The 57,500-nt window shown below is 51.0% G+C and carries 57 protein-coding genes, 1 tRNA gene and 3 pseudogenes (2 of these 61 cut by a window edge); 40 read left to right on the top strand and 21 right to left on the bottom strand.

The genetic code is table 11. From position 1 onward, the window contains the following. The 7 genes from ETG88_RS16805 to coaD all read left to right on the top strand — a co-directional run. A protein-coding gene (locus tag ETG88_RS16805) for an O-antigen ligase family protein (RefSeq protein ID WP_187469900.1) crosses the window boundary here: on the top strand, nt 1-45 show its final stretch. The gene continues 1,326 nt to the left of window position 1, outside the view; only the last 45 of its 1,371 coding nucleotides appear in the window; the start codon falls outside the window, past its left edge; the stop codon is at nt 43-45. A gap of 146 nt (nt 46-191) precedes the next feature. Continuing rightward, a complete protein-coding gene (locus ETG88_RS16800; RefSeq protein ID WP_129035856.1) occupies nt 192-1,175 on the top strand; it encodes a glycosyltransferase in 984 nt (327 codons plus the stop codon). 8 nt (nt 1,176-1,183) lie between these two features. After that, on the top strand, nt 1,184-2,155 hold the full coding sequence (locus ETG88_RS16795; protein ID WP_100778193.1) for a glycosyltransferase: 972 nt from the start codon (nt 1,184-1,186) through the stop codon (nt 2,153-2,155). 18 nt (nt 2,156-2,173) lie between these two features. Further along, entirely contained in the window at nt 2,174-3,808 is a 1,635-nt protein-coding gene (locus ETG88_RS16790; protein WP_129035854.1) for a sulfatase-like hydrolase/transferase, read from the top strand. Nucleotides 3,809-3,963: 155 nt separating this feature from the next. Continuing rightward, nucleotides 3,964-5,238 carry a lipid IV(A) 3-deoxy-D-manno-octulosonic acid transferase gene (gene waaA / locus ETG88_RS16785; protein WP_100778195.1) on the top strand — a complete coding sequence of 425 codons (1,275 nt, stop codon included), beginning with the start codon at nt 3,964-3,966 and terminating at the stop codon, nt 5,236-5,238. Next, nucleotides 5,238-6,008 (top strand): glycosyltransferase family 2 protein, encoded by a 771-nt coding sequence (locus ETG88_RS16780; protein WP_129035852.1) that lies wholly within the window; start codon nt 5,238-5,240, stop codon nt 6,006-6,008. Before waaA ends, ETG88_RS16780 begins: the two co-directional genes overlap by 1 nt. Before the next feature lie 3 nt (nt 6,009-6,011). Continuing rightward, the gene (gene coaD / locus ETG88_RS16775) at nt 6,012-6,491 is read left to right on the top strand and encodes a pantetheine-phosphate adenylyltransferase (protein ID WP_102105070.1); all 480 of its coding nucleotides are present in this window, start codon (nt 6,012-6,014) and stop codon (nt 6,489-6,491) included. A 1-nt stretch (nt 6,492) separates the two neighbouring features. Here coaD and mutM read toward each other — a convergent pair whose 3' ends face one another. The 4 genes from mutM to radC all read right to left on the bottom strand — a co-directional run bounded on the left by mutM (nt 6,493) and on the right by radC (nt 8,683). Next, complete coding sequence (gene mutM, locus ETG88_RS16770) at nt 6,493-7,302, bottom strand: bifunctional DNA-formamidopyrimidine glycosylase/DNA-(apurinic or apyrimidinic site) lyase (protein ID WP_129035850.1); 810 nt, start codon at nt 7,300-7,302, stop codon at nt 6,493-6,495. A gap of 72 nt (nt 7,303-7,374) precedes the next feature. Next, nucleotides 7,375-7,542 (bottom strand): 50S ribosomal protein L33, encoded by a 168-nt coding sequence (rpmG, locus tag ETG88_RS16765; protein ID WP_003024094.1) that lies wholly within the window; start codon nt 7,540-7,542, stop codon nt 7,375-7,377. 22 nt (nt 7,543-7,564) lie between these two features. Beyond that, nucleotides 7,565-7,801 (bottom strand): 50S ribosomal protein L28, encoded by a 237-nt coding sequence (gene rpmB / locus ETG88_RS16760; protein ID WP_002436699.1) that lies wholly within the window; start codon nt 7,799-7,801, stop codon nt 7,565-7,567. A 216-nt stretch (nt 7,802-8,017) separates the two neighbouring features. Continuing rightward, nucleotides 8,018-8,683 (bottom strand): RadC family protein, encoded by a 666-nt coding sequence (radC, locus tag ETG88_RS16755; protein WP_129035848.1) that lies wholly within the window; start codon nt 8,681-8,683, stop codon nt 8,018-8,020. A 170-nt stretch (nt 8,684-8,853) separates the two neighbouring features. Between radC and coaBC the strand changes: the two genes are divergently transcribed. The 3 genes from coaBC (at nt 8,854) to slmA (ending at nt 11,215) form a co-directional block, all read left to right on the top strand. Further along, on the top strand, nt 8,854-10,065 hold the full coding sequence (gene coaBC / locus ETG88_RS16750; protein WP_129035931.1) for a bifunctional phosphopantothenoylcysteine decarboxylase/phosphopantothenate--cysteine ligase CoaBC: 1,212 nt from the start codon (nt 8,854-8,856) through the stop codon (nt 10,063-10,065). Further along, the gene (gene dut / locus ETG88_RS16745) at nt 10,043-10,501 is read left to right on the top strand and encodes a dUTP diphosphatase (protein WP_164971809.1); all 459 of its coding nucleotides are present in this window, start codon (nt 10,043-10,045) and stop codon (nt 10,499-10,501) included. The genes coaBC and dut overlap by 23 nt, the downstream gene beginning before the upstream one ends. A gap of 117 nt (nt 10,502-10,618) precedes the next feature. Then, complete coding sequence (slmA, locus tag ETG88_RS16740) at nt 10,619-11,215, top strand: nucleoid occlusion factor SlmA (RefSeq protein ID WP_100778201.1); 597 nt, start codon at nt 10,619-10,621, stop codon at nt 11,213-11,215. A 60-nt stretch (nt 11,216-11,275) separates the two neighbouring features. On the opposite strand, the gene pyrE is transcribed toward slmA, so the two are convergent. Next, on the bottom strand, nt 11,276-11,917 hold the full coding sequence (pyrE, locus tag ETG88_RS16735; RefSeq protein ID WP_129035847.1) for an orotate phosphoribosyltransferase: 642 nt from the start codon (nt 11,915-11,917) through the stop codon (nt 11,276-11,278). A gap of 129 nt (nt 11,918-12,046) precedes the next feature. Beyond that, nucleotides 12,047-12,763, bottom strand: a complete 717-nt coding sequence (gene rph, locus ETG88_RS16730; protein ID WP_100778203.1) for a ribonuclease PH — start codon at nt 12,761-12,763, stop codon at nt 12,047-12,049. A 125-nt stretch (nt 12,764-12,888) separates the two neighbouring features. Here rph and ETG88_RS16725 point away from each other — a divergent pair, with 125 nt between their 5' ends. From ETG88_RS16725 to ETG88_RS16715, 3 genes are all read left to right on the top strand, one after another. Then, entirely contained in the window at nt 12,889-13,752 is an 864-nt protein-coding gene (locus ETG88_RS16725; RefSeq protein ID WP_102105075.1) for a YicC/YloC family endoribonuclease, read from the top strand. Between the two features lie 204 nt (nt 13,753-13,956). Further along, nucleotides 13,957-14,574 carry a trimeric intracellular cation channel family protein gene (locus ETG88_RS16720; RefSeq protein ID WP_129035846.1) on the top strand — a complete coding sequence of 206 codons (618 nt, stop codon included), beginning with the start codon at nt 13,957-13,959 and terminating at the stop codon, nt 14,572-14,574. A gap of 116 nt (nt 14,575-14,690) precedes the next feature. Next, nucleotides 14,691-16,343, top strand: coding sequence for a phosphoethanolamine transferase (locus ETG88_RS16715; protein WP_129035845.1), 1,653 nt, complete (start codon nt 14,691-14,693; stop codon nt 16,341-16,343). On the opposite strand, the gene ligB is transcribed toward ETG88_RS16715, so the two are convergent. Then, a complete protein-coding gene (ligB, locus tag ETG88_RS16710) occupies nt 16,340-18,010 on the bottom strand; it encodes an NAD-dependent DNA ligase LigB (RefSeq protein ID WP_129035844.1) in 1,671 nt (556 codons plus the stop codon). The genes ETG88_RS16715 and ligB overlap by 4 nt on opposite strands. Before the next feature lie 250 nt (nt 18,011-18,260). Between ligB and gmk the strand changes: the two genes are divergently transcribed. The 7 genes and pseudogenes from gmk (at nt 18,261) to ETG88_RS16675 (ending at nt 27,455) form a co-directional block, all read left to right on the top strand. Continuing rightward, nucleotides 18,261-18,884: a guanylate kinase gene (gene gmk / locus ETG88_RS16705; protein WP_100778209.1), complete on the top strand. Its 624-nt coding sequence runs from the start codon at nt 18,261-18,263 to the stop codon at nt 18,882-18,884. Nucleotides 18,885-18,938: 54 nt separating this feature from the next. Further along, nucleotides 18,939-19,214, top strand: a complete 276-nt coding sequence (rpoZ, locus tag ETG88_RS16700) for a DNA-directed RNA polymerase subunit omega (RefSeq protein ID WP_032615688.1) — start codon at nt 18,939-18,941, stop codon at nt 19,212-19,214. Between the two features lie 19 nt (nt 19,215-19,233). Further along, nucleotides 19,234-21,344: pseudogene (gene spoT, locus ETG88_RS16695) on the top strand (bifunctional GTP diphosphokinase/guanosine-3',5'-bis pyrophosphate 3'-pyrophosphohydrolase). Between the two features lie 4 nt (nt 21,345-21,348). After that, nucleotides 21,349-22,038 (top strand): tRNA (guanosine(18)-2'-O)-methyltransferase TrmH, encoded by a 690-nt coding sequence (gene trmH, locus ETG88_RS16690; RefSeq protein WP_102105079.1) that lies wholly within the window; start codon nt 21,349-21,351, stop codon nt 22,036-22,038. A 3-nt stretch (nt 22,039-22,041) separates the two neighbouring features. Next, nucleotides 22,042-24,123, top strand: coding sequence for an ATP-dependent DNA helicase RecG (gene recG / locus ETG88_RS16685; protein ID WP_129035843.1), 2,082 nt, complete (start codon nt 22,042-22,044; stop codon nt 24,121-24,123). 103 nt (nt 24,124-24,226) lie between these two features. Continuing rightward, a complete protein-coding gene (locus tag ETG88_RS16680; RefSeq protein WP_100778213.1) occupies nt 24,227-25,621 on the top strand; it encodes a nucleobase:cation symporter-2 family protein in 1,395 nt (464 codons plus the stop codon). A gap of 118 nt (nt 25,622-25,739) precedes the next feature. Beyond that, the gene (locus tag ETG88_RS16675) at nt 25,740-27,455 is read left to right on the top strand and encodes an AsmA family protein (protein ID WP_129035842.1); all 1,716 of its coding nucleotides are present in this window, start codon (nt 25,740-25,742) and stop codon (nt 27,453-27,455) included. Between the two features lie 112 nt (nt 27,456-27,567). On the opposite strand, the gene yicI is transcribed toward ETG88_RS16675, so the two are convergent. Further along, nucleotides 27,568-29,889 (bottom strand): alpha-xylosidase, encoded by a 2,322-nt coding sequence (gene yicI, locus ETG88_RS16670; protein WP_129035841.1) that lies wholly within the window; start codon nt 29,887-29,889, stop codon nt 27,568-27,570. 12 nt (nt 29,890-29,901) lie between these two features. Continuing rightward, nucleotides 29,902-31,296 carry a glycoside-pentoside-hexuronide family transporter gene (locus ETG88_RS16665; protein ID WP_164971811.1) on the bottom strand — a complete coding sequence of 465 codons (1,395 nt, stop codon included), beginning with the start codon at nt 31,294-31,296 and terminating at the stop codon, nt 29,902-29,904. Nucleotides 31,297-31,577: 281 nt separating this feature from the next. Here ETG88_RS16665 and ETG88_RS16660 point away from each other — a divergent pair. Further along, nucleotides 31,578-31,672, top strand: a tRNA-Sec gene (locus ETG88_RS16660). 295 nt (nt 31,673-31,967) lie between these two features. Next, nucleotides 31,968-33,176 (top strand): tyrosine-type recombinase/integrase, encoded by a 1,209-nt coding sequence (locus ETG88_RS16655; RefSeq protein ID WP_129035840.1) that lies wholly within the window; start codon nt 31,968-31,970, stop codon nt 33,174-33,176. A gap of 61 nt (nt 33,177-33,237) precedes the next feature. Here the strand turns inward: ETG88_RS16655 and ETG88_RS16650 are convergent, their stop codons facing one another. The 9 genes from ETG88_RS16650 to ETG88_RS16610 all read right to left on the bottom strand — a co-directional run bounded on the left by ETG88_RS16650 (nt 33,238) and on the right by ETG88_RS16610 (nt 44,947). Continuing rightward, on the bottom strand, nt 33,238-34,203 hold the full coding sequence (locus ETG88_RS16650) for a 5'-nucleotidase (RefSeq protein WP_129035839.1): 966 nt from the start codon (nt 34,201-34,203) through the stop codon (nt 33,238-33,240). Nucleotides 34,204-34,304: 101 nt separating this feature from the next. Further along, nucleotides 34,305-35,231, bottom strand: a complete 927-nt coding sequence (locus ETG88_RS16645; protein ID WP_129035838.1) for an HNH endonuclease — start codon at nt 35,229-35,231, stop codon at nt 34,305-34,307. Continuing rightward, nucleotides 35,221-36,912, bottom strand: coding sequence for an AAA family ATPase (locus ETG88_RS16640; RefSeq protein ID WP_129035837.1), 1,692 nt, complete (start codon nt 36,910-36,912; stop codon nt 35,221-35,223). Before ETG88_RS16640 ends, ETG88_RS16645 begins: the two co-directional genes overlap by 11 nt. 2 nt (nt 36,913-36,914) lie before the next feature. Further along, nucleotides 36,915-38,108, bottom strand: a complete 1,194-nt coding sequence (locus ETG88_RS16635; protein WP_233446124.1) for a restriction endonuclease subunit S — start codon at nt 38,106-38,108, stop codon at nt 36,915-36,917. Continuing rightward, a complete protein-coding gene (locus ETG88_RS16630; RefSeq protein WP_129035836.1) occupies nt 38,105-39,739 on the bottom strand; it encodes a type I restriction-modification system subunit M in 1,635 nt (544 codons plus the stop codon). The genes ETG88_RS16635 and ETG88_RS16630 overlap by 4 nt, the downstream gene beginning before the upstream one ends. A gap of 63 nt (nt 39,740-39,802) precedes the next feature. Further along, nucleotides 39,803-43,216 carry a DEAD/DEAH box helicase family protein gene (locus ETG88_RS16625; RefSeq protein WP_129035835.1) on the bottom strand — a complete coding sequence of 1,138 codons (3,414 nt, stop codon included), beginning with the start codon at nt 43,214-43,216 and terminating at the stop codon, nt 39,803-39,805. 166 nt (nt 43,217-43,382) lie between these two features. Continuing rightward, nucleotides 43,383-43,958: a hypothetical protein gene (locus ETG88_RS16620; protein ID WP_129035834.1), complete on the bottom strand. Its 576-nt coding sequence runs from the start codon at nt 43,956-43,958 to the stop codon at nt 43,383-43,385. A gap of 102 nt (nt 43,959-44,060) precedes the next feature. Next, nucleotides 44,061-44,267 (bottom strand): helix-turn-helix transcriptional regulator, encoded by a 207-nt coding sequence (locus ETG88_RS16615; RefSeq protein ID WP_039026317.1) that lies wholly within the window; start codon nt 44,265-44,267, stop codon nt 44,061-44,063. Between the two features lie 98 nt (nt 44,268-44,365). Further along, nucleotides 44,366-44,947 (bottom strand): YagK/YfjJ domain-containing protein, encoded by a 582-nt coding sequence (locus ETG88_RS16610; protein ID WP_129035833.1) that lies wholly within the window; start codon nt 44,945-44,947, stop codon nt 44,366-44,368. Nucleotides 44,948-45,383: 436 nt separating this feature from the next. Between ETG88_RS16610 and ETG88_RS16605 the strand changes: the two genes are divergently transcribed. The 15 genes from ETG88_RS16605 (at nt 45,384) to ETG88_RS16535 (ending at nt 54,965) form a co-directional block, all read left to right on the top strand. Next, nucleotides 45,384-46,295, top strand: a complete 912-nt coding sequence (locus tag ETG88_RS16605) for a hypothetical protein (protein ID WP_233446123.1) — start codon at nt 45,384-45,386, stop codon at nt 46,293-46,295. A 98-nt stretch (nt 46,296-46,393) separates the two neighbouring features. Then, entirely contained in the window at nt 46,394-47,257 is an 864-nt protein-coding gene (locus ETG88_RS16600; RefSeq protein ID WP_129035831.1) for a GTPase family protein, read from the top strand. A 95-nt stretch (nt 47,258-47,352) separates the two neighbouring features. Then, nucleotides 47,353-48,177, top strand: coding sequence for a DUF932 domain-containing protein (locus tag ETG88_RS16595; protein WP_129035830.1), 825 nt, complete (start codon nt 47,353-47,355; stop codon nt 48,175-48,177). A gap of 208 nt (nt 48,178-48,385) precedes the next feature. Then, a complete protein-coding gene (locus ETG88_RS16590) occupies nt 48,386-49,096 on the top strand; it encodes a DeoR family transcriptional regulator (RefSeq protein WP_129035829.1) in 711 nt (236 codons plus the stop codon). A gap of 25 nt (nt 49,097-49,121) precedes the next feature. Further along, complete coding sequence (locus ETG88_RS16585) at nt 49,122-49,658, top strand: DUF4339 domain-containing protein (RefSeq protein ID WP_129035828.1); 537 nt, start codon at nt 49,122-49,124, stop codon at nt 49,656-49,658. 41 nt (nt 49,659-49,699) lie between these two features. Further along, complete coding sequence (locus ETG88_RS16580) at nt 49,700-50,137, top strand: hypothetical protein (protein ID WP_129035827.1); 438 nt, start codon at nt 49,700-49,702, stop codon at nt 50,135-50,137. A gap of 66 nt (nt 50,138-50,203) precedes the next feature. Then, the gene (locus tag ETG88_RS16575) at nt 50,204-50,614 is read left to right on the top strand and encodes a hypothetical protein (RefSeq protein ID WP_129035826.1); all 411 of its coding nucleotides are present in this window, start codon (nt 50,204-50,206) and stop codon (nt 50,612-50,614) included. A 77-nt stretch (nt 50,615-50,691) separates the two neighbouring features. Continuing rightward, entirely contained in the window at nt 50,692-50,928 is a 237-nt protein-coding gene (locus ETG88_RS16570) for a DUF905 domain-containing protein (RefSeq protein ID WP_129035825.1), read from the top strand. Nucleotides 50,929-51,014: 86 nt separating this feature from the next. Next, entirely contained in the window at nt 51,015-51,473 is a 459-nt protein-coding gene (locus ETG88_RS16565; protein WP_129035824.1) for an antirestriction protein, read from the top strand. Nucleotides 51,474-51,481: 8 nt separating this feature from the next. After that, the gene (locus ETG88_RS16560; RefSeq protein ID WP_129035823.1) at nt 51,482-51,964 is read left to right on the top strand and encodes a JAB domain-containing protein; all 483 of its coding nucleotides are present in this window, start codon (nt 51,482-51,484) and stop codon (nt 51,962-51,964) included. 8 nt (nt 51,965-51,972) lie between these two features. Next, nucleotides 51,973-52,194, top strand: coding sequence for a DUF987 domain-containing protein (locus ETG88_RS16555; RefSeq protein WP_129035822.1), 222 nt, complete (start codon nt 51,973-51,975; stop codon nt 52,192-52,194). 17 nt (nt 52,195-52,211) lie between these two features. After that, the gene (locus ETG88_RS16550) at nt 52,212-52,529 is read left to right on the top strand and encodes a type IV toxin-antitoxin system YeeU family antitoxin (protein WP_129035821.1); all 318 of its coding nucleotides are present in this window, start codon (nt 52,212-52,214) and stop codon (nt 52,527-52,529) included. 20 nt (nt 52,530-52,549) lie between these two features. After that, nucleotides 52,550-52,891: a TA system toxin CbtA family protein gene (locus ETG88_RS16545; RefSeq protein WP_129035820.1), complete on the top strand. Its 342-nt coding sequence runs from the start codon at nt 52,550-52,552 to the stop codon at nt 52,889-52,891. A gap of 113 nt (nt 52,892-53,004) precedes the next feature. Further along, nucleotides 53,005-53,838 carry a DUF4942 domain-containing protein gene (locus ETG88_RS16540; protein WP_099530882.1) on the top strand — a complete coding sequence of 278 codons (834 nt, stop codon included), beginning with the start codon at nt 53,005-53,007 and terminating at the stop codon, nt 53,836-53,838. Between the two features lie 476 nt (nt 53,839-54,314). Then, nucleotides 54,315-54,965 carry a hypothetical protein gene (locus ETG88_RS16535; RefSeq protein WP_129035819.1) on the top strand — a complete coding sequence of 217 codons (651 nt, stop codon included), beginning with the start codon at nt 54,315-54,317 and terminating at the stop codon, nt 54,963-54,965. Here ETG88_RS16535 and ETG88_RS16530 read toward each other — a convergent pair. Continuing rightward, entirely contained in the window at nt 54,900-55,418 is a 519-nt protein-coding gene (locus tag ETG88_RS16530; protein WP_228483410.1) for a biosynthetic peptidoglycan transglycosylase, read from the bottom strand. The two genes, ETG88_RS16535 and ETG88_RS16530, sit on opposite strands and share 66 nt — an antisense overlap. Before the next feature lie 107 nt (nt 55,419-55,525). Beyond that, a pseudogene (locus tag ETG88_RS16525) lies at nt 55,526-55,718 on the bottom strand (toxin-antitoxin system HicB family antitoxin). A gap of 123 nt (nt 55,719-55,841) precedes the next feature. Between ETG88_RS16525 and ETG88_RS16520 the strand changes: the two are divergent. The 3 genes and pseudogenes from ETG88_RS16520 to ETG88_RS16510 all read left to right on the top strand — a co-directional run bounded on the left by ETG88_RS16520 (nt 55,842) and on the right by ETG88_RS16510 (nt 56,961). Then, complete coding sequence (locus ETG88_RS16520) at nt 55,842-56,132, top strand: SymE family type I addiction module toxin (RefSeq protein ID WP_129035817.1); 291 nt, start codon at nt 55,842-55,844, stop codon at nt 56,130-56,132. Between the two features lie 183 nt (nt 56,133-56,315). After that, nucleotides 56,316-56,665, top strand: a pseudogene (locus ETG88_RS16515) (type II toxin-antitoxin system RelE/ParE family toxin). Beyond that, nucleotides 56,662-56,961, top strand: coding sequence for a helix-turn-helix domain-containing protein (locus tag ETG88_RS16510; RefSeq protein WP_100778220.1), 300 nt, complete (start codon nt 56,662-56,664; stop codon nt 56,959-56,961). The pseudogene ETG88_RS16515 and the gene ETG88_RS16510 overlap by 4 nt, the downstream one beginning before the upstream one ends. 134 nt (nt 56,962-57,095) lie before the next feature. On the opposite strand, the gene ETG88_RS16505 is transcribed toward ETG88_RS16510, so the two are convergent. Further along, on the bottom strand, nt 57,096-57,500 hold the end of the coding sequence (locus ETG88_RS16505) for a class I SAM-dependent methyltransferase (protein ID WP_129035816.1). Its footprint extends 594 nt past the window's final position; 405 of the gene's 999 nt are visible here — the last part of the coding sequence; its start codon lies beyond the right edge, outside the window — the gene reads right to left on this strand; the stop codon is at nt 57,096-57,098.

Genomic DNA, 57,500 nt, shown 5'->3' with positions numbered 1-57,500 from the left:
ATGTGCGCACTGCGTACGACTAAAGGCACCGAGCCCCTCTCCTGAGTACAAATACCGTGCGCCAGTGCCAGTCCGCACTGGTGCACGTATTTCCACCCGAACTCTTTAGCCTGTAGGCTGTCGAATTGCCATCGCACGTTACGGTTGAATACGCTGATCGCTGCAGCACCGCAGAATAATACGGAGTAAGCATGTCTGGAACGCCTCAATTAAGCCTCATTGTCGCCGTATATAATGGTGAATCTTTTCTGAGCGCTTTTTTTGACAGCATTAAGAAACAGAATCTGGAAAACCTGGAGTTGATCGTGGTGAATGACGGCTCCACTGACAATTCTGCGGACATTATCGCGCGCTACGCCAGTGAATTTAGCGATTTTCAGGTCATCGATCAGCCCAACGGCGGCGTCTCTGCCGCCCGTAATACCGGTCTTGCGGTCGCGAAAGGCGAGTATGTCGCTTTCCCGGATATCGACGATGTAATCTATCCGGGCATGTACCCGCGACTGCTGGAGCTCGCCTTTACTGGAAACCTCGACGTTGCCACCTGTAACGGCACCTACATTTACGATGATGGTCGCCCGTCGAAGAAGATTTTTCCATCTGATAAGCTCGCATCCACGGGCGTTCTCGATGGCCCTACATGGCTACAAATGGCGCTGGAATCGCGTAAATTCCTGCACGTCACCTGGCTGAATATCTATCGCCATGCCTTTATCAAAGAGCAAGGGTTTACCTTCGAGCACGGTCTGCGCCATCAGGATATTCCGTGGACCACGGAAGTGCTGCTGACCGCCAAACGCGTTCAGTATGTGGATGAAGTCTTTTACGATTATCTGATTCACTCAGCGTCGGTTTCCCATACGCCGGGCACCGACGATACGCGGATGCGATCATCTCGCCATTACATGAAAATACTGGAGATGCTGGAGGCGATTAATCAGCGCCATCCAGAACAGGTTAAGCGCGTCCCGTCCTGCCACTGGCAAATCGCCAAAGAAGGTTTGGGCATTCTGCACAGTATTAACAATATCGCAGACAAGGCGAAAAAGCGCGAGATCACCCAGGAGCTGTTCGATCGCGGTATCTGGTCAATGATCTGGAAAAACGCGCGCGGCTTGCGTCAACGCTGGCGTCTGGGACGTCGCTACTTCCGTCTTAAGAAAATCCTCGGCTAACGGACATTATGAGCAAACTCAAACTACACGCGGTCTCCCGCGCTGATTTTATTGCTAAAAATTACGCAGATTTCCAGACATTGCTGGATAACCGCGTAAACCCGGACAGCATCCCTGAGCGTTTTTATTGTGGTGGCCGCGGCGGATGGACTTTCCAGACGACGCTGGCGCTGAAACACTATTACGGCGATGACATTGAGTGCTCGTTTGGCTCAGAGTGTCGGGCAGATGCCATCAACCTGATGCATAACGATGACTTTGGCTCACGCGTAAAACCGTGGCGCGGTGTGACCGTGGTAGCGCGTGCCGACCGTCCGCCGGTCATAGGTGCTGATGTCGTGGTGGATCAGAACCCTGAAGTCGATGGTCACAGCAATCGTATTTTCGTACCGTACTGGCCACAGCCCGGTGTAAAACCTCGCGAACGCACGGATGAAACCGTCAAAACCGTGGCCTTCTTTGGTCGCGTCGACAGTTTCCCGGAGGCATATCGCGAAGGCAATTTCAAACAGCGTCTGGCGGAACAGGGTATCGAACTGCGCATTTCATTCGATAACTGGACGAACTACCAAGATGTGGATGTGTGCATCAGTTTCCGCAAATCGCACGATCACAAACTCGCCCGCAAACCTGCCAGTAAGCTTATCAACAACTGGCTGGGTAAAACGGTCATGGTCTGTGACGACGAGCCCTCTTACCGCGCTATCCGTGAGTCTGAACTGGACTACCTGATCGCTAAAACCCCGGACGAAGCGTTCGAGGCCATTATGCGCTTAAAAAATTCTCCTGAGCTGTATCGTCAGATGCGTGAACAGGGTGATAAACGTCTGCAGGTCTATTCCCGCGAAGCGGTTGCCGCCCGCTGGTATGCCCTGTTTGAGGATATCTGGCGTAAAGGATTGCACAATCGCCCCACACTGGTTCGCGCACTGCGCTTTGGATTTGGTAAAGCCATTCGTCCGCTGACTAAAAAGTTCTGAGTTAGATTGAGTCTGAACATGTTTAAAACATCTACACAATCATCACTCACACCGCGCCGCAATCTCCTGCGCACGCTGGTGTTGACGCTGGCTTTCCTGGTGCTGTTTTCGCTTTCCGAAATCATCATTCTGTTAAAAGACCACGTTTACCAACCCAAAGCCGGGGATATCTCGCTATATCTGATCATTTCGCTGTTAGCGGCGGTGAGCGCTCGATTCTTCCTCACGCGCCTGCTGCTGGCGGTGACGTTTATCGTGCAGATCTCAGAAGCGGTCTATTACCAGTTTTACGGTCAATTCTATGGCCCAAGCGAAGTTTGGCTGGCGTTCGTTGAAACGAAAGATATCGCCAGCGGGATCACTGACAGCCTCGGCTCGCTGGGCATCTATTTTGCCATCATGATCGTGGCGGTTGTGTTTGCTCTGGTCTTTACCCGCCGGATGGCACCGCAGTGGCATAAATGGCTGGCAATGCCATGCCTGCTGGCTATCGTGGTGATGTTCGCGGGCCAGTTCTACAAAGCGATCGACGGGCAGATGTATAAATTCAACCCGGATCTCCGCCACTCTCTGCTGCGTAATGGCCTGTCTGCCATGAGCTTCAGCGCCATACGCCTGATACCGGAAGCCCTTTCCGGTGAAAACCAGAGCGTCACCCATTATGAGCCGTACCAGGTTACACCGGCAGAAGGCACCCAGGCGGGCAAATACTCCATCATTCTGGCGATTGGCGAGAGCCTGAACCCGCACCACGTTAGCGCGCTGGGTTACGAGCGTGATACCACGCCGGAACTGAAAGCGCTGATGCAGCAGTATCAGGGGTCTGGCCGTCTGATCGTCTCCAACGCCGTCTCGACGCGCGTCGCCATTCCGATGCTGGTGAATAACCTGCGCGAGCCAGATAACTACGGCGCGTATAAATCAAAATCGACTAATATCTTTGCCAATGCGAAGAAACAAGGTTATCAGACCGCATTCATCTCCGCGCAAGGTCTGGAGGGGCTGAGTAACTGGATCGGCATTCACGATATTGATCTGTGGGAAGACACGCAGATCCGCCCAGCTCCTGATGTCGGTGCAGATGTTGTGCTCACACCGTCAGTGGAAAAAGCGACGCTGGACTGGAACAAACCCTTCCTGATGGTACTTAACAGTCGCGCGCCGCATATTCCTTACGAGCGCAACATTCCTCAGGGCTTCGCCAAATTCTCTTCGCCGCGCCTGAACGATGATGTTGCGCAGAAGAAAAATGAGTACGACGACGCCGTGCGTTTGTACGATAAAGAGCTGGCCTCTGCAATTCGTACTACCATGGCGAAATCCAAACTGCCGGTGCTGGTATTTATCACCTCGGATCACGGGGAGCGCGTGGGCGATGGCGGATTATTCGGTCACTCCGTCGTTGAGATGCCGATCGCTCAGGTGCCGTTCCTCTATTTCAGTAACGACCCGGCCTATTCCATGAAGGCGATTAGCCCGCAGATCCCGCTGAACCACTTCCAGGTGGCGACGCTGATCAACAAAATGCTGGGCTACTCGGTGAGCAACCCGAATCAGAAAGACGACAGCTTCTTTATCACCGGCGGCGATATTCGCGGCCTGTCGGAGCGGGTGACCTATCATCTGAATGCGCTCCCTGAAGCAGAGCGTTAATTCGCAAGAGACAAAACGGGCAAGCAATTGCCCGTTTTTTTTTGGGAAAATGAACGTAACACAGCCAAATGCACGAGCAAAAACGCCAAAGAGATAGCTTTAAACCGCCTAAATGCTTAGAATTTGCCCGCCGAAACTAAAAAACGGATAATCGCTTGGAATTGTTGTATACCGCCCTGCTTTACCTCATTCAGCCACTGGTGTGGCTGCGACTGCTGCTTCGTAGCCGTAAGGCGCCTGCGTATCGAAAACGCTGGGCTGAACGTTATGGCTATTGCCGCAATAAAGTCGCCCCGGACGGTATTTTACTGCACTCCGTATCCGTCGGTGAGACGCTGGCGGCAATCCCGCTGGTGCGCGCCCTGCGCCACCGCTATCCGTCATTGCCTATCACCGTCACCACGATGACCCCGACCGGCTCCGAGCGCGCCATGTCGGCCTTCGGCAAAGACGTGCATCACGTCTACCTGCCGTATGATTTACCCTGCGCCATGAACCGCTTCCTCAACACCGTGCGTCCAAAGCTGGTGATCGTGATGGAAACTGAACTGTGGCCAAATATGATTTCCGCCCTGCATGCCCGTAAAATTCCGCTGGTCGTGGCGAACGCCCGTCTGTCGGAGCGTTCGGCGAAGGGCTACGGCAAGCTGGGCAGCTTTATGCGCCGCCTGCTGTCAAAAATCACGCTGATCGCCGCGCAAAACGAAGAAGATGGCGCACGCTTTATCTCCCTTGGACTGAAGCGCAATCAGCTCGCTGTCACCGGCAGCCTGAAATTTGATATTTCCGTCACGCCGGAACTCGCCGCCCGCGCAGTCACGTTACGTCGCCAGTGGGCGCCGCGTCGTCAGGTGTGGATTGCCACCAGTACTCACGACGGCGAAGAAGAGATTATCCTGCAGGCCCATCGCCAGCTGCTGGCGAAATTCCCGGACCTCCTGCTGATTCTGGTCCCTCGCCATCCGGAGCGCTTCAAAGATGCACGTGAAATGGTGCAGAAAGCAGGATTTAGCTTCACCCTGCGCAGCAGCGGTGAGATCCCGTCTGGCAGCACTCAGGTGGTGATTGGCGATACGATGGGCGAACTGATGCTGCTGTACGGAATTGCCGATCTGGCCTTCGTCGGCGGAAGCCTGGTGGAGCGCGGCGGTCACAACCCGCTGGAGCCGGCCGCACACGCGATTCCGGTGCTCATGGGCCCGCATATTTTTAACTTCAAAGATATCTGCGCTAAATTGCAGCAAGCCGACGGCTTGATTACCGTAACGGATGTGGATTCAGTCGTGAAAGAGGTTTCTACTCTGCTCACCGACGAAGATTACCGCCTGTGGTATGGCCGCCATGCCGTCGAAGTGCTGCATCAGAACCAGGGTGCCTTGACCCGTCTGCTGCAACTTCTGCAACCTTATCTGCCTCAGCGGAGCCACTAATGTCGACGCGTCTGTCGGTCGTAATGATCGCCAAAAACGCCGCTGACCTGCTTCCGGACTGCCTGGCGTCTGTCGCCTGGGCCGACGAGATTGTCATCCTCGATTCAGGCAGCGAGGACAACACCACGGAAATCGCCCGCGCCGCGGGAGCGAAAGTCTTTGTCGATACGGACTGGCAGGGTTACGGCATTCAGCGCCAGCGCGCGCAATCTTTTGCCACCGGTGACTACGTGCTGATGATCGATACCGACGAGCGCGTCACACCGGAACTTCAGCAATCCCTATTGTCTGTTCTGGCTGCGCCCCAGCCTGGCGCCGTTTACAGTATCGCCCGCCAAAACTATTTCCTTGGTCGTTTCATGCGCCACAGCGGCTGGTATCCAGACCGCGTGATGCGCCTGTATGAGCGCGAGCGCTACCATTACAACAGCAATCTGGTGCACGAATCGCTGGAGTGCGCGAGCGCAAAGGTCATCCCGCTGTCAGGCGATTTACGTCATCTCACCTGCCGGGACTTTGCCAGCTTCCAGCGCAAACAGCTCAGCTACGCAACCGCATGGGCGCATGAGCGTCATCAGCGCGGCAAGAAAGCCTCGATTGCCGGAATCTTCGCCCACACGCTGGGGGCGTTTCTCAAAACGCTGATACTGCGTGCAGGTGTGCTGGATGGTAAACAGGGCTGGCTACTGGCGGTGGTGAATGCGCAGTATACTTTCAACAAATACACCGAGCTGTGGGCTTTGAACCGCGGCTACTCAGAGAAAGTGTGAGCCATGAGCACAAAAGCGATTTATCCGGGTACCTTCGATCCGATCACTAACGGTCATCTTGATATCATCACCCGCGCCGCTAGCATGTTCGATCGGGTGATTCTGGCCATTGCCGCCAGCCCAAGTAAAAAGCCGATGTTCGACCTGAATGAACGCGTCGCGCTGGCGACTGCTGCGATTGCGCATCTGCCAAATGTGGAAGTGGTGGGTTTTAGCGATCTGATGGCGAATTTCGCCCGCGCACAGCAGGCTACTATCCTGATTCGCGGGCTTCGCGCCGTGGCCGATTTTGAATATGAAATGCAGCTGGCGCACATGAACCGTCATCTGATGCCGGAACTCGAAAGCGTGTTCCTGATGCCGTCAAAAGAGTGGTCGTTTATCTCATCGTCCCTGGTAAAAGAGGTGGCGCGCCACGGGGGCGATGTGACGCACTTCCTGCCAGCGAACGTCCATCAGGCGTTGATGGATAAGCTCAAATAATTCACTTCTGGCACTGGCGGCAGTAAAACGTCGCCCGCTGCGCATGTTTCGACGCCACTATCGGCGTGCCACACACTCTGCACGGCTCCCCTTTTCGACCATACACCTGCAGCTCCTGCGCAAAATAGCCCGGTTTACCGTCGCTTTGCAGGAAATCCTTCAGCGTGGTTCCTCCTTGCTCGATCGAGCGCAGCAGGACCGCTTTAATCACCTTCACCAGCAATGTGCACTCTTGATCGGAAAGCGAAGAGGCGAGCCGATCGGGATGGATCCCGGCAGCAAACAGGGATTCACTGGCATAAATGTTACCGACACCCACCACCAGCTTGTTATCCATCAGCCAGGGTTTAATCGGGGTTTTCTTCTTCGCGCACTTCGCCTTCAGGTAGTCGGTGTTGAAATCCGAACTGAGCGGCTCAGGGCCAAGATGGGCCAGCACGTTGTGCCCTTCCAGCTCTTTGGTCCATAGCCATGCGCCAAAGCGGCGAGGATCGGTGTAACGCAACACTTTGCCGTTGCTCATCACCAGATCGACGTGGTCGTGTTTTTCGGCGGGTAACTCTTCAGTGAGAATTCGCAGGCTCCCGGACATCCCCAGGTGGATGATGATCCAGCCATCGGGTAATTCCAGCAGCAGATACTTGGCGCGACGCTGCACGCTGAGCACAGGCTTATCACTGAGAGCGTGGATCTCATCGGAAACGGGCCAGCGCAGGCGGCCGTTACGGACGACAGCGTGAAGAATGGTTGCACCCACCAGATGAGGCTCAATTCCACGGCGGCTGGTCTCTACCTCAGGTAATTCAGGCATGTTTCCTCCAATGAGATACACAGAATGCAAAAAACCCCGCGATTGCGGGGTTTTCTTCAAAGAAAACTAAAATTATTTGATTTTAGCTTCTTTGTACAGCACGTGCTGACGGACAACTGGATCGAACTTTTTCAGTTCCAGTTTTTCCGGCTTAGTACGCTTGTTCTTCGTGGTGGTGTAGAAGTGACCTGTACCAGCAGAAGAAACCAGCTTGATTTTCTCACGAATACCTTTAGCCATGATTTATTTCCTCGTTAAGTACTTAGTACTTTTCGCCACGGGCACGCAGTTCGGACAGAACTGTATCGATGCCTTTCTTATCAATAACACGCATACCTTTAGCAGATACACGCAGGGTGACAAAACGCTTCTCGCTCTCAACCCAAAAACGGTGAGAGTGCAGGTTCGGCAGGAAACGGCGTTTAGTCGCGTTCAGTGCGTGGGAACGGTTGTTACCGGTCACCGGACGCTTGCCAGTAACTTGGCAGACTCGGGACATGTCTATTCTCCAAAAATCAAATTAGCTCGAGCTTCGTATGGGGTATCGGCGCCTCGTCAGGCTTTACAGCCCGGTCATCGCGGTTCTAAGCGAACTCTCGATTGCCAGGCCCAAATGCCAAACCCGAGATTCTCAAAGGTGGCGTAGTATACGCTGACTCGACGATGTGCTCAAGTCCCGAACAGACAAAGATCCCGATGGATCGCGCGAAATGGTCTAAATCCAACCATATTCGGCAAAAGAAACATACTCTCCCCGACCGATAACTAAATGGTCAAGCACACGAATGTCCATGAATTGACAGCATTTGATGATACGCTCAGTGATCTCTTTGTCGGCTTGACTTGGTTTAGCGCAACCCGAGGGGTGATTATGCGCGAGGATCACGGCGGCTGCATTCACTTTTATCGCTTCACGCACAATTTCTCGCGGATGCACCTCCACATGACTCAAGGTACCCGAGAATAAACGGCAATGTTTTAGCACCCGGTTTTGGTTATCGAGGAAGATCACCATAAAGATCTCGCGCTCAACATCAGAAAGCTGGCTCTGCAAAAAATCCCTCGTCATTTCAGGGCTTATCAAGGGATTATCTTCAAGCATCCGCACGCTGTGATAGCGTCTCGACAGCTCGGCAATCCCTTTTAGCTGGGCAAATTTAGCCAAGCCTATCCCTTCGACATGCTTAAATTCTGCAAGCTCGGCGTTGAGCAGGCCGTAGAGCGAGCCAAAATGCTCAAGCAGCTGCTGCGCCAGTACAAAAACACTCTTCCCGGACGTGCCGGTGCGCAAAAAGAGTGCCAGCAGCTCGGTATCCGTCAGAGACGTAATGCCGGAGTGCAGCATTTTTTCTCGCGGCAAGAGCGACAATGTGAAATCCATATCCCTTCTCCTTTTTTCTTTCATCCTGACACAGGATTCGTGGCCGCTCGACAGGCTCTTTTCGTTCTTGCGTAGCGCCTCGCAAAGGGAGGCGCGCACAAAATCACGCCACTTTTGGGATTGTGATAAAATGCCCGCTCTCTGGTGAAACCCAACAGGAAAGAATCATGATGAGCCTGGCCGGTAAAAAAATCGTTCTTGGCGTGAGCGGCGGCATTGCCGCCTATAAAGCGCCAGAACTGGTGCGCCGTTTGCGCGAGCGCGGGGCCGATGTGCGGGTCGCGATAACCGAAGGCGGCAAAGCCTTTATCACGCCCCTGAGTTTGCAGGCAGTTTCTGGATACCCGGTCTCTGACAGCCTGCTGGACCCTGCGGCAGAAGCCGCTATGGGCCATATTGAGCTTGGCAAATGGGCAGACCTGGTGATCCTCGCCCCCGCGACGGCTGATTTAATCGCCCGCGTCGCCGCCGGTATGGCAAACGATCTGGTCTCTACCATTTGCCTGGCCACACCCGCTCCCGTCGCCGTGGTTCCGGCCATGAACCAGCAGATGTATCGCAACGCCGCTACCCAGTATAATCTTGACGTGTTGGCCTCTCGCGGCCTGCTGATTTGGGGCCCGGGCAGCGGCAGTCAGGCCTGCGGTGATATCGGCCCAGGCCGTATGCTGGACCCTCTTGCTATTGTCGATATGGCGGCGGCCCATTTTGCCCCTGTCAACGACCTGCAACATCTCAACATCATGATTACGGCGGGCCCCACGCGTGAACCCCTGGACCCGGTGCGTTATATCACTAATCACAGCTCCGGTAAGATGGGCTTCGCTATCGCCGCAGCGGCGGCAAAACGCGGGGCGACGGTCACGCTGGTGAGCGGGCCGGTCTCGTTGCCCACGCCATCGTCTCTGCAGCGAATCGACGTAACCACAGCGCTGGAAATGGAAGCCGCTGTCCAGGCGCACGCGCAAAAACAGCAAATATTTATCGGCTGCGCCGCCGTTGCGGATTACCGCGCAGAAACCATTGCTGACGCAAAAATTAAAAAGCAAGGCGATGAATTAACGATAAAAATGGTGAAAAACCCGGATATCGTCGCGGGCGTTGCTGCATTAAAAACCCATCGACCTTACGTCGTTGGATTTGCCGCAGAAACGAATAATGTGGAAGAATACGCCCGGCAAAAACGTACCCGCAAAAATCTCGATTTGATTTGTGCGAATGATGTATCGCTGGCGACACAAGGATTTAATAGCGACAGCAATGCACTGCACCTTTTCTGGCAGGATGGAGAGAAAGTCTTACCGCTTGAGCGCAAGGAACTCCTGGGCCAACAATTACTGGACGAGATCGTTACCCGTTATGATGAAAAAAATCGACGTTAAGATTCTGGACCCGCGCGTTGGCCAGCAATTTCCGCTGCCAACTTACGCCACCACCGGCTCTGCTGGTCTTGACCTGCGTGCCTGTCTCGATGACGCCGTAGAGCTGGCACCGGGTGCCACTACGCTTATCCCAACCGGTCTGGCGATTCACATTGCCGACTCGTCACTGGCGGCGGTGATCCTCCCTCGCTCAGGTCTTGGTCATAAGCATGGTATCGTGCTGGGCAATCTGGTTGGGCTTATCGATTCTGACTACCAGGGTCAGCTGATGGTCTCTGTCTGGAACCGTGGCCAGGATAGCTTCACCATTGAGCCGGGCGAACGTATCGCGCAGATGGTTTTTGTGCCAGTGGTTCAGGCGGAATTTAACCTGGTGGAAGATTTTGATGCCACCGATCGCGGCGAAGGCGGCTTCGGCCACTCAGGGCGCAAATAAGCCTAACAGTACGCATCTCACAGCGTAATAACGCGATAACACACCGCAAACAACAGTTTGCGGTCGCTGTGTGGATGCCAGCCGTAAAAGCGCGTATTTTCAGGGGTATTTTGTAACATGGCAGAAAAACAAACCGCGAAAAGGAATCGTCGCGAAGAAATACTTCAATCTCTGGCTCTGATGCTTGAATCCAGCGATGGCAGCCAACGCATCACCACCGCGAAACTGGCAGCCTCTGTTGGCGTATCAGAAGCGGCGCTCTATCGTCATTTCCCCAGCAAAACGCGGATGTTTGACAGTCTGATCGAATTTATCGAAGACAGCCTCATCACCCGCATCAATCTGATTTTAAAAGACGAAAAAGACACGACCGCGCGCCTGCGTCTGATTGTGCTACTGATTTTAGGTTTTGGTGAACGCAATCCGGGTTTAACCCGCATTCTGACCGGTCATGCTCTCATGTTTGAGCAGGACAAACTTCAGGGGCGCATCAACCAGCTGTTCGAGCGCATTGAAGCGCAGCTGCGGCAGGTTTTGCGTGAAAAGAAAATGCGTGAAGGCGAAGGTTACGTTACTGACGAAACCTTGCTGGCCGGGCAACTTCTGGCTTTCTGCGAGGGGATGCTCTCCCGCTTTGTGCGCAGCGAGTTCAAATATCGCCCGACGGACGATTTCGACACTCGCTGGCCGTTAGTGGCTGCTCAACTGCAGTAAATCTTATCCGGCCTACGTGATGCGTAGGCCCGGTAAGCACAGTGCCACCGGGCAATTCACTCAAACGCCAAACGCTTCCCGATACGCCTGCACCGATGCCAGGTGATCCGCCATTTCAGGCTTCTCTTCCAGATAGGCAATCAGGTCTTTCAGCGTGATGATCGACGTCACTTTACAGTGGTAGTCGCGCTCGACTTCCTGAATCGCCGAGATCTCGCCACGGCCACGCTCCTGACGATCCAGAGAGATCAGCACGCCAGCCAGCGTTGCGCCGTTAGCCTGAATGATCTCCATGGATTCACGGATCGCGGTTCCTGCGGTGATCACGTCGTCCACCAGCATCACCCGGCCCTGCAACGCGCTGCCGACCAGGTTGCCGCCTTCACCGTGCGTTTTGGCTTCTTTACGGTTGAAGCAGTACGGCAGGTCACGATCGTGGTGTTCCGCTAACGCCACCGCCGTCGTGGTCGCAATCGGAATCCCTTTATAAGCCGGACCAAACAGCAGATCGAAATCAATCCCGGAATCCACCAGCGCTTCGGCGTAGAAACGGCCTAACAAAGCCAGATCGCGCCCGGTATTAAACAGGCCGGCATTGAAGAAATAGGGGCTTTTGCGCCCGGATTTCAGCGTAAATTCGCCGAACTTAAGAACCTGCTTGTTAAGCGCAAACTCAATAAACTGGCGCTGATAGGGTTTCATGGATTTGCTCCTCATCTTACTTATCATCATTTTGGTTTACGCTACATCATTCACGCCCTATCGGCAGCCGACAAAGAGACGGCGCTCAGGATGAAGCATAAAAAAAAGGGCGACAACGTCGCCCTTACATCAATTTTCTAACGCCGCTTTCTGCGCCGCGACAATGGATTCGATTCCCCCTCGGGCTAACGCCAGCAAGGTAAGAAGCTCTTCATGGGTGAACGGCTCGCCTTCTGCCGTGCCCTGCACCTCAATAATGCGACCGTCTTCAGTCATCACGACGTTCATGTCGGTTTCTGCGGCAGAGTCTTCAACGTACTCAAGGTCGCAAAGGGCTTCACCTTTTACAATCCCAACGGAGACAGCGGCCACCATCCCTTTCATTGGGTTGGTTTTCAGTTTACCGGCGGCAACCAGTTTGTTCAGCGCATCGGCAAGCGCCACGCAAGCGCCGGTAATGGACGCGGTACGCGTGCCGCCATCAGCCTGAATCACGTCGCAGTCCAGCGTGATGGTGAATTCGCCCAATGTTTTCAGATCCACCGCCGCACGCAGTGCGCGAGCAATCAGACGCTGAATTTCCATAGTGCGGCCACCCTGCTTCCCTTTTGCCGCTTCGCGAGCGTTACGGGTGTGGGTCGCACGAGGAAGCATGCCATATTCGGCAGTGATCCAGCCTTGGCCCTGACCTTTCAGAAAACGCGGAACGCCTTCATCGATAGAGGCGGTGCACAGCACTTTGGTGTTACCGAATTCAACAAGCACGGAGCCTTCAGCGTGTATTGTATAGTTACGGGTCAGGGTGACGGGGCGCACCTGATTGGCGCTACGGCCTGCTGGACGCATGATGATATCTCCGGCTTGAAACGAATGTGGCTGCGCATTATACGGATTAAACGCGCTTATTCCTATCCTGAGAAAGCCCCGAAAGCTATAATCCCCCCATCTCTCCTCTAAAAACGGACATGTTTATGATTCGCAGTATGACCGCCTACGCCCGGCGTGAAATCAAGGGTAGCTGGGGTAGCGCTACCTGGGAAATGCGCTCGGTAAACCAGCGCTATCTGGAAACGTATTTCCGTATGCCGGAGCAGTTTCGCAGCCTCGAGCCGGTTGTTCGCGAACGCATTCGTGCTCGCCTGACGCGCGGTAAAGTGGAATGCAACCTGCGTTTTGAACCCGACGCGAGCGCGCAAGGGGAGCTGATCCTCAATGAAAAACTGGCCAAACAGCTGGTGAATGCCGCGAACTGGGTCAAGATGCAGAGCGACGAAGGCGAAATCAATCCTGTTGATATCCTCCGCTGGCCAGGCGTGATGGCCGCAGGAGAGCAGGATCTGGATGCAATTACCACTGAAATTCTGGGTGCGCTTGATGGCGCATTAGATGATTTTATCGTCGCCCGTGAAACCGAAGGTCAGGCGCTGAAAGCGATGATTGAGCAGCGTCTGGAAGGTGTCAGCGCAGAAGTCCTGAAAGTACGCGCGCACATGCCTGAAGTCCTCCAGTGGCAGCGCGAGCGCCTGCTTGCCCGGCTCGAAGATGCAGAAGTTCAGCTGGAAAATACCCGTCTGGAGCAGGAACTGGTCCTGATGGCCCAGCGTGTTGACGTGGCCGAAGAGCTGGATCGTCTGGAAGCGCACGTCAAAGAGACCTACAACATTCTGAAGAAAAAAGAAGCCGTGGGTCGTCGTCTCGATTTCATGATGCAGGAATTCAACCGCGAGTCGAACACGTTGGCGTCCAAATCAATCAACGCCGAAGTGACCACATCTGCGATTGAACTGAAAGTGCTGATTGAGCAAATGCGCGAGCAGATTCAGAACATTGAATAATCGCCAGGGTAGCTCAACGTGAGCTACCCATTACTTTTTCTCATGCTGATAATTCCTTCTCATTCAAAAAAACCTTTCACTCTACTGATAAAATACTCAGCGATTAATTAGTTTAACTAAGCCAAATCGGCTCACTTTAGAAAATCTCAATCGTGATCTAAGCCACAAAAGGCTACTCTGCCACCAGTTTTTCTGGAGGCGATAATGCTTTTACACATTCTCTATCTGGTCGGTATCACCGCTGAAGCCATGACCGGTGCGCTGGCTGCTGGGCGCCGTCGTATGGACACCTTCGGTGTCATCATTATCGCCACCGCTACGGCACTCGGTGGAGGATCTGTCCGTGATATCTTGCTGGGACACTATCCACTCGGTTGGGTCAAACATCCTGAGTATGTGGTGATCGTAGCTGTCGCCGCGGTTCTGACGACGATTGCCGCCCCTGTGATGCCTCATCTGCGCCGTCTGTTTTTGGTACTGGACGCATTAGGGCTGATCGTGTTTTCCATTATTGGTGCGCAAATTGCGCTGGATATGGGTGAAGGTCCGATCATTGCCATCATCGCCGCTGTGGTCACGGGCGTGTTTGGCGGCGTGCTGCGCGATATGTTCTGTAAACGCATTCCGCTGGTCTTCCAGAAAGAGCTCTACGCTGGCATTTCGTTCGCCTCAGCCGTGCTGTACATTGCGCTACAACATTATGTGTCGAGCCATGATGTCGTCGTCATCGCCACCCTGCTGTTTGGTTTTACCGCGCGCATGTTGGCGTTGCGCCTAAAACTTGGGCTTCCGGTGTTTCATTACACCCATGACTCGCAATAAGTAACGTAATAGAGAGGCAACAAGTATTAATCAGCACGTTTCGTAGGCTTATATTAAATCGAAAAACGATTACAATAACCGCCTGTAACCGTCCTGGAAATATGCGTTAAGAACCGATGTCACTTGCTAAAGCCTCTGCCCTCATCCTGGATAAAAAACTCAGCAGTCATTTTTTAATCCTGTTGATGATCTCTGTATTGATACAAGTGTGGCCAGTGTACTTCACGCAGCCTGCACGCTTTGTTGTGCGCATTGCGATTTGCAATGGCCTGCTTTTACTTGGCGCGTCAGCCCTTTATCGCTACCTTCCCGGTAAAATTATTGCCTTTCTTCTTACGGCCCTCCTGACGCTTAATTTTGCGATCGCATTCAGTACCTGGAATGTTTATCAGAGCGAATTCAACACCGTTTTTGCGATGAGTATTCTGGCGACCCACGTAGCCGAAGCGAAAAGTATGTCCGGGCTGTATTTAAACAGTTTCCCTGTCATCGCGGCCTATTTTGTTATCACCTGGTATGCCATTAAGTCACTGAGCGAAAACCTGTCAGACAGGGCAAAAATCATCAGCATGGTGTTGTTGGTTGGCTATATAGGCTGGTATTCAACTGCTAACTGGTTGAAAAAACGTAAAGACCTGGAAGTTTATTACCCATTGAGTGCACGCATCCTGACGAACACGCCATTTTACACAGGCTCGGAATTTATTATTGCCCACCGAGATAGCGCACTGGCTGAAAAAATTAGCCAGAAGCAAGTGCACTATCCCGCCCTGCAGTACCATCAGACGGGTATCGAAAACTATGTGGTGATTGTTGGAGAATCTGCCCGCCGCAGTAATATGCAGCTTTATGGTTTCAACCAGGAGACCACGCCAATTGAATCAGCGTATGCAAAGAATGCTCTGATCTTTACCCATGCTATTGCTCCGGCGTCAGCCACAGTGCTGGCAGTCCCAATGATACTGAGTAAAGCCGATCCTGATAACTTTACGGTCGACAAACTCGCCGACAATATCGTCAGCATTGCCAAAAAATCTGGTTATTACACGGAATGGATCAGCGCGCAGGGCAACTCAGGAAAGAGTAATAATTATATTGTCGCGATTGCCTCTGCGAGCCATAAAGCACAGTGGATTAACACGCAATATGACACCGAACTTTTACCTGCCCTGGATGAAGCGCTGAAAAAACCGGGTAAGAAATTCATCGTATTGCATATTAATGGCAGTCATGAGATGGCGTGTGACCGCTATCCCGCGTCCGCTCAGGTACTCAATACGGGAAATAAGTACGAAGATTGCTACAACAATGCGATTCGCTTTACCGACGCATTTATTGGTGAGGTGGCAAAACGCCTGCAAAATAGCGCCTCTTCTCTTCTCTATTTCTCCGACCATGGGCTGGAAAAAAACCCACAGCTGGAATCCATTTACATGCATGGCTCACGTAATCCTAGCAAAGAGGCGTACGAAGTCCCGCAGTTTATCTGGTACAGCCAGCCCGCGCTCTCAAGCCAGCAACGTCAACTGGGTTGGGTACCAGGATACTGGTCCACTGCAAACAATTATTGGCTTATGCTGAGTTGGCTTGGCATCTCCACGGGCGCTGAGAACTGCCGTTCGGTTCTGGAAACCTGCTATCAGGAATCAACATTGCTTCCGGTAATGGACGGTGGTCGACATATCTTCGACTACGACCAGCTTCGGGATACTTTTAGCTCGCCAGACAAAAAAACACCATGGCGTAAGGCTAAGGCCGGTTCGCTCTAAAACCCCTGGATGCCTTGCGTTCGCAACCAGGCTGCCATAGCCACGATAGCTGGATCGTGAAAAAACTCGACCAGCTTTCGTGCTTTCTCCAGGCCGATACCGGGAAGCAGGCGCCAGCTCACCGCCTCTTTGTCGCGTAATTGCTGCCATGAATGTTCATTCAGCGCCTTTGCTGCAGCTTGCGGCAGCGGCACACTTAGCGCACCAATCCAACGCATAAAAGGCTGATGACGTACCCGCTCAAAACGATGCCAAAGCTGTAATCCCCGCGAAGCATTTAAGCCTGGCGTATTCTGGAGCTGCTCCTGAGTCAGCGACAGCCAGGAGAAAATATGTTCGAAATGATGAGCCTGATGTAATAGCCGCCAGCCTGACTCACCCAGTCCTTCGATATCGAGTATTTGCTTCGAACTCAGCCAGACTAACCGGGCAAAAAACTGTTCCAGACATTCTGGCGACGCGTAAAAGCAGGTCAGCGGGCTAAAATTCGGGGGCGGTGGCGTCGGTTTCACGCGGTCCACACCCCGCCACACAACCTTATCCAGCCGGGGTATGCCCTGCCCCGCCAGACTCACCAGTACCTGATCGCCAGGGGCGATATCAAGCGTCCGCCAGCGCCCTACGGAACCGAGACTCACTCGCTGTACCCGTTTGTCATCCAGTTGCACAGGTTCAAGAGAGGCGACAACAGAGATCCTGCCCGTTCGCCCAACCGCAAACTGAATGGCTTTAACCTCTGCAAGCTGTGAGACGGGCGAATACTTCCACGCAACCACCCAGTCTCCTGCTCCAGGCTGCCAGTGCTCACCCGCAGGTTCGATTGCGGAACGCACCACAATACCGTCAGTGGCAAAGGGCAAAACGGATGTCAGCCATTCGGTTTTGTTTTGCTCCACCTCTTCTACGGTTCGGACTGCGCGCGTATAACGCCCGGTCAGAGAAAACCCCGCTTTCGCCAGTTCAGCGACGCGCTGCGGCATTGAAGAGGGGCCATCGGGCCAGGCCCAGATAAAAACGCCGATTTTATCCAGCGTCGGCTTGCCACTCTGGCGCATCATCATGCCAGCGACTTTAGCGCGCGCATTCATTCCCCCTTTCTGCTGCTGGATATGCCCTTCGCTGCGTAAAAACAGTTCGCCCTGCAAAACACTGTCCGCCAACGCTCCCTGCAGAGTTAACGGAATCGCCGGTATTTTTTGCACCTGCGCCGTCCAGTCCTCTCCTTTCATTCCGTCGCCACGACTAATGGCCTGCACTAACTTGCCCTTGCGATAGACCAGCGTCACCGCCACGCCGTCCACTTTCGGCTGTACCCACAGATCGTGGTGCGTTTTCATCCACTGGCGTAACTCATTTATGCCCACAACCTTATGTACACCCGTATGCGCAATAGGGTGCTTCACCATCCCATTGGCAGGTGGGATATCATCGGAAGTGGGTTCGTTGTTGAAGCAAAAGCGCCATTGCGCGAGCCGCGCACTAAGCTGATCGTAAACCTCATCGCTGACCTCGCTTTTCCCCTCCTGCCAGTACGCCTCACTCCAGCGGGCAATCTGCGCACTCAGTTTTGCCATTTCCTGATCTGCTTTAGCCTGCGACCAGGCGGGGCAAACCGCCATCACGTAGCCATTCCACAGCATCAACACCAATCCAGCCCATTTCCACATCGTGATACCTCCCTATTTTGCGAAAGGTATAACCCTGCTGTTTTAACCTGGCTATCGGCAAAACCACGATTTACGAGCCTGCTTCCGCGTTATGTTCTGGTTGCAGCAAACGGCGGGTAAAACCGGAAAACGGTACGCAAAAATCAACAATCCCGAGGAAAAAGTGTGACAAAGACTACGTCACAGAGCAGTGACGTGTATAATAAGCCCGTATGTAGGACTTCTTCGCTAACACATACAAAAGACTCTCATGGCTCAAGGCACGCTTTATATTGTTTCTGCCCCTAGTGGCGCGGGTAAATCCAGCCTGATTCAGGCTCTGTTAAAAACCCAACCGTTGTACGATACGCAAGTTTCGGTTTCTCACACCACGCGGGCACCGCGCCCGGGTGAAGTACACGGTGAACACTATTTCTTTGTGAATCACGATGAATTCAGAACGATGATTGGCAGAGACGCGTTCCTTGAACACGCTGAAGTATTCGGAAATTTCTACGGGACATCCCGTGAAACCATCGAGCAGGTTCTGGCAACCGGCGTCAATGTGTTCCTGGATATCGACTGGCAGGGCGCACAGCAGATTCGTGCGAAGATGCCGCAAGCGCGGAGCATCTTTATTCTGCCGCCGTCGAAGGATGAGCTTGACCGTCGCCTGCGTGGCCGCGGCCAGGACAGCGAAGAAGTTATCGCAAAACGTATGGCGCAGGCAGTTGCAGAAATGAGCCATTACGCCGAATATGATTATCTTATTGTGAATGATGATTTTGATACTGCCCTGGGCGATCTGAAAACCATTATTCGCGCAGAACGTCTGCGTATGAGCCGCCAGAAGCAGCGACATGACGCATTAATCACCAAACTGTTGGCAGACTGAACCCACATTCAGTATCATGCCCAGTCATTTCTTCATCTGTGGAGCATTTTAAGTATGGCACGCGTAACTGTTCAGGACGCTGTAGAGAAAATTGGTAACCGTTTTGACCTGGTACTGGTGGCCGCGCGTCGCGCTCGTCAGATGCAGTCCGGCGGCAAAGATCCACTGGTACCAGAAGAAAACGATAAAACCACCGTGATCGCACTGCGCGAAATCGAAGAAGGTCTGATCAACAACCAGATCCTCGACGTACGTGAGCGCCAGGAGCAGCAAGAGCAGGAAGCCGCAGAACTGCAGGCCGTAACCGCCATTGCTGAAGGCCGTCGTTAATTAAACCTGCGGGTCGCCCTTGTATCTGTTTGAAAGCCTGAATCAACTGATTCAAACCTACCTGCCTGAAGACCAGATTAAGCGTCTTCAGCAGGCGTATCTCGTTGCACGTGACGCTCACGAGGGCCAAACACGTTCAAGCGGTGAACCCTATATCACGCACCCGGTAGCGGTGGCCTGTATTCTGGCCGAGATGAAACTCGACTATGAAACGCTGATGGCCGCGCTGCTGCATGACGTGATCGAAGATACCCCCGCCACCTACCAGGATATGGAACATCTGTTTGGTAAAAGCGTTGCCGAACTGGTGGAAGGGGTCTCTAAGCTTGATAAGCTGAAATTCCGCGATAAGAAAGAGGCGCAAGCCGAAAACTTTCGCAAGATGATTATGGCGATGGTGCAGGATATCCGCGTCATTCTCATCAAACTCGCTGACCGTACTCACAATATGCGCACGCTGGGCTCATTACGCCCCGATAAACGTCGCCGCATCGCCCGTGAAACCCTCGAAATTTATAGCCCGCTGGCGCACCGTTTAGGTATCCATCACATTAAAACCGAGCTTGAAGAGCTGGGTTTTGAAGCGCTGTACCCGAACCGCTATCGCGTGATTAAAGAGGTGGTAAAAGCGCGCGCGGCAACCGTAAAGAGATGATTCAGAAGATCCTCTCTGAAATCGAAGGGCGTTTGCAGGAAGCGGGAATTCCGTGTCGCGTCAGCGGTCGCGAAAAGCACTTGTACTCCATCTACTGCAAAATGGTGCTGAAAGAGCAGCGTTTTCACTCGATCATGGACATCTACGCGTTCCGCGTCATCGTCCATGATTCTGACACCTGCTACCGCGTACTCGGTCAGATGCACAGCCTGTACAAACCGCGTCCGGGGCGCGTTAAAGACTATATTGCCATTCCAAAAGCGAACGGCTATCAATCTTTGCACACCTCGATGATCGGGCCGCACGGCGTACCTGTTGAGGTACAAATCCGTACCGAAGACATGGACCAGATGGCGGAAATGGGTGTTGCTGCGCACTGGGCTTATAAAGAGCACGGTGAAACCAGTACCACCGCGCAAATCCGCGCCCAGCGCTGGATGCAAAGCCTGCTTGAACTTCAGCAGAGCGCCGGTAGTTCGTTTGAATTTATCGAGAGCGTTAAATCCGATCTCTTCCCGGATGAGATTTACGTTTTCACGCCAGAAGGGCGCATTGTCGAGCTGCCTGCTGGCGCAACGCCGGTCGACTTCGCTTATGCGGTACATACCGATATCGGTCATGCCTGCGTGGGCGCACGTGTCGACAGACAGCCGTATCCACTGTCTCAGCCGCTCACCAGCGGCCAGACGGTCGAAATTATTACTGCACCGGGCGCTCGCCCAAATGCCGCCTGGCTTAACTTCGTCGTCAGTTCGAAAGCACGCGCGAAGATCCGTCAGCTGCTGAAAAACCTCAAACGTGACGACTCCGTTAGCCTGGGCCGTCGCCTGCTCAACCATGCGTTGGGTGGCAGCCGCAAGCTGGCCGAAATTCCGCCAGAGAACATTCAACGAGAGCTGGAGCGCATGAAGCTCGCCTCACTTGACGATCTGCTGGCAGAAATCGGCCTGGGTAATGCAATGAGCGTCGTCGTGGCGAAGAACCTCCAGCAGGGCGAAGCCTCCGCTGTGCAGCCGACCACGCAGGGGCACGGTCATCTGCCGATCAAAGGTGCGGATGGGGTGCTTATCACCTTCGCTAAATGCTGCCGACCGATTCCTGGCGACCCAATCATCGCCCACGTCAGCCCAGGTAAAGGTCTGGTTATCCATCACGAGTCCTGCCGTAACATCCGTGGCTATCAAAAAGAGCCAGAGAAGTTCATGGCCGTTGAGTGGGATAAAGAGACCGAGCAGGAATTTATCACCGAAATTAAGGTCGATATGTTCAACCACCAGGGCGCGCTGGCAAACCTGACGGCGGCGATAAACACGGCATCTTCCAACATTCAAAGCCTGAATACGGAAGAAAAAGATGGCCGCGTTTACAGCGCCTTTATTCGTCTGACCGCGCGCGATCGTGTGCATCTGGCGAATATCATGCGCAAAATCCGCGTGATGCCGGACGTCATTAAAGTCACCCGAAACCGAAACTAGGCTAATGAATTCAGAACGTTATGCACGTATCTGTGAGATGCTCGCCAGACGCCAGCCCGATCTGACGGTCTGCATGGAGCAGGTCCATAAACCTCATAACGTCTCCGCCATCGTCCGCACCGCGGACGCCGTTGGCGTGCATGAAGTTCACGCAGTCTGGCCGGGTAAAAATATGCGCACCATGGCCTCCAGCGCGGCAGGCAGCAACAGCTGGGTGACGGTAAAAACCCACCCCACGATTGCGGATGCTGTCACGCAGCTGAAAAGCAGCGGGATGCAAATCCTGGCGACCCACCTTTCCGATAAAGCCGTCGATTTTCGCGACATTGATTACACCCGCCCGACCTGCATTCTGATGGGTCAGGAGAAAACCGGGATCACGCAGGAAGCGTTAGATCTGGCGGATCAGGACATCATCATCCCGATGATTGGCATGGTGCAGTCGCTGAATGTCTCTGTCGCCTCTGCGCTGATTCTGTATGAAGCCCAGCGCCAGCGTCAGAACGCCGGGATGTACGAACGCGAAAACAGCATGCTTCCAGAAGTTGAACAGCAGCGTCTGCTGTTTGAAGGCGGCTATCCGGTGCTGGCTCGCGTGGCTAAACAGAAGCAATTACCTTATCCCCACGTCAATGCGCAGGGCGAAATCGAAGCCGATGCCGCGTGGTGGTCCACCATGCAGTTTGCAGGCTAAATCATGAACGGCCACCTGCTTGATGCCGTTCCGCTCAGCTCATTAACGGGCGTAGGTGCGGCGCAAAGCAACAAGCTGGCTAAAATTGGCCTGCACACTGTACAAGATTTACTCCTGCACCTTCCTTTGCGTTACGAAGATCGCACCCAGCTTTACGCGATTGGCGATCTGCTGCCCGGAATCTACGCCACCGTGGAAGGCGAAGTCCTGAACAGCACTATTACCTTTGGCGGCCGTCGCATGATGACCTGTCAGATCAGCGACGGCTCCGGCATTCTCACCATGCGTTTTTTCAATTTCAGTGCTGCGATGAAAAACAGCCTGGCCGCCGGACGACGGGTTCTGGCCTATGGCGAAGCCAAACGCGGGAAATATGGCGCGGAGATGATCCACCCGGAGTACCGTGTACAAGGCGATCTGAGTACGCCTGAACTCCAGGAGACGCTGACGCCGGTGTACCCCACTACCGAAGGTATCAAGCAGGCGACGCTGCGAAAACTGACGGATCAGGCGCTTGAGTTGCTTGATACCTGCGCCATCGCCGAACTGCTGCCGCCTGAGCTGGCACAGGGCATGATGAGCCTGCCGGAAGCCATTCGCACCCTGCACCGTCCACCGCCGTCTTTACAGCTGAGCGAGTTAGAAAACGGGCAACATCCGGCGCAGCGGCGGCTTATCCTTGAAGAATTACTGGCACATAACCTGAGCATGTTGGCTCTTCGCGCGGGTGCACAGCGTTTTCACGCACAACCTCTGCCTGCCCGTGATGATTTAAAAGATAAGCTGCTGGCCTCACTGCCCTTTAAACCGACGACTGCCCAGGCACGCGTGACTGCCGAGATCGAACGCGATATGGCGCTCGATATTCCGATGATGCGTCTGGTACAGGGTGACGTAGGCTCCGGTAAAACGCTGGTCGCCGCCCTTGCGGCCCTGCGCGCTATCGCGCACGGCAAACAGGTGGCGCTGATGGCCCCAACCGAACTGCTCGCCGAGCAGCACGCCAATAACTTCCGCAGCTGGTTTGCGCCGCTGGGCGTGGAAGTGGGCTGGCTTGCCGGCAAGCAAAAAGGCAAAGCACGTCTCGCGCAACAGGAAGCCATCGCCAGCGGTCAGGTACAGATGATTGTCGGTACCCACGCCATTTTTCAGGAGCAGGTGCAGTTTAACGGCCTTGCCCTGGTGATCATCGATGAGCAACATCGCTTTGGCGTACATCAGCGGCTGGCCTTGTGGGAAAAAGGGCTGCAGCAGGGCTTCCACCCGCATCAGTTGATCATGACCGCCACGCCTATCCCGCGCACCCTGGCGATGACCGCCTATGCCGATCTGGATACCTCGACGATCGATGAACTGCCACCCGGCCGAACGCCGGTCACCACCGTGGCCATTCCGGATACGCGCCGCAGCGAGATCATCGATCGCGTGCGCAACGCCTGCACTCACGAAGGCCGTCAGGCGTACTGGGTTTGTACATTGATTGAAGAGTCCGACCTGCTGGAAGCGCAGGCCGCAGAAGCGACGTGGGAAGAGCTAAAACTGGCGCTGCCCGAGCTGAATATCGGGCTGGTGCATGGCCGCATGAAACCCGCTGAAAAACAGGCCGTAATGCACTCATTCAAACAGGGCGAGCTGCATTTACTGATTGCCACAACGGTTATCGAAGTGGGCGTGGATGTGCCGAATGCCAGCCTGATGATTATCGAAAACCCGGAGCGGCTGGGCCTTGCGCAACTTCACCAGCTGCGGGGACGCGTTGGCCGTGGTGCGGTGGCTTCCCACTGCGTCCTGCTCTTCAAATCCCCGCTTTCTAAAACGGCACAAATGCGACTCCAGGTGCTGCGCGACAGCAATGACGGCTTTGTGATTGCGCAAAAGGATCTCGAGATCCGCGGCCCCGGCGAACTGCTGGGCACACGCCAGACCGGTAACGCCGAATTCAAAGTGGCCGATCTGCTTCGTGACCAGTCGATGATTCCGGAAGTCCAGCGCCTTGCCCGCCACATTCATGAGCGTTATCCCGTCCAGGCCGCCGGGCTTATTCAAAGGTGGATGCCAGAAACCGAGCGCTATTCCAACGCCTGATCACTGTGCTCAGCCCTGTTTTAATAAATTTATAAATGCAATCGTTTGCTTTTACCATCCGGTCAGCTAAAATGCCCGCTTTTCACCCGTGGGATTGCCGCCGATGTCCGTTAACGCCGTAGAGTCTCAAGATGCGCAACCGATTGCGCACGCTCAACATAATAGTGAACTCATCTACCGTCTTGAAGATCGCCCACCGCTGGCGCAAACGCTGTTCGCCGCGTGTCAGCACCTGCTGGCGATGTTCGTGGCCGTTATCACACCTGCCCTGCTGATTTGCCAGGCGCTCGGCTTACCGGCTCAGGACACGCAGCACATCATCAGCATGTCGCTGTTTGCATCCGGCGTGGCGTCTATTATCCAGATTAAAGCCTGGGGTCCGGTCGGTTCAGGGTTGCTGTCGATTCAGGGCACCAGCTTTAACTTTGTTGCCCCGCTGATTATGGGTGGCACTGCGCTGAAAACCGGCGGGGCCGATGTCCCGACGATGATGGCTGCGCTTTTCGGCACCCTGATGCTGGCCAGCTGCACGGAAATGGTCATCTCCCGCGTGCTGCATCTGGCGCGCCGCGTCATTACCCCGCTGGTTTCCGGCGTGGTGGTGATGATTATCGGTCTGTCGCTGATTCAGGTGGGCCTAACCTCTATCGGCGGCGGGTATGCGGCGATGAGTGACCACACTTTCGGCGCACCGAAAAACCTGCTGCTGGCGGGCGTAGTGCTGGCGATTATTATTTTGCTCAACCGTCAGCGTAACCCGTACCTGCGCGTCGCCTCGCTGGTGATTGCCATGGCGACCGGTTATCTGGTGGCGTGGGCGATGGGCATGCTGCCGGAGAACACCGCACCGACTAACAGCGCGCTGATTATGGTGCCGACACCGCTCTATTACGGCCTCGGCATTGACTGGAGCCTGCTCCTGCCGCTGATGCTGGTGTTCATGATCACCTCGCTGGAAACCATCGGCGACATCACCGCAACGTCTGACGTCTCCGAACAGCCGGTCTCTGGCCCGCTGTACATGAAACGCCTGAAAGGCGGCGTGCTGGCGAACGGTCTGAACTCGTTTGTCTCTGCCGTGTTCAACACCTTCCCGAACTCCTGCTTTGGCCAGAACAATGGCGTGATCCAGCTGACCGGCGTCGCCAGCCGCTACGTGGGCTTTGTCGTGGCGCTGATGCTGATCGTGCTCGGCCTGTTCCCGGCGGTGAGTGGCTTTGTGCAGCACATTCCGGAACCGGTTCTGGGCGGCGCAACGCTTGTGATGTTCGGTACGATTGCGGCCTCTGGTGTGCGCATCGTATCGCGTGAGCCGCTGAACCGTCGTGCCATCATGATTATCGCGCTGTCCCTGGCCGTCGGTCTGGGTGTTTCCCAGCAGCCGCTGATCCTGCAGTTCGCCCCTGACTGGGTGAAAAACCTACTCTCCTCCGGCATCGCCGCAGGGGGTATCACGGCGATTGTGCTGAACCTCGTCTTCCCGCCAGAAAAGAACTGATCCCCCGTCACGGCAGGCATCACGCCTGCCGTGAAACCGAATTACACCATTCCTGCCTTGAGGATTGCGCATAAATCGTGCATAACTCCCTTATGTGCGTTTGATGGGATGGAAGACCATGAAATTTATTGGAAAGCTGCTGATCTGGATTTTGATTGCGGTGCTGCTCGCAATCCTGGCACTTTATATCCTCGTGCAGACCCGCTGGGGCGCGGCTCAGGTGAGCAGCTGGATTACGGTTAACACCGACTACGAACTCAATTTCGACCTGATGGATCACCGTTTTTCTTCCCCGTCGCACATCATTCTGGAAAATGTCACCTTTGGCCGCGATGGCAAACCCGCCACCCTGGTGGCGAAAAAAGTGGATATTGGTCTGAGCAGCCGACAGCTCACCGATCCGCTGCACATGGATACCATCACCCTTCACGACGGGACGCTTAACCTCTCCCCGCAAACCGCGCCGCTTCCGTTCCAGGCCGACCGCCTGCAGCTGAACAATATGGCGTTCAACAGCCCGAATATGGAATGGGATCTGAGCGCGCAAAAAGTAACAGGTGGCGTCAGCCCCTGGCAGCCGGAAGCGGGCAGCGTGCTGGGCAAAAAAGCGCAAATTCAGATGAGCGCCGGATCGCTGACGCTCAACGGCGTGCCCACCAGCAATGTGCTGATTCAGGGCGAGCTGAACGGTAAAGAAGTGGTGCTGAGCACCATCGGCGCAGATATGGCGCGCGGCTCGCTGACCGGTACTGCGCGGCGCAATGCCGACGGCGGCTGGGTCATCGACACCATGCGCCTGAACGACATTCGTCTGCAAAGCGACAAATCATTGCTGGATTTCTTTGCGCCGATCACCACCCTGCCGTCGCTGCAGATTGGCCGCCTGGAGGTCACCGATGCCCGCCTGCAAGGGCCGGACTGGGCCGTAACCGATCTCGATTTAAGCCTGCGCAATCTGACCCTCAGCCAGGGCGACTGGCAAAGCCAGGACGGACGTTTATCGATGAATGCCAGCGAGTTTATCTACGGCTCGCTGCATCTTTTTGATCCTATTCTGAATGCAGAGTTTGCACCGCAGGGCGTGGCGCTGCGCCAGTTCACCTCCCGCTGGGAAGGCGGTATGGTGCGCACCTCCGGCAACTGGCTACGCAACGGTAAAGCGCTGGTACTGGACGATGTCGCGGTGGCCGGTCTGGAATACACCCTGCCACCGAACTGGAAAACCCTGTGGATGGAGCAGCTCCCGGAATGGCTCCACGGCGTGACCCTGATAAAATTCGGCCTGAGTCGCAACCTGGTGATCGATATCGATCCCGCCTTCCCGTGGCAGATCACCTCTCTCGACGGATATGGTGCCAACCTCCAGCTGGCGAAAGATCGTCAGTGGGGCGTGTGGGGCGGCAATGCGACCCTGAACGGTGCCGCTGCCACCTTTAATCGCGTGGACGTGCGCCGTCCGTCACTGGCGCTGGCGGCCAACGCGTCGACGGTGAATATCACGGAACTGAGCGCCTTCACCGAGAAGGGCATTCTTGAAGCCACGGCGACCATATCACAGTTACCGCAGCGCCAGACCACGGTTAGCCTGAAGGGGCGCGGCGTGCCGGTGAATGTGTTGCAACAGTGGGGCTGGCCTGCACTGCCAATTAACGGCGACGGCAATATCCAGCTGACCGCCAGCGGCAGCGTGCAGGACAAAGCGCCGCTGAAACCGTCGGTAAATGGGAAGTTGAACGCGGTGAATATGGATAAACAACAAGTACAGCAGACGATGGCGGGTGGCCAGGTATCGACAAGCCCTGCGGTCGCGCCATCTGTAACACCCCAGCCCTGAAATGTTAATGGCATAAAAAAGCCGGGCGGCGGCTACGCTTAACCCGGCCTGCAAACCAAAGCTAACACCGTAGGCCCGGTAAGCGTAGCGCCGCCGGGCCATTTCAGGCACATCACTTCAGGTGAATCACCACTTCACTCCCCTGCGCTTTGACCACCACCCCCCATTCGCTACCGGCATGGGAACCGCCTTTGACACCCGCGATCTGCTGCACATTGCGCAAACAGACTGACCAGTCCTGCGCGTTTCCTTCGCCTTTTAAGGTCACCGTATCGCCCTGGCGAGAAGCCGTCAGCGTAAACACGACCGAGCCGTCTGCCGCCGGGACTTCGCTTACCGCCGAGCAACCGTCTGCCAGGCTAAACAGCTGGAATGCCGTGCCTTCGTTCCACGCGTAATCCGGTTTCTGGCTGTTGTTGCCGAGCGCCAGCAGGGTGTTCTCGCGCACATACACCGGCAGACTCTGGAAGTCGTGCTGCTGTTTATGCCAGCGGCTGCCCTGCACTTCGTCGTTATGCCACAGGTGTGTCCAGCGACCTTCCGGCAGATAGAACTGCACGTCACCCGCTTCGCTAAACACCGGTGCCACCATCATCGCGTCGCCGAGCATGTACTGACGGTCCAGATAATCACACGCCGGATCGTCCGGGAATTCGAGCATCATCGCGCGCAACATCGGTGTGCCGACCTCGCGGGCCAGCGCCGCCTGGCGATACAGATACGGCATCATCCGGCATTTCAGCTGGGTGAAGTGGCGCACTACATCGCAGGACTCATCATCGTACGCCCACGGCACACGGTAGGATTTGCTGCCGTGCAGGCGGCTATGGCTGGAGAACAGTCCGAACGCGCACCAGCGTTTGTACACATGGGCAGGCGCGGTATTCTCGAACCCGCCGATATCGTGGCTCCAGAATCCAAAGCCCGACAGACCAATCGACAGCCCACCGCGCAGGCTTTCCGCCATGGATTCGTAATTGGCGTAACAGTCGCCGCCCCAGTGAACCGGGAACTTCTGCGCACCGACGGACGCGGAGCGCGCAAACAGCACCGCCTCCTCTTCGCCAACGGTCTCTTTCAGCACGTCCCACACCAGCTCGTTATAGATATAGGCGTAGTGGTTGTGCATCTTCTGCGGATCGGACCCGTCATGCCACACCACGTCAGTTGGGATGCGCTCGCCGAAGTCGGTCTTGAAGCAGTCCACGCCGATATCGACCAGCCCTTTCAGCTTATCGGCGTACCACTGGCAGGCTTCTGGATTGGTAAAGTCATAAATTGCCAGCCCCGGCTGCCACTTATCCCACTGCCATACGGAGCCATCCGCGCGCTTGAGCAGATAGCCTTTCTCTTTCAGCTCCTTGAATACCGGCGATTTCTGGCCGATATACGGGTTGATCCACACGCAGACTTTCAGCCCTTTGTCCTTGAGGCGGCGAATCATCCCTTCCGGGTCCGGGAAAGTCACCGGGTCCCATTCAAAATCACACCACTGGAAGGCTTTCATCCAGAAGCAGTCGAAGTGGAAGACGTGCAGCGGCAGATCGCGCTCGGCCATACCGTCGATAAAGCTGTTCACCGTCGCTTCGTCGTAGTTAGTGGTGAATGAGGTGGTGAGCCACAGGCCGAACGACCATGCAGGCGGCAGCGCCGGGCGACCGGTGAACTGGGTATAGCGGTTGAGCACCTCTTTCGGCGTCGGGCCGTCGATAACGAAATATTCCAGATACTCGCCCGCCACGCTGAACTGCACTTTGGAGACTTTCTCCGAGCCAACTTCAAACGACACATTTTCCGGATGATTCACCAGCACGCCGTAACCACGGTTTGTCAGGTAGAACGGAATATTTTTGTAGGACTGCTCGGTGCTGGTGCCGCCGTCACGGTTCCAGGTTTCGACCGTCTGGCCGTTACGCACCAGCGCGGTAAAGCGCTCGCCGAGGCCATACACCGCTTCGCCGACGCCTAAATCCAGGCGCTCGAACATGTAGTTGCTGTCGGTATTGCCATCCTGCACGTAGCCGTTATTTTTCAGCTGACTGCCGGTGATACGCTGGCCGTCACGCAGGAAATCCAGCGCCCAGAACTCCCCTTTGGTAACGCGCACGCTAAGATTGCCGCTTTTCAGCTCGGCAAATTCCGCCGTGTTTTCAATCTGTACTTTCACGGCTTTCAGAACGTTCAGCGGATAGTGCGGGCCGTTGTCCAGCGGGCCCTGGAAATGCTCGATGCGCACACCGACAATGCCTTCCTGCGGCGAGAACAGGCGAACCGTAAACATCAATGTGTCGAGCTGCCAGGTGCGTTCACGCACGTCGCGCGGCGCAACGTACACCACCAGGTCGTTGCCCTGCTGCTCCACGTCGAACACCTGCACCGGGTACGTCACGTTCAGGCCCGGTTGAATTAGCCAGTTTCCGTCACTGATTTTCATACTTTTATCCTCTTAGTTCTGCATTTCTTTGCTGACCGGCAGGGTTTCAAACTCCTGCTGGTTGCGGCGCGCGCCTTGCGCCAGCTCGCCCATAATTTTGGTCAGGAACGGGGTTTTCAGCGTGTAATAGCGTTTGGCGACGATGGCACTCAGCACATAGCAGGCCGCCGGGGCCAGGGTGAACAGGCCAATAATGATGTTGATGGTGGTGCCGTTCTGAGTTTTGGCTGCGGCATCGTAGCCACCGCCGGCCAGCATCCAGCCGATCAGCGCGCCGCCCAGCGCCAGGCCCAGTTTCAGCACAAACAGCGTGCCCGCAAAGCTGATCCCTGTCAGGCGTTTGCCGTTGGTCCATTCGCCGTAATCAACGGTATCGGACATCATCACCCACTGGATTGGCGTCACCAGCTGGTGCAGCACGCCAATCACGAAGATAAAGCTGAACATCATTAGCGTGGCATGCATCGGCACGAAGAACATCGCCACGCTCGCTACCGCCAGCAGGGCGTTGGTCCACCAGAAGATACTGACTTTGCATTTCCAGTCGGTGAGGGGTTTGGCGAGCGCGGAGCCAATCAGGTTGCCGACGCAGTAGGTGGTGAGGAACGCGACGAACACTTCCGGCGTGCCCATGATCCAGGTGCAGTAGTACATCATCGCGCCGCCGCGCACGCAGACGGCGAGGATGTTGAGAATGGTGAGCACGCCGACGATGCGCCACTGGTCGTTTTGCCAGATATCGCGCAGATCTTCACGCATGGAGGTGGTGCTTGGCGGCACCTGGATGCGCTCTTTGGTGGTGAAGAAGCAGAACGCCAGCATCAGAAACGCGACCACCGACAGCACAGCGATCCCCCCCTGGAAGCCAAAGGCTTTGTCTTCGCCGCCAATCAGATTCACCAGCGGCATCATCAGCACCGTGGAGAGCATGCCGCCCGCTGTCGCCAGCACAAAGCGCCAGGATTGCAGGGAGATGCGCTGCGTCGGGTCATTAGTAATGACGCCACCGAGGGCGCAGTAAGGGATATTCACTACGGTATAGAGCAGGGTCAGCAGCGTGTACGTGATGGCGGCATAAACCATTTTACCGTTCAGGCTAAGATCCGGCGTGGTGTACGCGAGCACGCAGACGATGCCAAACGGGATTGCACCGAACAAAATCCACGGACGAAATTTCCCCCAGCGGCTGCGGGTGCGGTCGGCGAGCAGCCCCATGCACGGGTCGGAAATCGCATCCAGCGCACGCGCCAGCAGGAACATGGTGCCGACAAATCCGGCGGGGATACCGAAAATATCGGTATAGAAAAACATCATATACAACATGACGTTATCAAAAATGATGTGGCTGGCGGCATCTCCCATGCCATAGCCAATCTTTTCCTTCACAGACAATATTTCGCTCATTATCTTTATCCTTGACGCTGTAGGGGCGCTGAGACCGGTTTCAGATGTTGTAAACCATCGCAGGGAGAGCGGATATTCTGTTTTCTGGTTAGCTGGTTACGATTCTTCTCTTTTGTGATCGCCGTAGAAATTGGAGAAAAAACCTAACCTCAGGATTTTCTTAAGATTTAAGTAAGAGGGGTTAATGCAGGTCAAAGCAGGGATGAAAAAACTCTGCGAAATGATGTGGTAAATGCCTGAAAGTAGCTATAATGCGCACCGCCTCCATGTAGCAATCGAGGCGCGGAAGATCGTCATCTCCGGTGAGGTGGCTGGATTTCAAATCCAGTTGGGGACGCCAGCGTTCCCGGGCAGGTTCGACTCCTGTGATCTTCCGCCAACTAGCCTCTCCTGAACCCCCTCTAAGTCAATAAAATCCCTGTAATACCTGATAAAACAAGAGAAATAACCCCACCATTGTCGCCTGAAGGTAATCGGCATCAAGTCCTTTTTGGGGGTACATTAGGGGGTGTTATTTTTCTTTAAAATATCAGCACCCCCATAATGGTGAAAATGTGATGTATAACAACAGGTTTTAAAGACATCTTTGTTATATAAGGGGTACATGGGGGTATCAGGTTAGTCATTAGCGGAAGTCCCCTGGAGGATGGATTCATCAAAAGCCGGAGGATGTCATGGCGCTAACCGATGTAAAAGTGAAAACCGCAAAGCCAAAAGAAAAGCCCTATAAGCTGACCGATGGCGGTGGCATGTATCTGCTTATTAACGCTAATGGTTCCAAATACTGGCGTATGAAGTACCGCTTTGCCGGTAAAGAAAAGATGCTATCTATTGGCGTATACCCTGATGTTTCCCTGGCTGACGCACGCGAAAAGCGCAGTGAGGCCAGAAAAATACTCTCCGCTGGAGGCGATCCAGGTGAAGTAAAGAAAGAAGAAAAAATCGCCCAGCAAATGAGCCACAAGAATACATTCGAGGCCATTGCCCGCGAATGGCATCAGACGAAAGCCGATCGCTGGTCATTACGCTACCGCGATGAAATCATCGACACCTTCGAGAAAGATATCTTCCCTCATACGGGAAGACGCCCTATCGTCGATATTAAGCCGATGGACTGGCTTGAGATTCTTCGTCGCCTTGAAAAGCGCGGCGCTTTAGAGAAAATGCGCAAAGTCCGCCAGCGTTGTAATGAAGTCTACCGTTACGCTATCGTTACCGGGAGAGCTGAATATAACCCCGTGTCAGATCTTGCTACAGCTCTGGCTACCCCTAAGAAAACACATTTCCCGTTCCTCACAGTCGAAGAGTTACCACACTTCCTTAAAGATCTGGCCGGATACACCGGTAGTGTTATCACCAAAACCGCCACGCAGATCATTATGTTAACCGGCGTTCGTACACAAGAGTTGCGTTTCGCTCGCTGGGAAGATATCGATTTTGAGAAGAAATTATGGGAGATCCCGGCAGAAGTGATGAAGATGAAACGGCCTCATATTGTGCCGCTGTCGGATCAGGTTGTTGCACTGTTTAAGCAACTTGAACCGATCTCAAGGCATCACCCGCTGGTTTTTATCGGCAGGAACGATCCTCGCAAGCCGATCAGCAAGGAAAGCGTTAATCAGGTTATTGAGTTATTGGGGTATAAAGGCAGGCTGACAGGGCATGGTTTCCGCCACACGATGAGTACCATTCTGCATGAGCAAGGATTTAACTCAGCGTGGATTGAAACGCAGCTTGCTCACGTCGATAAGAACGCGATTCGTGGGACGTATAACCATGCTCAGTATCTGGATGGACGTCGGGAAATGATGCAGTGGTATGCGGATTATATTGGTGAGCTGGGGAAAGGTGGGAGTTGGGAGTGTGGTAGAGGGGACATTTAGGAAGACGGCATAAATTAATAAATAGCCATCCAGCGGTAAAGATGGCTATTTATTTAAAGTTTCATGACGCTTTGTTTTCAAAAAGCTCTGAATTGCTGGCATAAGGTACTTTACCGGAAGGCACCACCTTTGCGGCAGCAATCAAATGCACATCCTGGTCATCAAAGAAAATATGCGGTTTAAACGCTTTTAATACTTTTGTTTTCTCTACCCCGCCAAGAAAAAAAGCTTCATCGACATACACCCCCCAGCTTCTCAGCGTTTTAATGACACGCATTTCCGAAGGGCTATTTCGGGCTGTCACCAGTGCAATACGAACAGGAGAATACTCAACGCGGGTCGGCAATCGTTCCTGAAGCTTGGCTATTTTTTTTAGCAAAGTGGCATAGGGCCCTTCAGCCATCGGGATATCTTGCTGCGCATCCTCCAGGGCGTGAAAAGCGGCCATCCCTTGAGTTTTATAAACTAACTCACTTTCATCAGAGAAAAGCACGGCATCACCGTCAAAAGCAATCCGCACTTGCCCTTCCGGGATATCAGATGCTTTAGAAGGCGGATCTTTCAGGATTGCAGCGGCGCAGAATCGGGAATCAATCACCTTTTGCGCATCTTCAACGTTAGTTGTTAAAAACAGATCCACATCAAAGGCATCAAGGTAATCGGCAACGGTTTCGCCTGCGGTAAAAGCTGAACGTGTAATATCGAGTTTGTCATGGCGAATGGTATTTAGAACACGGATACCTGTATCAGGACTGTTACGCGACATAACAACGACTTCAACCAACGGTGATTGATCATCCGGTTGACGATACTGGTTCAGACCCAGAAGCGCTTTGACCAAGGGGTAACCTGTACCAGGCTGCAAAGGTTGGTTTTCGTGTTCCAGCATGTAGGCGCGATACTTTTCAATGGCGCTGTCAGGATCGGTTGCATACGTTTCGCGAAACATGCGGTCGGATTCGCTCATGTCAAAAAGCGCAGTTGCGCTGATGCCAATAACTAAAGTATTACTTAAATCTAAAGGCATGGTTACTATCCTAAACAGCTATCATGTAAGGGCAGTATATTCCTTCATCCTTTTATCGTAAATCATTGTTAATACTTTTATATATAGAATAATTCTCCACATTAAGTATAATTAGGTAAATGACCATTATCCAAAAAATCAAGTAGTTCTGTATTGTTTAGAATCCCTCTGTAAAAAATAGCCTCCCATCTGTTTGGAGACTGGCTTTCATGTTGACGCTTGAATCGTCGTATTATTCTTGATGCTCTATCAGGTTCAGCATCTTGACGTTCTAATGACATCGTGCGTAATAATGCCATATATTCATTTCGACAGAATTCATCAAATCTCTCTAAAAATTTAACACCATTGATGTGTCGTTTTAATAATTCATAAAACTCGTTATTACCCCCATCCTCAAGGATGGTCAGTTCGAATGTTGGAGTAGAATAAGGTTCTTCTATATTAATGCTTAAGTTAACTTGGTCAATAGGGTCAAAGTATGGATGTATGTAAATCTTGTTTCTATTATCATCAAAATAATCGGAGCTTTTATTTTGCTGACATTCATTACACATTGGTGTTAGGTTGGCAATAATTATAGCTAGTTCGGGATATATAGTTTTGGGCAGGTAATGGTCTAATGTTGTCGGCTTTCCAGGTTCTCCGCAACATGGGCAAAATAACAGGTTATGCCCTCGTCTTAACTCTTCAAGAATATCGTAAGGTGTTTTCCCCTCATCAGGAGAGTATAAATTAATAAGGGTTTGTTTTCTTTTTTCTCTTAATCTCTCTTTGGGTGAAATATGTCTATTAGCATCAGTTGTTTTTTTTTCCTCTTTTTGCACTGATTCTTCTGATAAATATAGTGACAGATCGATAGGTGTAATAAAACGCGGGTCACCATGATGTTCCAGATAGTTTTCTACATGTGACACCCAATCATTAGTTAAGCTGTTATAGAAATCTTTATACCACTCTCGTTCTGAAATGATAGTTCTAAGTACTGTAATAGAGTTATATTCAGGTAAAGGCAATTTAGCGACCATGATTTTTTCTCCCTAAGCTCATGATTTTCATGATCATTTCTTCGTTAATTTCTTCGTTCAGCATTTCAATTAATTTTTCAGGATCTTTAATATCTTGAAGCTGCATCTCAAGCCATTCATCAAAAGGCTTAGAGATCGATTTATCGCCGAAAACATAAGAAGAAATTCTCTGAACATTACCGCCAAATGTTTCAAATGGTGGGGGGACTATTTCAAGTTCGTCATCCTTGTAGCGGAATATATGTACACATTTTGACGGTACTTCACGTGTGATAGATAGGGAATGAGTAGCTAGAATAGCTTTAGAGCGAAACGGTTTAAGTAATTTTTTTAGTAGCCCAATGAATTCTATTTCAAGGTTAGGATGTAAAAATAATTCAGGTTCATCAATCACAATTAAGCTATTTTCTTTCATTGCACCGACAACATTAATAGCTATATATACAAATAATCGTTGGCCAGAACTAAGATTTACAATTTGCCCATCTTTAACAAAGATTACACCATCATTGAGTAGTATAGAATCCCTTATTAAATCTAGATGATCAGCCCATTTTACAATATTTACTGCAGGGAGATATTTTTCACCATCAATTATGACAATATCTTTCCCGAGATAAGATGAGTTATCTTCTGGAGATAATCTTAGAACACAATAATCATAGCTAATAGCAGATTTGAGTGCAGAATCGACAGAGTTGAGCTTATTTATTCTATTTTCAATGAATTGGTATTTCTTATCATCAGATATCATTTCAAGTAATGACTCACTTGAATTTAAAGCTGGTAAGTTTCGACTGATACCAATTGTCCCATTATCTCTCATTTGCCTGAAACCAAAATATTGATATGCCTTTTTATCTTGTAAATTGTCTTTTTCTAGATCTAGGCTGAACTCTTCAAAAGGGCTATAAGAAACAAGAACAAGCTTACTTATGTTAGGTCGTTCATCAAATGGAGTATGCTTATTTTTTTCAAGTAATCGTTGTTCCCCCATTCCTATTTGCAACCAATATTCGACAAGTGATTTCAGGCAATGAGATTTACCAATCCCATTCGGGCCAATAATAACATTAATATCATAAGGCAATAAAGTAGATTCAAATTTAAATGGTATCTTATTTACACCTCCTTTTTTCGTTAAAATATTTAACTGAAAGTTTCTTATTTCTGCGTGAATATTTTGGAATATCAGATAACCGTCTAGATAGGCTTTATTTGCTCCACTTTCTCGGAGTAATGACGTTTTAAAGGCATCTTGTTCTATGAGTCTGTTAGATATTTCATTATGGTAAACATTTTTGTTGAAACCTGCATCGTTCAGATCATTCAGAAGATTGACTGTTGATTCCTCACCTATTTTAGATATGAGTATTTGATAAAAATCAATATCAGATGGAAGAGCTATATAGTTAGTATTAGGAATGGGGAATATTCCATCCCATCCATCTTTACATAATTCATCTAGCTTTATTGCCGTGTTATCGACATTTTCAATTAATAATTTAATTGAAAAATCAAATGAAATAGATTGATTCTTAATGTATATTTTTGCGTTTAGAGTAGTTTTATATCCATAGTCATCCCAATTATTACTGCTCAGAGATAAAACATCACCAAGTTCTGGTTTTGCTGGTGGGATTTCTCTCCAGGATCGATCAGGTGTATAAACAATCTTCATTGCTAAAATACCTTTTGAGATAATGAATTAAATGACTCAATGGCTAATTCATTACTTTTTATTAACTTTGCTTTCAAATTTATTGTTTTCCTGAAAGTATCGCAAAAATCTTTTTGAATATTGATCTCTGGGAAGATAATCTCAGTTTCTTCAAATTTATTTTTAGATATATTTAGCATCGACCCACTTGTTCCGGTCGCTTGTTTTGTTAATAACTCACGGACTTTTTCATTTTGGATTAAGATGAGAAAAAACTCTGGTAGCAATAGCTCATGGTTTAGCTTTATCGACCATAGTTTATCAGGAAGGAAAAGGTTGTCATAGTCCTGATGAACCATGCATATTGCAGCAACTAACTCTCTGGTGTTTGCGCGGCTAAATAGCAAATCTCCCTTCTTAGGAAAAATGAGTTTTTTCGAAGCAGGAATAGTTTCACAGTCTACTACTTTATTTTCTTCCGGCTTGAATATTCCAGAAGTCACCGAGCTTATTTTCAATACGCCAAATTCATCCGATTTACAGGGAATATTCTCGCCAGTGGCACTCCAACCTGAAGTAATGTTTAAAACACCTTTTTTTATTTTATCCTTTTTCCATCCTTTAGGGTTTTCAACAGGATCGCCAAACATCTCATGAAAAATGGTATGCAAAAAATCATCAGCCAGTTTAATTGCTTGTTGGCGCTTACGATGAATGCTATATCCTTTATTTAAAGCCGAAACAATTTTTTCTTGCTCAAGTATTGATGGTAGATAAAATTTATATTCTTTTAAATAATTTGCTGAGACCCTTTTTTGCCCAGCGCTACCTGTCATTTCTTTTACCGCAGTAATACGGAATTTCTCATTCCAGATGAGATAGAAAATATATTCAGGCAGAATTAACTCTGGAATCGCTCGTAAGACATGGAATTCTGTAGAACCAAAACCAATTTGAGTATTTAGACTGTTTGTTAGTGTTGCTTTCCCATTTTCGAAGCAGGGTGTGATTTTTGCCAGTAATACATCACCACGCTCAAAGTAAGTAAAACCCTTTTTTGTTTCATGGAGAATGCGAGTTTCTTGTGATGAAATTTCACCTTTCTCACTCACTGCTGCCATGGCAAGAAAAGTAACCTCTTGCTCAGGATTGGCATTTTTGGGCAGACGCGGATTTATAGTACATACATCTCCTAGCTTCACCATCGGCCAATTCACAGCATCCCCTCCAGCTCATCCAAATCCGCCAGAATCTCTTTCTCTAGGTCCTTCAGCCGCTTCAGTATCACCTTCGGATCTTCATACTCCTCCGTGTGATACACGACTTCTTTATAACGATTAATGGAGAGGTCGTATTTCTGTGCGGCAATATCCGCTTTCGGCACCACAAACGCCGACTGAGTGCGGTCTTTAAAATCAACGCCAGCATCCATCCCTTCCGGGTACTGCTGTTTCAGCAAAGAGGAAAATTTCTCGCCCATAAAGTTATCTACCGGCAATCCACGCAAAGTACGGTAGTGCTTCCAGCTCGCCAGCAGATGCGGCAGGTCATTGTCTTTTATCGGGTTACGTTTGTCATCCAGGCTGTAGCCGTCATTGTTAAGGTCGTAGAACCAAACCTCGTCCGTCTGACCGCCTTTGGTAAAGATCAGGATCGCCGTCGCCACGCCAGCGTAAGGTTTAAATACGCCGGAAGGTAGATTGATCACCGCCTCCAGTTGGTTATTTTCCACCAGAGCTTGACGCAATGACTGATGAGCCTTACTGGAACCAAACAGCACGCCCTGCGGCACGATAGTGGCGCTACGCCCGCCCACTTTCAGCATTTGTAGAATCCGCGCCAGGAACAGCAGTTCGGTTTTTTTAGTTTTCACCATTGCCGACAGCGTGGCGTCGATATCTTCCTCGTCCAGTGAACCGGTAAACGGCGGGTTCGCCAGAATCAGGTTGAAAGCGTTTTTGCTGGCCTGCGGGAAATTGGTGCTGAAGCTCTGGCTCATGGTGTCCTGATAGTGAATATCCGGCCCTTCCACACCGTGCATAATCAGGTTCATGGCGGCGATACGAAGCATGGTAGTATCAAAGTCGTAACCGTGGAACATGTTGTTATCCACATGGTCACGCCACGGCGTCAGCAGATCGCCAGTAAAGATTTTTTGCTCTTCCAATTCACCGCGTTCATTGGTGCCAATCTCGGTATGAATGGATTCCAGCGAGCTGTATTTCTCCAGCAGGTATTCATAACTGGTTGCCAGAAAACCGCCGGTGCCACAGGCTGGATCGCAAATCGTCTCGCCGCGTGCCGGGTTTGGCTCCATCATTTCAACCATCATGCGGATAATGTGGCGCGGCGTGCGGAACTGACCATTGATCCCGGCGGTGGTCAGCTTGCTTAACAGGTATTCGTAGAGATCGCCTTTGGTGTCGCCACGATCCAGCGGCAGGTTTTTGATCACCTCTACCGCTTTGGTCAGCAGCGAAGGCTTGACGATCTCCAGCCGGGCATCTTTCATAAAGTTGCCCAGCAGCGTTACCTTCGACGCATCAGCTTGGCCGAGCTGACGGAAATGCTGGAATACGCCATCGCGCACCACTTCCATCATCTCATCCGAGCCGAGGTTACTATAGTGACTGAAACGGAACTCCTGCTGTTCTGGCGTAAAGCGCGGTTTAAAATCAATACCCGCGATTTGTTTACGCTTCTCGTCTCGTTGCTCCTGGGTGTCCAGCATCCGGGAGTACATCAGGTAAGTGATTTGTTCGATTACGGTCAGTGGGTTAGTGATGCCACCCACCCAGAAATCTTCCCATAGTCCGTCGATTTTACTTTTTAAGTCACCGGTAATCATTGTTAACGTCTATACCCTGTTATAAATACAAAAGCCCCGCTGCCGGGGCTTATCATGCGTGTATTATACCGTCGCTGCGTCGGTCACAACACCTAACTCTTCGACTATCTTTTGCAGCCGGGCGATCTGCTCTATATCCGGGAACACGCCAGTAACGCCTTCGTTGTGGATATGCGTAAACGGCTGTTCAAATAGCTGCCGCATTTCAATGGTACCGTAATCGCGGATGTGGTTTTTCAGTAATGACAGGAAGCGCAGTTGTTGGCTGGTCAGGCTGTTGTCAGCGGCAAACTGGGCAAAGCGTACTTCAACCGCGTCACTATCCATCCCGATGATAGTACGTAAAAGTTTATCCAGGCTGGCGGTTGCCTGGGGGTAGAACTCTTTCAGTGCCCGGATATCGACGTTCGGGTTTTGGATCAGCACTAATTTCGCCAGTTCATCCAACTCGATTTGTGTTACCGGCTCGCCGTTGCGGATTTTTTTCAGTACCGGATTTTGCTGAAACAGGGGCTCCAACGCTCCCTGAACCTGCTGGCGATAAAGTTTGAAATCAATCGAGCGGATGTTGGTTTTGCGGGTTTCCGTCTGAATCAGGTTTGCATCTTCGGTAATGTCCACCTGTATCGAACCAAATTTTGGCGTCGCATCTTTCTCCATCAGGTGCATTATACCGCGCAGATGAATGCGGATATCTTCCAGTTCTTCCAGACTTGCCTGCTTCCACCAGCCCAAATCACGAAGCTGATTAATCCGCTGCCCCTGCTGTTGCACCTGCGCCAGATGCGGCGGCAGACGTTCTACTTTCTCGATGATGAGCGGCCAGAGCACATCAAGCTCTTCCGGGTTGGTATAACGGGCAGTTTGCGCCGCCAGAATATCCATATCAAAGCGCATGGCATCGCTTTGCCCGCGAACGTCCAGCCACTGCATCAGCGGGGCCAGGACAGATAGCAGATCCTGCTGTGTTTTCGGGGAAAGCTGACGCAGCACTTTTTCATCGCTGTACTGCGCTTTTTGCTGCCACTTTTCCTGTACGGCAATCGACTTTTCATCCAGCGTGTTGATCTGTTCGCGGAGCTGGTGAGCGACTAAATCCACCGCCTGTTTGTCGAACTTACGCTGTGCAGCAGCCCCCAGCATAACCCACGCTTCGAAGCGTTTTTGCGCCAGCGATTTTGTCGCTGTCACTTCGGCCTCTTCGGTATGCAACTCGTGATACTCAAAGTTGCCCCAGTGATCGAAGATGCGGAATTTCTGTTTGTCCAGCGGTTTGCCGTTGTCATCATTGCCGTATAGCCCCGAACAGAGGCGTGTACCACGGCCAATCATCTGCCAGAACTTCACTTTCGATTTGACCGGTTTGGCAAAGACCAGATTCACAATTTCCGGGACATCAATACCGGTATCGAGCATGTCAACGGAGATAGCGATGGTTAGCTCTTTGTTAGTGCTTTCATCCAGCCCTTTAAAATCGTCAATCAGTTGCTCGGCGCGGGGATCGTAGTTGTCGATGACCTGGCAGAAGCGTCCGGCAAACTGCGGGTACATGTCGTCGAACAATTCATTCAACAGCAGCGCGTGTTTGTGGTTACGGGCGAAAATGATGGTTTTACCTGGCAGTTGGCCGTCCCGATCTTTCAGGCCATTTTCCATCAGGTTACGCAGGATATAGCGGTTGGTGTCTTTGTTATAAATTGCCTCATCCAGCGCCTTGCCATCAAATTCCAGCGTATTGGGATCGATACCCTGTTCTTCTAGCTCACGGATTTGTGCGTCGCTTAATTTCTCCCGTTTGATGCCTTCGCGCAGGAATTCAGTGGTGTGCGTGACAACCTCATAGGGAACCAGATTGTTATCGGCGATGGCATCTTCCAGGCTGTAGTTGGCGGTAGGGATACGTCCTTCACAACCAAACAGGCCGAAAGTGGTTTTACTCACCATGTCGATCGGCGTGGCCGTCAGGCCAATCTGGAGGGCATCAAAATACTTAAACAGATCGCCGTAAACGTTATAGATCGAACGATGGGATTCATCGGCGATGATCAAATCAAAATAACCGACATCAAAATGGTCCATGATTTTCATCATGCCGGGATAGGTGGCGATGTAGATCCTGGCATTCTGCCTGTCTGCTTTCTTCGATTTCCCGACCACATACAGCGGCTCATTGGTGAATTGATTAAAGGCATTTGCCGCCTGTTTACGTAGCTCTTTGCGGTCACAAAGAAACAGGACGCGTTTTACCCAGCGGGCATCAATCATCAGTTTGCTTAGCGCAATTGCTACACGGGTTTTGCCTGTACCAGTAGCCTGAACAATCAACGACTGTCGATACTTGTTGGTAAACCGTTCGCTGACGCGGGCAATGGTTTCAAGCTGATATAGACGCCCGGCAACAGCTTTACCTTCGTTGTCTTTAACGTGCGGCACGCTGTTTAATGGCAGACGGGTTTCACGTTGTTGAATAAGATATTGCAGGCTTTCCTTGCTGTAGAAGCCAAATACCCGGCGCGGCGGATAGCCGTGAATTTTATGGTCATCCCACAGCCAGATATCGTAGCCATTGGTGTAAAAAATGACCGGACGCTGACCGTATTCTTTTTCCAGCCAGTCGGCGTACAGTCGGGCCTGCATTCGCCCTTGCTCGGCATTGACGCTGGTTTTTTTTGCTTCCACCACCGCCAGCGGTTTGTGCGCCTCATCCCACAAGACATAATCCGCATAACCGTCGCCGGTTGCGGTAGGTTGTTCTTTAACTGGATGTTCCTGCGTAACCTGATCGGTGTTGTTAAGTTCTTCCCCTACATTCCAGTCAGCAGCAAGCAGGCGGGAGTCAATCAGGCGGCGACGGGTTTCCGCTTCATCAATAGAAAGAATGTCGGCAACATGCTGGTTGCGAGCTCTGGCTTCATTCAGGCGCAGAGTAAGGTGTTCGGCCTTTTCCTGCTCTTGCTGTAGTGCGCGTTGTAATGCCAGTTCGCGCTCACGGCTTTCATCTTGAGCCCTGATTGCATCTTCCAGACGTTTTTCATCAGCACGCCCTGAAGATTGTGTTAATGGTGGGAGAGAGAATTTGGGGCAGTTATCAACATTGCCGTGAGCATAGCGAACATACAGCCAAACCCCCAGTAAATATGCTTCCTTAAGCAGCCAGTAAGTATCTTTAGCTTTGATACGTCCGCCGTGCGCGGCGCGGTTACCGTGGATACGTAGCGCATCCATTTTCATGATGATGGCTTCCGGCATCATGCTGGCGAAGACATCGGCGTTCATTAAATCATACAGATTCGCTTTGATACCTTCCGGCAGTCGCTCCTGACGATATAACCAACGCACCATCAATTCGGTGTAGTTACGCAGTTTCACCAGACAGCTTTCTGGATCGGTGTGAACATAACGTTCCGCCATTAATCCCAGCTCAGCCAGTTCCGGCCACTGGCTGCGCAACATTTCAAAATTGAGAGACTGCTCCATCAATCATCGCCTTATGTCGTGGATACAACAGGAATTCTGGAAAGAATATCACACTAATTTGGCTGGCAAAGTGAGCCCGATGACATATGGCAGGAATGAATAGACTGGTGGAGAAGTTCTCTCTATGGCAAAAGAGAGGAAAAGCTAACTTATTAAGTTTAAAAGGCTAATAACGCGTAAAAACCACATACTCATCCATCAGCTTCGTCAGCGCCGCATTTTTCTCCTGTCGTTGCCCCAGCCAGAAGCAAATTTCCACATGATTCATCCGCTTCAGGTTCTCCAGCCAATCGGTCATCGAAGCCCCCTGCATCAAATCGTACCAGCACAGCCAGATCAGCTTATGACGAATCTCACGCGCCTTAAATCGCGCGGAAAGGCTGATCAACTTATTGGCTATGCGGCTTTGCTTCAATCTGACACACTCACTCAGTAAAACCCCTTCCATCCCGGCATGGGTGAACAGAAGTTCATTTTCGGTTTCAAGACTTATTTGCAAATCGTTCTGGATAGTCAACGGTTCTGGCCGTGCTTTACCATAAATAATCCGGTAGAGGCATTGCGGCACGACCGCAACCACTGCGCCAGTCTCTGGAAAATGTAACGTTGAGAGCGTAAGAAGATGGCTTGATTGAATATCCGGATGGCACATGCCGTTTCGGACTGCGATATTGGTTAAATCGGCCAACCAGCGTTGGTAGGTGTTAAGTAAATAGTCGTAACGGGCAATGGTTTCTTTCATCGGTAAAGAATCCTTCATCTCTGTAAAACAGACAGCCAGAAACCTCCGCAGCAGGCGGATCGTTAAGCTGGCTGGGGAATATGTGGCAAACACCGGAAAGCGTTACTGACGAGATTGAGCGATACGCTCCTGTAGCCATGCTTCCACTTCACTCTGTAGCCATCGTGAACTTCGCCCCAATTTGATAGGTTTGGGGAATATGCCACCTTTGATGAGTCGGTAAATCCACTTATCACTGACCCCCAGCAGGCGGGTGATGAAAGCCATATCAACAAAGCGATCTTCAAGTAGGGTTGGTTTAACTGTCATGATTTGATTCTCCGGTAGCTAAATAGAAACCGGAGTCGGGGTTATTCTGCTGCCCGCTCCGGCATAGCAACCGGTGGTGCTGTAAAAAATTCGTTATCTTATTTGGCTGTTCTTGGTCTGCCCTGTCGTGCAGGGGCAGGAACCTCATTACATCCCCAAATTAGATAACCATATTTTTGGTCTTCTTTTGTTAGATAACTGGCTATACGTCTCAGGCTGTTTATGGCTTCGTTGTTGCGATATTCAATAACATTGTTAATGTTGTCCTGATGATATTCCTTTGGCTTACATCGCTGGTATTTACCTTCGCCATAAGTAATCTGATGCCACAGTTCCCCTGCCTGTAAAATGAACGAAAATGATTTCTGATGTTTCTGACCATTAAGATAAAAAATAGCATGAGCATGAACTGCCCCTTCTGATGTCCATTCCAGTACCCAGAAACTACCGATAACGCCTGGAAGAGTGATCATTGCCTGCGTCAGTTCTCTAAGGTCATCCTGTATTTCGATGGAAGAGTTACGAATAAATCGGTTAGTGCCTCGCTGGTAATCAAAATCCATTCTAAAAGCCAGTATCTTGGAATGACATGCCAGGATCTGATTAAGATGGTGATTAATCAAATTCAGCAGGAAATCATTAGGGATGATTTTCTTTAAATGTGGGTAATGTCTTTGCATTGCTCTGTTCCTTTGGATGCATTCAAAGGAACTAGTGCATCTGTTTTTTCTATCAAGCAGGGTTCAATCACTTATGACGGATATCTATCATCCCGAGGTTGGGATGTTAGATTGAGATCTGCTTTCTATAATACCAATTAACCTTAATTATGTTTTAACCTGATAGACGCCTCCATTTTTCTACAGTTTTCACATTCATATAGCCTGCTATCCTTGACTGTCTTAGGTGAGAGCAGAGCCAATTTTCAATATTTCCGTGAAACGCTCTATATGACTTACGTCAAAGTTTCTCAGATATGCCTTGAAATCAACGCAAGAAATGCAGGTGGAGAGGCTTATGATAATCAAAATAAGAACGTAGTATACTACGTAGAGTGCTACGTCTTTTTCTACGATTGTTGTTACGTTTGAGGTTATGATGAGTGCAGGAAAACGAGTGACCAGTCTCTGGACAAAAAGAGTAAATTTATGGCTTTACTGGGATATCTTTCGCTCAGAATTAATGCATGTTGATGAGTCTCGTGAATTAGTGGAAAGAATAGATGATGCCACTCTTTTCAAAGAGTCTTGCATTAACTATATGAACAAAAAAGAAATGGTTAAATATTGGAGTGCGGAAGATTTCTTTGAAAAGAGTAGGCGAGAGGTTGAGGGTAAGTTAATACCTTTTAGTGAATTTGAGTGGATTGGTTGTGAGCGTTCGTTGTCATTTGTTGCTAATTATATTCATGCCGAATATAAGCTATATACAAATAATAATACCCCCTCTCTTCTTGATATCACTTTACCTGAATGGAGCCTTGATTCTGATAAGGGTGGCGTAAATTATGATGGGTTAATTCTTTTGATAGACTATCAATGTCGTGTATCAAGTTTTAATAATATCCGTTCCACCTTAGAACGTTTGAAGAGGTCATGGCTCCGTATCCAGAAAAAATTTGGTAATCCGTTTTGGTTCTCATCAGCCAAATATGATGCTAAATATTTGGCAGATTATCAGTGGGTGATGTCTTACTTCGATAAGAACAAAATGATTAATGGTAATGTGGATTTTTGGTTTGAAAAAAATTTGAATCTGAAAGTTCATTCAATCTTTGATCAATGGGTTGAGGACAAATCCGATGCTGAAGGTGAATTGTTTATTATAAAAACAAAAAAAGCATGGGGTCAGAAAAAATTCAGAGATAGTGTTGCAAACAAAAAAGTTCTCAATACCTATATTAGCAAAGACAGTAAGAGACAACTTGATTATCTGGCAAGCCAAAATGAAATGAAAATCAATGAATTGATTGAGATGCTGATCAATGATGCATACGCAAAAGCTAAACTGAAAAGTTGGGAAAATTAAAAAAGATCACAGATATATATCATCACTCTGAACATACCCCATTAACGGCAGAAGCTCGTGGTTCTGCCGTTTTTGTATTCTTTTTCGGAGGAGCAGTAATGAAACAATTTGACGGTCTGCAGTCACTGCAGCAACCGCTTTCCGGCCTGCCCCAGTGGGTCTCTGAACGCATTCTGCAGCAGATAAATCAGTTAACCCACTACGAGCCTGTAATAGGCATTATGGGGAAAACCGGAGCAGGCAAGAGCAGCCTGTGTAATGCCCTGTTTGCTGGGGATATATCACCAGTCAGTGATGTGGCGGCATGTACTCGAAAACCACTGCAGTTTCGCCTGCAGCTCGGCAAACGCTTTATGACAATTATGGACCTACCCGGTGTTGGAGAGTCCGAACTCCGGGATGCTGAATATGCCGCACTCTACCGTGAACAACTTCCCCGGCTCGACCTGGTGCTGTGGTTGATTAAGGCCGATGATCGAGCACTAGCGGTGGATGAACATTTTTACCGGCAGGTGATTGGTGAAGCATACCGGCATAAGGTGTTGTTTGTTATCAGTCAGTCCGACAAGGTTGAACCCACCTGCGGTGGTGAAAAGCTGTCTACAGAGCAGAAACAAAATATCAGCCGCAAAATCTGTCTATTGCATGAGTTGTTCCAACCTGTAAACCCTGTCTGTGCAGTGTCGGTACGTTTGCAATGGGGGCTGCGGGTAATGGCTGAACGGATGATTCATTGCCTGCCGCGGGAGGCCAGTAGCCCGGTGGCGGTACAGCTTAGTGATCCACTTCGTACCGATGCCATTAATAAAAAAGCCCGTGACGATTTTGGTGAAACGGTCGGCTCGGTACTGGACACAGTAAGTTCCATGCCCCTGATACCGTCCCCGATTCGGACTGTCATCCAGTCTGTACGCGACATCGTGGTATCGGTCGCTCGTGCCGTCTGGAACTTCTTCTTCTGAACATTAACCCTTCTAACCCGTAGTTTCCTGAGCCCTGCCGCGATTGAGCGGCAGGGCTTTTTTGTCTTTATTTATCCATCATGAGGAGTCTGTTTATGAGCCGTCTGGCTTCGCGCTTTGGCGCAGCAAACCTTATTCGTTGTGACCGTCCGTTAACCCGTGAAGAGCTGTTTCGCGTGGTGCCCAGTGTCTTCAGCGAGGACAAGCACGCGTCACGCAGCGCACGATATACCTGGATACCAACCATTACCGTTCTTGAAAACCTGCAGCGCGAAGGCTTTCAGCCCTTCTTTGCCTGCCAGACCAGAGTGCGTGACCCAGGGCGTCGTGAGCATACAAAGCACATGCTGCGCCTGCGTCGGGAGGGGCAAATTACCGGCAAACAGGTCCCGGAAATTATTCTGCTCAACTCCCACGATGGCTCCAGTTCGTATCAGATGCTGCCGGGATTATTCCGTGCGGTATGTCAGAACGGGCTCGTCTGCGGTGAGTCGTTTGGCGAGGTGCGGGTGCCGCACAAAGGAGATGTCGTGAGTCAGGTGATTGAGGGGGCGTATGAAGTACTGGGTATTTTTGACCGTGTGGAAGAGAAGCGGGATGCCATGCAGTCGCTGATGCTGCCGCCACCTGCACAACAGGCTCTGGCACAGGCTGCACTGACGTACCGTTTCGGTGAGGACCACCAGCCAGTGACAGCACCTCAGATACTCTCCCCACGCCGCTGGCAGGATGAGAGCAATGATCTGTGGACCACATATCAGCGTATTCAGGAGAACCTGATTAAGGGCGGGCTCAGTGGTCGGAGTGCGAAAGGCGGGCGAACGCATACCCGCGCCGTGCGTGGTATCGACGGAGATGTGAAGCTCAACCGGGCTCTCTGGGTGATGGCTGAAGCGATGCTGAGTGGGTTTCAGTCCTGAGCTTGTTATCAGCATGTTAGGAAAGGACACTCCCTGTCCGTTTTACCTCCACTGGATTGAGTGTTTTTTCACCGCATTTCACGATGTGCCGCGTCGGGCCTGCTTCCGGTGGCAGATAAAAAATAGTTCATTCCATGTCCATACCCTGTCCGCCCCCCTCTTTAGAATCATCTCATATTCAGTCAGTTAACTATTACGGAGATTTAAGATGACACAGGCAGAGCGCCGTCATGACCGGCTGGCTGTCAGGCTGTCACTGATAATCAGCCGCCTGGTTGCAGGTGAAACGCTGAACATGGCGCGGCTGGCTGCAGAGTTTGGTGTGTCAGTCCGTACCCTGCGACGGGATTTTCGCGAACGGCTGATGTACCTCGACCTTGAGTATCGACGGGGGCAATGCCGCCTGCGCAGTACCGGTGGAGGCGTACAGGGCGAGCTGGATGCGCTGACCTTTGCTCACCGGGCAGGACTGGCCGATATTTTTCCGGGGCTGGACCGGCGTCTGGCGGGCATGCTGCTCACCGCAGGAGGGATGCCCTGCCTGGTGTGGCAACCCCCACAGTCAGCGTCACCGGCCAGCTCTCTGGTGTTTTACCGCCTCGTCAGTGCCATTACCGCATGCCAGCGGGTACTGCTGCTGGCCGAGGGAGAGCGCTGTGACGGGCTGGCCCCGTACCGACTGATTTCATTCGACGGCTGCTGGTACCTCACCGGTGAACTTAACGGGTATATCACCGTGCATCCTCTGGCGACCATCCATGCGGTGACAGTACTCAACACCACGTTCACCCCGCTAAAACGTCTCAGCCAGTTAACCACACAGGCGGGCTTTATCCGGGCTCTTCCGCACTTCAGCTGTATCCGCGAAGTCCTGTCTCCTGGGCCCTCTGAGGAGGAGCCGGGCAACACACTGATTTAATTACCTCTGTTAAGAAGGAAAAACAATGACCTGGCATTACGAGAAAAATGGCATACGTCACGACAATGTGACCGAAGACGACATCACCAGCCTGATTATGCGCGGTGAACTGACTGCATCCACTCTGGTGTGGCGACAGGGAATGGCAGAGTGGCAGCCGGTCTCCGCTACTCCGCTTTCTTCGGCGCTGCTCCGGAGCACCACACCGCCAGCGCTGCCGGGGAACCGCATTCCGGGTGGCGTTGTGTGGACGCTGGCATTTGCTCCCTTCATTGGCTACGCGCTGGAGTTGTGGACTGCAGGATTGAGCGGGATGTCATTTGACGAGGCATATGATGCCGTCTCGGGTGGGCAGTACTGGTTTATCACGCTGCTGCTCAATATCGCTCTGGGGTATCTCGATGAACGACGCCTTCGTAAGGCCGGAGTGGATACCACCAAGTTCGGCAAACTTGCCTGGCTGGTGCCGTTCTATTTGTGGCGGCGGGCGAAAACCCTTGGTCAGAAACCGGCTTACTTCTGGGTATGGCTGGTGATGCTGGGCCTGACTGTCTGGGCCTGAATCGTCGCTACCTGATACTTTCTCTGTTAAGGACCAACGTAATGAAAACGCTGATTAAAATACTGGGCATTACTGGCAGCCTTCTGCTCTGTACAGAAGTTCAGGCCCAGCCTTATAACCGGACGCTGCCTGCTGTCGTCAATGACAACAACGGGAATATTTTCTGGTGTGATGCGCATCGTCAGGTTACCGGAAAATGTGAAGCCATGTCTGTTGACCGCCAGGGTGGGATGGTAACAGTTCGTTCAGCACCCTTTAAGGACTGCGAAGGTGGCCTGTGGGGCTGGATAACTATCATGCGCAACGATGTGTCGAAGGGATTCACCATTACTCCGGACAAGAAATTCGGTCTCACCGTAAAAGACCTGTGTCGTCCGGGCACGGTAGTGACCTTTAAGCCCAACCAGAAGAAGCCGGAATATGACGACCTGGTGGCGTTGTACCAGGGCAAAGAGCTCTTTCGCTACCAGCGTTTCTGATAACACCCGATATCAATTTCTCTCATTTTGCCCGACAGCGGGCTGGATTAATTCAGGAAGAAAACCATGCTGAAAATGATGACCTCTGCTGTACCCGCCCTCATTCTGTCACTTGCTGCATTCAGTGCCGGTGCCGCTCAACTTCCGGCAAGCCTGATGGATAAAGACAATCCCGGACAAGAGTACTGGTGCCAGGGAAACGACATCAACACCTCCATGTGTTCACTGACCGGTGTCAGCGACGACCATAAATTTGCTCTGATTCAGGATTTGCCCGGTCCAGCCTGTGAAGATTTAAGTTTCGGGATTATTGACCTGGTATTTAACACCGGACTTAACATCCCTTATGACGGTGGTGACTGCAAGGGAGATGTAAAGGCCGGGTTTGTTCGTGGCACAAAAGATAACGCCCTGTATGTGAAGATTGTCCGGGGCAGCAAAACTTTGCGCCTGTATAAGGTGCAGACGGGTTTCTGATAATCGCCCCACACCTGCATCCTCCCATAGCCCCTGACGCATCTGCGTCAGGGGCTTTTGCTTTTAAGGTACACCGAATGTCTGAATCTCATATGCTGCCACCGGGACCTTTCACCCGACAGCAGGCTGAGGCTGTTACCCGCCGGTATCACAACATCAGCATTGAAGATGACCAGGGTAGCCACTTCCGCCTGGTGGTTCGTGACTCTGAAGGTCGAATGGTCTGGCGGGCGTGGTGCTTTGAACCTGATGCCGGTGAAGGGCTTTACCGTTATGGCCGCAAGTCAGGCATTCTCAGAGCATCCTCCTCCTGACCTCACCCATTCATCATCCCTGCATGTCCTTTATTTCCCATACGCCAGCCATCGTCGCTGGTGTTTTTTATTGACGGAGAATATCCATGACGACACAAACGCAATGCGAATTGATGTCCGCTAATGAACCTCAATTTGACCTTACTACAACACCAGTACCTGACGAGCAGCGTCTCGATTTCTGGCCTCTGTACTTTGGCGATATCCCGCAATGGATAACGCTGGAACCCCGTATTTTCGCCTGGATGGACCGCTTCTGTGATGAGTACAGCGGTGGTATCTGGTCCTTTTACACGCTCAGCAACGGCGGCGCATTTATGGCCCCTGATGCTGAGGGAGACGATAAATGGCATCTGTTCAACAGCATGAACAGCAATGGCGCGGAAATGAGCGCAGAAGCCGCAGGTATTGCTGTCTGCCTGATTGAATACAGCCATCACGCCTGTCACACCGAATGCGATGCCATGACTGAACACTATTACCGCCTGCGGGATTACGCCCTGCAGCACCCTGAATCCAGCGCCATTCTGCGCATTATTGATTAAGGATACTTATGATGGAACAGTCACTTATCCCACTGGCTCCGGCACTACCACTAACCGCACAACGCACGGTAAAACGCGCTTTAACGCTGCTTGACCGACATCTGCGCGAAACAGGCGTGGCATTCACTTCCACTCAGGCTGCCCGTGACTGGCTGAAACTGAAAATGGCGGGGCGGGAACGCGAAGAGTTTATAGTGCTTTATCTCAATCAGCAGAACCAGTTGATTGCCCACGAAACCCTGTTTGCCGGTTCCATCAGCAGCACGGAGGTTCATCCCCGTGAGGTGGTCAAACGCGCCCTGCATTTCAATGCAGCAGCAGTGATACTGGCGCATAACCATCCCTCCGGCGACACCTCGCCCAGCAAGGCAGATAAGACCATCACGCAGCGTCTGGTGCAGGCGCTTCAACTCGTTGATATCCGTGTGCCTGACCACCTTATCGTAGGTGGTACGCAGATATTGTCGTTCGCTGAACACGGTCTGCTTTGAGGTATGACATGAGAATTATCAGTAAACGCCGGGCGATGACGATTTACCGTCAGCATCCGGCCTCCCACATTTTTCGATACTGCACCGGCAGATACCAGTGGCATGGCAGTGTCTGTCATTACACCGGTCTGGCCGTTCCTGACATTCCCGGCGTGCTGGCGGTATACGCCGAACGCCGCCAGGACCGCAACGGACCTTATACCTGTCTGATGAGTATCACCCTGAACTGACAATAAAGAGGTTATAAATGAGCAACACCACATGGGGCCTGCAGCGGGATATCACGCCGTGCATGGGAGCACGTCTGGTGCAGGAGGGCAACCGGCTGCACTATCTGGCTGACCGGGCCAGTATCACCGGTAAGTTTAGTGACGACGAATGTCTTAAGCTGGATGTGGTATTTCCACATTTTATCAGCCAGATCGAGTCTATGCTGACCACTGGTGAATTGAATCCCCGTCATGCCCACTGCATCACCATTTACCACAACGGTTTCACCTGCGAAGCCGATACCCTTGGCAGTTGCGGCTACGTATATGTAGTCGTCTATTCCACTCAACGCTAACTAATTTCACGAGAGCAAACATGAAACCTCAACCTGCAACAACTTCGCGGGCGGCTGAGCTATATCTGTCGCCAGTGGCGGTGTGGCAAATGCTACTGACACGCCTGCTGGAGCAGCACTATGGCCTGACACTGAACGACACGCCATTTAGTGATGAAACCGTTATTCAGGAACACATTGATGCCGGGATCACGCTGGCCGATGCTGTGAATTTTCTGGTGGAGAAATACGAACTGGTGCGTATCGACAGGAAGGGATTTAGCTGGCAGGAACAATCGCCTTATCTTCGGGCTGTAGATATTTTACGGGCAAGACAGGCAACTGGCCTGTTGCGACAAAGCCGTAACAACGCAGTACGGTGAATATTGCGTACAACCTCCCGATTTACATTCCCGATCTTTCTTCCTTATTTACTCATTGTATAATGCGCCTGCCATTCCCGGCAGGCGCGTTTGCTTTTATACGGACAAAAATAATGCAAACTGAAGCTGAAGTTTTAACCGATCATAATGAGCTAATTTGCTCGACCAGTATTGAACGTATCGTCACAGGACGTGATGCTGCACTAAAACAAATAGAGGCGCTAATCCGCCAGCTTGATGATATTTCCCGATTGACCTCCAGCATTGGCGGTGACGTGGCAGATCACTGGGCAATGAGACAAGGGCATTCCTTTGACTGTTGGCTGGTACAACCTGTAGACAGGGCAATGCCGGTGATCGCCCACAATATCGATCGCAGCATCTGGCGCGATCTAATGTTGAAGTCCGGGATGCTGACGTTAATGGACGCAGAGGCGCGTAGTCAGTGGGCGAAGAACCTCGAAGAGGGTGATCTCCCGGCAATCAGTGAAGCCAACATCCTGAGCACCTTTGAACAACTCCACCACAATAAACAGGATGTTTTCGAACGTGGAATTATCAACGTATTTAAAGGGCTAAGCTGGGACTACAAAACCAACAATCCTTGCTGTTTTGGCAAGAAGATTATCGTCAACAATCTTGTGAAGCATGACCGATGGGGCTACAGCCTGAACTGGGGCTGGCGGCGCGATCAGTTAGCCGATCTGGAACGTATGCTGTATTTGCTGGATGGTAAAACCATCCCTGATAACCGGCACGATATCTCCATTCGGTTCATGGATTTTGTTCGCGATAATCCACATCAACAGGTCTTCGAGGATGATTTCTTTAGCATTCGTTATTTTCAGAAAGGCAGCGGACATATCACGTTTAAACGCCTTGATCTGGTGGAGAGGATGAATGATATCGTGGCAAAACATTTTCCTGGAGCGCTACCTGCAAGATAACCTGAGTAGATTATGGGTTTCTGGCATAATCATTGCGGCCAAGAACTCTCAACAGGCTACTACGTAACCTGTAAGTCTAATTTACAAGTTCAGCAGGGAGAGCATCGCCAGACGCTGGCAAACTGAATATGCGAAACTTCAGTTGTTCGGTTTTACCAAACAACTCGGCGTTAAACAGAAGCCGGAGGCGAAAAGGATATTGCCACTTTACTACAGGCCAAAAAGTAGCTCTGGATGCCTCTGCTCTCCACAAGCAAAATCATTTGGGGGTGCTTATGGGGGTTACTCATTTATCCAACACAAAATGTCAATTTTAAATCAATGAGTTAAGTATCAAATGCGACTCCTGTGATCTTCCGCCAAAATTTCATTTCTGTTTTTTTTAATCTCAAGCATTATTTTAATAAATACGATCGATAGTGTAATATTCTCTCATCATTTAGACTGTACTCTAAGTTTTCTAGAGGTGATAATTTATGTTTGATATTTTTAAAATATTTATAACATTTATATTAACAGGTGTAATTGGAGCACTTTTATCTCAGAAAATACAGAAGAAGAGTTTTTTACATCAAATTAAAATAACTCAAATACAAAAAGAAATAGAACGAATTAAAGAAATCGCTAATAATATCGAAAAAGATGCTGGGATGCGTATATTTTATGGAAGAAATTTAATGGAAAATTATATAAGCAATAATATAGAAGAAATTGAGAAATCACGGTCAGATTATAGAAAAGCAGTTATAAAATGGAACGAAAATTTGTCATCATATTTTTTAGAATTACGAACTCTTGGTTTAACCCCCTTAGCTTATGAGTTTGAAAGAGACGTGCACAACAATTTATTCAAAGCCCATAAAATAATTGACAATTGTGTTAGAAAAAATAAAAAAGCAGATCTTGATGATTTGAAAATATGTTATTCTCTTGCATTTGACGGTCTAAGGAAAATATCAAGAAAGTTAATGGACATTAGTGATGAAAAATGGTCCAGTATTAAACATGGAAACTCAGAGCAACTAAATCAATACAACTTAGACAAAGCAAGCTTTGTTACGCTAATTTTTGCTTTGTTTCACAAAAGCCCTCATTCTTTGCGCGTACATCGCTCGAGAAATGACTGACTGCCTCCATCTCTCATTACATCTCAATGGCTTAGGCCTTAAGAGCATTGCAGCCAAGAATGCTTTTTCATAATAATCAAGGCATTCAAAATTTTTATTGAATGTTTCACTTGCGGCGACTTCGTAACCATATAATCTGGTACCAAAAAAAGCATTTTTCAAATAACATCTTATTATTTGTTTTTTTGAAAACTTGTAATTAACTAACACAGAAAGAATAATTTCGTATAATTTTCTATAAAGCGTTAAATCCCTAAAATCAGTAATTGTTCTTACCATCTGCATATCAATAGTACTTGCTCCACCATGTTTTCTCATAGATATCATTTTGAAAACCTCTCTTAAGCAGGCTTTGAAATCATACCCACAATGCTTCAAATAACGTCGATCTTCTAATGACATTACTAAAAATTCAAAATCGTTGAACTCAGAGAAATTATCGATGTTATTCATCTTCTTTGATATCTCAAATAGATCATAATTTAGACAAATAAAAAAATTCTTTAAGTTCCTAATTAACTGACCATTCTTTGGCTGATCCATATTTTCACCTATTGACTTTATCCTTTAGGGCTGATGCCTTTATTTTTTAGGGCCTCTCTCGCCAGTTCCTTCAACCAGCTGGCGAGACTCACCCCTTCCTCAGCTGCGACAGCATCTAACTGCTCCTTCAATGCCGGATCAATACGCATTTTAAACTGCGGAGATTGTCCGCCGCCTTTTGGTTTTTTTTTCGCGCGCTATGATTGACATGGGGCCACCTATCCATTTAATCTGAATCACATTAGGAGGCCACCTAACCTCCTTTAAGCAACGCCCCGCTGTGCAGGAACACAACAGGAGCGTCTAACCTCACCAACTATCAAGGAGTTGATTATGGCTGATTCGCATTCTAACCCAGACACTACCGCCACCGGAACTGAGCGCTCGATAATTGTGGGATATCGCCCGAATGTTCACGACAAAACCACGCCGAACATCATTCTTTCGGGCAAGTGGCTGCGCGCCGCCGGGTTTGATACCGGGCATCAAGTGACGGTTAAAATCATGGACGGGTGCATTGTTCTGATGGCGTACAGCCAGCAGGAACAGCGGTTACTGGACGAATTAAAACAGGCGCAGGCGAAGCTGAAAGGGATTGAAGGGGCGTTATTACAAAAACATTAATCTCACCCGTGAAATATCCCTGAAGACGGCTCGCAATATCACCCTTGCCTTCTCAGGTGGGTTGCCCTTCTCTGTCATAATCATTCATCTGAGATGCAATGGCCGTTACAGGCAGCCATTGCAATTATAAATTACAGCTTATATCCTTCTGGGTATAAGCTACAGCTTATCATGGACGATTGCATGTGGACGGTACTTTTAGGGAAGGTATTTGAACAATGGCTGCATGAGCAAGAAGAAGGCTACAGGAAAGGGTATTGGCAGAATTATTAACTCTGCAAAACTACGGACCGCATCTTACAAGATCCTGGGCCGATACCGTAAAAGGATCACGGTATAACAATATGAAAGAGCTACGGATTCACTATGCTGGCCGTCCTATTCGTGCGTTCTTTGCTTTCGATCCCGTTCGCCAGGCGATCGTGCTTTGTGCAGGTGACAAGAGTAACGACAAAATGTTTTATGAGCGGTTAATCCGTATTGCAGATAAAGAATTTTCGATTCATCTGGCAGCCCTGGAGACAGCAAATTGAAAACCTTAAATGACGTGATTGCTTCCCGTTCGCCTGAAAGCCAGCAGCGTATCAAAGAGATGGCTGACGAGATGATTCTCGAAACCGGGCTACAGATGATGCGCGAAGAACTGAAACTATCTCAACAGGCGGTGGCGACAATAATGGGAATCAGCCAACCCGCAGTTACCCAGCTTGAACAGCGCGGTAATGAACTGAAAATTGCTACGCTAAAACGCTACATCGAAGCGATGGGTGGAAAACTGAGCCTGGATGTTGAACTGCCGAATGGGAAACGCGTGGCATTTCATATTTAGATTTTCTCGGCATATGCGTCTCAAGCCCCTCCCCCTCAGGTTGTGGGACGGATCGAGCAAATTCAACGCGGTATCATCGCCGGGTTTGTCGGCCGGGTAAGCGAAGCGCCACCCGGCATTGCAGAAGCCCCAAATCAAACCCTAACCTCCATCACAGCATAAACCCCATCTTTCGGCACAATCACCTTCACGTTCTCCGCAGGTATACCCGCCGCAAGATGGATATCCTGCAACTGCTGCAAGGTGCGCGGGTAGATGTGTGCCCAACCGATGCAGCGCAAAATAAAGTCGATTTGCGGGCTGGTCGTGAGCATATTCGACACAATCACCGCCCCGCCGGGCTTCACCAGTCGTACGGCGCGTTGCAGGAAGATCACCGCATCGGTGTCGTTGAAATATTCGAAAATCCCCAGCGCGTCGACCAGTTCGGCCTGATGTTCACCCAGCTCGAGCAGTAAATCGTCACTGCGGATGAAATGATGAATCAGATGGCGCTTGAGCAACGTCAATTGTTCCCCCACCACCAGCCCCTCCTGCGC

The organism is Lelliottia nimipressuralis (genome assembly GCF_004115925.1).
In the GTDB taxonomy this organism is placed as follows: Bacteria; Pseudomonadota; Gammaproteobacteria; order Enterobacterales; family Enterobacteriaceae; genus Enterobacter; species Enterobacter nimipressuralis.
Note: the sequence above shows the minus strand (reverse complement) of the source record. Positions and strands in the feature narration are given on the sequence as shown.

Bases quoted from the DNA above. Each gene is read 5' to 3' on its own strand.
- ETG88_RS16800 (WP_129035856.1), top strand. From the start codon at position 192: ATGTCTGGAACGCCTCAATTAAGCCTCATTGTCGCCGTATATAATGGT.
- ETG88_RS16795 (WP_100778193.1), top strand. From the start codon at position 1,184: ATGAGCAAACTCAAACTACACGCGGTCTCCCGCGCTGATTTTATTGCT.
- ETG88_RS16790 (WP_129035854.1), top strand. From the start codon at position 2,174: ATGTTTAAAACATCTACACAATCATCACTCACACCGCGCCGCAATCTC.
- ETG88_RS16780 (WP_129035852.1), top strand. From the start codon at position 5,238: ATGTCGACGCGTCTGTCGGTCGTAATGATCGCCAAAAACGCCGCTGAC.
- coaD (WP_102105070.1), top strand. From the start codon at position 6,012: ATGAGCACAAAAGCGATTTATCCGGGTACCTTCGATCCGATCACTAAC.
- mutM (WP_129035850.1), bottom strand. From the start codon at position 7,302: ATGCCTGAATTACCTGAGGTAGAGACCAGCCGCCGTGGAATTGAGCCT.
- rpmG (WP_003024094.1), bottom strand. From the start codon at position 7,542: ATGGCTAAAGGTATTCGTGAGAAAATCAAGCTGGTTTCTTCTGCTGGT.
- rpmB (WP_002436699.1), bottom strand. From the start codon at position 7,801: ATGTCCCGAGTCTGCCAAGTTACTGGCAAGCGTCCGGTGACCGGTAAC.
- radC (WP_129035848.1), bottom strand. From the start codon at position 8,683: ATGGATTTCACATTGTCGCTCTTGCCGCGAGAAAAAATGCTGCACTCC.
- coaBC (WP_129035931.1), top strand. From the start codon at position 8,854: ATGAGCCTGGCCGGTAAAAAAATCGTTCTTGGCGTGAGCGGCGGCATT.
- dut (WP_164971809.1), top strand. From the start codon at position 10,043: ATGATGAAAAAAATCGACGTTAAGATTCTGGACCCGCGCGTTGGCCAG.
- slmA (WP_100778201.1), top strand. From the start codon at position 10,619: ATGGCAGAAAAACAAACCGCGAAAAGGAATCGTCGCGAAGAAATACTT.
- pyrE (WP_129035847.1), bottom strand. From the start codon at position 11,917: ATGAAACCCTATCAGCGCCAGTTTATTGAGTTTGCGCTTAACAAGCAG.
- rph (WP_100778203.1), bottom strand. From the start codon at position 12,763: ATGCGTCCAGCAGGCCGTAGCGCCAATCAGGTGCGCCCCGTCACCCTG.
- ETG88_RS16725 (WP_102105075.1), top strand. From the start codon at position 12,889: ATGATTCGCAGTATGACCGCCTACGCCCGGCGTGAAATCAAGGGTAGC.
- ETG88_RS16720 (WP_129035846.1), top strand. From the start codon at position 13,957: ATGCTTTTACACATTCTCTATCTGGTCGGTATCACCGCTGAAGCCATG.
- ETG88_RS16715 (WP_129035845.1), top strand. From the start codon at position 14,691: ATGTCACTTGCTAAAGCCTCTGCCCTCATCCTGGATAAAAAACTCAGC.
- ligB (WP_129035844.1), bottom strand. From the start codon at position 18,010: ATGTGGAAATGGGCTGGATTGGTGTTGATGCTGTGGAATGGCTACGTG.
- gmk (WP_100778209.1), top strand. From the start codon at position 18,261: ATGGCTCAAGGCACGCTTTATATTGTTTCTGCCCCTAGTGGCGCGGGT.
- rpoZ (WP_032615688.1), top strand. From the start codon at position 18,939: ATGGCACGCGTAACTGTTCAGGACGCTGTAGAGAAAATTGGTAACCGT.
- trmH (WP_102105079.1), top strand. From the start codon at position 21,349: ATGAATTCAGAACGTTATGCACGTATCTGTGAGATGCTCGCCAGACGC.
- recG (WP_129035843.1), top strand. From the start codon at position 22,042: ATGAACGGCCACCTGCTTGATGCCGTTCCGCTCAGCTCATTAACGGGC.
- ETG88_RS16680 (WP_100778213.1), top strand. From the start codon at position 24,227: ATGTCCGTTAACGCCGTAGAGTCTCAAGATGCGCAACCGATTGCGCAC.
- ETG88_RS16675 (WP_129035842.1), top strand. From the start codon at position 25,740: ATGAAATTTATTGGAAAGCTGCTGATCTGGATTTTGATTGCGGTGCTG.
- yicI (WP_129035841.1), bottom strand. From the start codon at position 29,889: ATGAAAATCAGTGACGGAAACTGGCTAATTCAACCGGGCCTGAACGTG.
- ETG88_RS16655 (WP_129035840.1), top strand. From the start codon at position 31,968: ATGGCGCTAACCGATGTAAAAGTGAAAACCGCAAAGCCAAAAGAAAAG.
- ETG88_RS16650 (WP_129035839.1), bottom strand. From the start codon at position 34,203: ATGCCTTTAGATTTAAGTAATACTTTAGTTATTGGCATCAGCGCAACT.
- ETG88_RS16645 (WP_129035838.1), bottom strand. From the start codon at position 35,231: ATGGTCGCTAAATTGCCTTTACCTGAATATAACTCTATTACAGTACTT.
- ETG88_RS16640 (WP_129035837.1), bottom strand. From the start codon at position 36,912: ATGAAGATTGTTTATACACCTGATCGATCCTGGAGAGAAATCCCACCA.
- ETG88_RS16630 (WP_129035836.1), bottom strand. From the start codon at position 39,739: ATGATTACCGGTGACTTAAAAAGTAAAATCGACGGACTATGGGAAGAT.
- ETG88_RS16625 (WP_129035835.1), bottom strand. From the start codon at position 43,216: ATGGAGCAGTCTCTCAATTTTGAAATGTTGCGCAGCCAGTGGCCGGAA.
- ETG88_RS16620 (WP_129035834.1), bottom strand. From the start codon at position 43,958: ATGAAAGAAACCATTGCCCGTTACGACTATTTACTTAACACCTACCAA.
- ETG88_RS16615 (WP_039026317.1), bottom strand. From the start codon at position 44,267: ATGACAGTTAAACCAACCCTACTTGAAGATCGCTTTGTTGATATGGCT.
- ETG88_RS16610 (WP_129035833.1), bottom strand. From the start codon at position 44,947: ATGCAAAGACATTACCCACATTTAAAGAAAATCATCCCTAATGATTTC.
- ETG88_RS16600 (WP_129035831.1), top strand. From the start codon at position 46,394: ATGAAACAATTTGACGGTCTGCAGTCACTGCAGCAACCGCTTTCCGGC.
- ETG88_RS16595 (WP_129035830.1), top strand. From the start codon at position 47,353: ATGAGCCGTCTGGCTTCGCGCTTTGGCGCAGCAAACCTTATTCGTTGT.
- ETG88_RS16590 (WP_129035829.1), top strand. From the start codon at position 48,386: ATGACACAGGCAGAGCGCCGTCATGACCGGCTGGCTGTCAGGCTGTCA.
- ETG88_RS16585 (WP_129035828.1), top strand. From the start codon at position 49,122: ATGACCTGGCATTACGAGAAAAATGGCATACGTCACGACAATGTGACC.
- ETG88_RS16580 (WP_129035827.1), top strand. From the start codon at position 49,700: ATGAAAACGCTGATTAAAATACTGGGCATTACTGGCAGCCTTCTGCTC.
- ETG88_RS16575 (WP_129035826.1), top strand. From the start codon at position 50,204: ATGCTGAAAATGATGACCTCTGCTGTACCCGCCCTCATTCTGTCACTT.
- ETG88_RS16570 (WP_129035825.1), top strand. From the start codon at position 50,692: ATGTCTGAATCTCATATGCTGCCACCGGGACCTTTCACCCGACAGCAG.
- ETG88_RS16565 (WP_129035824.1), top strand. From the start codon at position 51,015: ATGACGACACAAACGCAATGCGAATTGATGTCCGCTAATGAACCTCAA.
- ETG88_RS16560 (WP_129035823.1), top strand. From the start codon at position 51,482: ATGATGGAACAGTCACTTATCCCACTGGCTCCGGCACTACCACTAACC.
- ETG88_RS16555 (WP_129035822.1), top strand. From the start codon at position 51,973: ATGAGAATTATCAGTAAACGCCGGGCGATGACGATTTACCGTCAGCAT.
- ETG88_RS16550 (WP_129035821.1), top strand. From the start codon at position 52,212: ATGAGCAACACCACATGGGGCCTGCAGCGGGATATCACGCCGTGCATG.
- ETG88_RS16545 (WP_129035820.1), top strand. From the start codon at position 52,550: ATGAAACCTCAACCTGCAACAACTTCGCGGGCGGCTGAGCTATATCTG.
- ETG88_RS16540 (WP_099530882.1), top strand. From the start codon at position 53,005: ATGCAAACTGAAGCTGAAGTTTTAACCGATCATAATGAGCTAATTTGC.
- ETG88_RS16535 (WP_129035819.1), top strand. From the start codon at position 54,315: ATGTTTGATATTTTTAAAATATTTATAACATTTATATTAACAGGTGTA.
- ETG88_RS16530 (WP_228483410.1), bottom strand. From the start codon at position 55,418: ATGAATAACATCGATAATTTCTCTGAGTTCAACGATTTTGAATTTTTA.
- ETG88_RS16520 (WP_129035817.1), top strand. From the start codon at position 55,842: ATGGCTGATTCGCATTCTAACCCAGACACTACCGCCACCGGAACTGAG.